This is a genomic window from Nocardia vinacea NBRC 16497, from assembly GCF_000308835.1.
In the GTDB taxonomy this organism is placed as follows: domain Bacteria; phylum Actinomycetota; class Actinomycetes; order Mycobacteriales; family Mycobacteriaceae; genus Nocardia; species Nocardia vinacea.
Genome location: NZ_BAGN01000040.1, coordinates 1 through 44,312 on the forward strand (window position 1 = coordinate 1; position 44,312 = coordinate 44,312).

General features: G+C 65.7%; 43 protein-coding genes. 29 read left to right on the forward strand and 14 right to left on the reverse strand.

Translation table 11 applies throughout. The features are described from left to right. The coding region (locus tag ON44_RS04580) for an enoyl-CoA hydratase-related protein (protein WP_051181518.1) at positions 1-697 on the reverse strand (697 nt) is incomplete at its 3' end. A gap of 166 nt (positions 698-863) precedes the next feature. On the opposite strand from ON44_RS04580, the gene ON44_RS04585 reads away from it, so the two are divergent. Then, positions 864-2,111 (forward strand): TetR/AcrR family transcriptional regulator, encoded by a 1,248-nt coding sequence (locus ON44_RS04585; RefSeq protein WP_040686540.1) that lies wholly within the window; start codon positions 864-866, stop codon positions 2,109-2,111. Between the two features lie 281 nt (positions 2,112-2,392). Here the strand turns inward: ON44_RS04585 and ON44_RS04590 are convergent, their stop codons facing one another. Further along, on the reverse strand, positions 2,393-3,919 hold the full coding sequence (locus tag ON44_RS04590) for an aldehyde dehydrogenase family protein (RefSeq protein WP_083897653.1): 1,527 nt from the start codon (positions 3,917-3,919) through the stop codon (positions 2,393-2,395). A gap of 399 nt (positions 3,920-4,318) precedes the next feature. On the opposite strand from ON44_RS04590, the gene ON44_RS04595 reads away from it, so the two are divergent. Genes ON44_RS04595 through ON44_RS04605 form a run of 3 tightly spaced genes read left to right on the forward strand, consistent with a single transcriptional unit; the run spans position 4,319 to position 6,995 of the window. Continuing rightward, the gene (locus ON44_RS04595) at positions 4,319-5,326 is read left to right on the forward strand and encodes an ATP-binding cassette domain-containing protein (protein WP_169338037.1); all 1,008 of its coding nucleotides are present in this window, start codon (positions 4,319-4,321) and stop codon (positions 5,324-5,326) included. A gap of 35 nt (positions 5,327-5,361) precedes the next feature. Further along, positions 5,362-6,144 carry an ABC transporter permease gene (locus ON44_RS04600; RefSeq protein WP_373283126.1) on the forward strand — a complete coding sequence of 261 codons (783 nt, stop codon included), beginning with the start codon at positions 5,362-5,364 and terminating at the stop codon, positions 6,142-6,144. Next, on the forward strand, positions 6,141-6,995 hold the full coding sequence (locus ON44_RS04605) for an ABC transporter permease (RefSeq protein WP_040686542.1): 855 nt from the start codon (positions 6,141-6,143) through the stop codon (positions 6,993-6,995). Before ON44_RS04600 ends, ON44_RS04605 begins: the two co-directional genes overlap by 4 nt. Before the next feature lie 6 nt (positions 6,996-7,001). Here ON44_RS04605 and ON44_RS04610 read toward each other — a convergent pair whose 3' ends face one another. Together ON44_RS04610 and ON44_RS04615 are read right to left on the reverse strand one after the other, a co-directional pair. Continuing rightward, positions 7,002-8,195, reverse strand: coding sequence for a lycopene cyclase family protein (locus tag ON44_RS04610; protein ID WP_040686543.1), 1,194 nt, complete (start codon positions 8,193-8,195; stop codon positions 7,002-7,004). A 188-nt stretch (positions 8,196-8,383) separates the two neighbouring features. Further along, entirely contained in the window at positions 8,384-8,860 is a 477-nt protein-coding gene (locus ON44_RS04615) for a hotdog fold domain-containing protein (RefSeq protein WP_040686544.1), read from the reverse strand. 685 nt (positions 8,861-9,545) lie between these two features. Here ON44_RS04615 and rpsJ point away from each other — a divergent pair. The 11 genes from rpsJ to rpsQ are packed head-to-tail and all read left to right on the forward strand — an operon-like array spanning position 9,546 to position 14,846. Then, entirely contained in the window at positions 9,546-9,851 is a 306-nt protein-coding gene (gene rpsJ / locus ON44_RS04620) for a 30S ribosomal protein S10 (RefSeq protein ID WP_003938093.1), read from the forward strand. A 14-nt stretch (positions 9,852-9,865) separates the two neighbouring features. Further along, positions 9,866-10,531, forward strand: coding sequence for a 50S ribosomal protein L3 (gene rplC, locus ON44_RS04625; protein ID WP_040686545.1), 666 nt, complete (start codon positions 9,866-9,868; stop codon positions 10,529-10,531). Then, complete coding sequence (rplD, locus tag ON44_RS04630; protein ID WP_040686546.1) at positions 10,528-11,202, forward strand: 50S ribosomal protein L4; 675 nt, start codon at positions 10,528-10,530, stop codon at positions 11,200-11,202. The genes rplC and rplD overlap by 4 nt, the downstream gene beginning before the upstream one ends. Next, positions 11,199-11,504 carry a 50S ribosomal protein L23 gene (gene rplW / locus ON44_RS04635; RefSeq protein ID WP_040686547.1) on the forward strand — a complete coding sequence of 102 codons (306 nt, stop codon included), beginning with the start codon at positions 11,199-11,201 and terminating at the stop codon, positions 11,502-11,504. Before rplD ends, rplW begins: the two co-directional genes overlap by 4 nt. Before the next feature lie 33 nt (positions 11,505-11,537). Next, positions 11,538-12,374 carry a 50S ribosomal protein L2 gene (gene rplB, locus ON44_RS04640; RefSeq protein WP_040686548.1) on the forward strand — a complete coding sequence of 279 codons (837 nt, stop codon included), beginning with the start codon at positions 11,538-11,540 and terminating at the stop codon, positions 12,372-12,374. 15 nt (positions 12,375-12,389) lie between these two features. Beyond that, positions 12,390-12,671: a 30S ribosomal protein S19 gene (gene rpsS, locus ON44_RS04645; protein WP_040686549.1), complete on the forward strand. Its 282-nt coding sequence runs from the start codon at positions 12,390-12,392 to the stop codon at positions 12,669-12,671. Further along, positions 12,668-13,099 (forward strand): 50S ribosomal protein L22, encoded by a 432-nt coding sequence (gene rplV / locus ON44_RS04650; protein WP_040686550.1) that lies wholly within the window; start codon positions 12,668-12,670, stop codon positions 13,097-13,099. The genes rpsS and rplV overlap by 4 nt, the downstream gene beginning before the upstream one ends. Beyond that, the gene (gene rpsC / locus ON44_RS04655; protein ID WP_040686551.1) at positions 13,100-13,909 is read left to right on the forward strand and encodes a 30S ribosomal protein S3; all 810 of its coding nucleotides are present in this window, start codon (positions 13,100-13,102) and stop codon (positions 13,907-13,909) included. Positions 13,910-13,912: 3 nt separating this feature from the next. After that, positions 13,913-14,329, forward strand: coding sequence for a 50S ribosomal protein L16 (rplP, locus tag ON44_RS04660; protein WP_014981662.1), 417 nt, complete (start codon positions 13,913-13,915; stop codon positions 14,327-14,329). Further along, positions 14,329-14,568 carry a 50S ribosomal protein L29 gene (gene rpmC / locus ON44_RS04665; protein ID WP_040686552.1) on the forward strand — a complete coding sequence of 80 codons (240 nt, stop codon included), beginning with the start codon at positions 14,329-14,331 and terminating at the stop codon, positions 14,566-14,568. The genes rplP and rpmC overlap by 1 nt, the downstream gene beginning before the upstream one ends. Next, entirely contained in the window at positions 14,565-14,846 is a 282-nt protein-coding gene (gene rpsQ, locus ON44_RS04670) for a 30S ribosomal protein S17 (RefSeq protein WP_040686553.1), read from the forward strand. The genes rpmC and rpsQ overlap by 4 nt, the downstream gene beginning before the upstream one ends. A gap of 118 nt (positions 14,847-14,964) precedes the next feature. On the opposite strand, the gene ON44_RS04675 is transcribed toward rpsQ, so the two are convergent. Further along, entirely contained in the window at positions 14,965-15,438 is a 474-nt protein-coding gene (locus tag ON44_RS04675; RefSeq protein WP_040686572.1) for a hypothetical protein, read from the reverse strand. A 131-nt stretch (positions 15,439-15,569) separates the two neighbouring features. Between ON44_RS04675 and ON44_RS04680 the strand changes: the two genes are divergently transcribed. From ON44_RS04680 to ON44_RS04700, 5 genes are all read left to right on the forward strand, one after another. Then, on the forward strand, positions 15,570-16,778 hold the full coding sequence (locus ON44_RS04680) for a helix-turn-helix domain-containing protein (protein ID WP_040686554.1): 1,209 nt from the start codon (positions 15,570-15,572) through the stop codon (positions 16,776-16,778). Between the two features lie 4 nt (positions 16,779-16,782). Beyond that, entirely contained in the window at positions 16,783-17,247 is a 465-nt protein-coding gene (locus tag ON44_RS04685) for an NUDIX domain-containing protein (protein WP_040686555.1), read from the forward strand. A 45-nt stretch (positions 17,248-17,292) separates the two neighbouring features. After that, the gene (locus ON44_RS04690) at positions 17,293-18,543 is read left to right on the forward strand and encodes an MFS transporter (RefSeq protein ID WP_051181521.1); all 1,251 of its coding nucleotides are present in this window, start codon (positions 17,293-17,295) and stop codon (positions 18,541-18,543) included. A 183-nt stretch (positions 18,544-18,726) separates the two neighbouring features. Beyond that, positions 18,727-19,173, forward strand: a complete 447-nt coding sequence (locus tag ON44_RS04695; RefSeq protein WP_157187051.1) for an EXLDI protein — start codon at positions 18,727-18,729, stop codon at positions 19,171-19,173. Between the two features lie 41 nt (positions 19,174-19,214). After that, on the forward strand, positions 19,215-21,386 hold the full coding sequence (locus tag ON44_RS04700) for an MMPL family transporter (protein ID WP_083897655.1): 2,172 nt from the start codon (positions 19,215-19,217) through the stop codon (positions 21,384-21,386). A 241-nt stretch (positions 21,387-21,627) separates the two neighbouring features. Here the strand turns inward: ON44_RS04700 and ON44_RS46490 are convergent, their stop codons facing one another. The 6 genes from ON44_RS46490 to ON44_RS04730 form a co-directional block, all read right to left on the reverse strand. Continuing rightward, a complete protein-coding gene (locus ON44_RS46490) occupies positions 21,628-23,865 on the reverse strand; it encodes a hypothetical protein (RefSeq protein WP_051181525.1) in 2,238 nt (745 codons plus the stop codon). Between the two features lie 162 nt (positions 23,866-24,027). Then, on the reverse strand, positions 24,028-24,423 hold the full coding sequence (locus ON44_RS04710; RefSeq protein ID WP_040686556.1) for a VOC family protein: 396 nt from the start codon (positions 24,421-24,423) through the stop codon (positions 24,028-24,030). Positions 24,424-24,449: 26 nt separating this feature from the next. Beyond that, on the reverse strand, positions 24,450-25,256 hold the full coding sequence (locus tag ON44_RS04715) for a CPBP family intramembrane glutamic endopeptidase (RefSeq protein ID WP_083897658.1): 807 nt from the start codon (positions 25,254-25,256) through the stop codon (positions 24,450-24,452). Positions 25,257-25,297: 41 nt separating this feature from the next. Then, positions 25,298-26,233: an RluA family pseudouridine synthase gene (locus ON44_RS04720; protein ID WP_040686557.1), complete on the reverse strand. Its 936-nt coding sequence runs from the start codon at positions 26,231-26,233 to the stop codon at positions 25,298-25,300. A 51-nt stretch (positions 26,234-26,284) separates the two neighbouring features. After that, the gene (locus ON44_RS04725; RefSeq protein ID WP_040686558.1) at positions 26,285-26,728 is read right to left on the reverse strand and encodes a TIGR03667 family PPOX class F420-dependent oxidoreductase; all 444 of its coding nucleotides are present in this window, start codon (positions 26,726-26,728) and stop codon (positions 26,285-26,287) included. 62 nt (positions 26,729-26,790) lie between these two features. Next, on the reverse strand, positions 26,791-26,985 hold the full coding sequence (locus ON44_RS04730) for a hypothetical protein (protein WP_040686559.1): 195 nt from the start codon (positions 26,983-26,985) through the stop codon (positions 26,791-26,793). 618 nt (positions 26,986-27,603) lie between these two features. Here ON44_RS04730 and ON44_RS04735 point away from each other — a divergent pair. From ON44_RS04735 to ON44_RS04745, 3 genes are all read left to right on the forward strand, one after another. Next, positions 27,604-28,590, forward strand: coding sequence for a sulfotransferase domain-containing protein (locus tag ON44_RS04735; protein ID WP_083897656.1), 987 nt, complete (start codon positions 27,604-27,606; stop codon positions 28,588-28,590). Between the two features lie 97 nt (positions 28,591-28,687). Continuing rightward, positions 28,688-30,517, forward strand: a complete 1,830-nt coding sequence (locus ON44_RS04740; protein ID WP_051181526.1) for an ABC transporter ATP-binding protein — start codon at positions 28,688-28,690, stop codon at positions 30,515-30,517. Further along, positions 30,514-32,250, forward strand: coding sequence for an ABC transporter ATP-binding protein (locus tag ON44_RS04745; RefSeq protein WP_040686561.1), 1,737 nt, complete (start codon positions 30,514-30,516; stop codon positions 32,248-32,250). The genes ON44_RS04740 and ON44_RS04745 overlap by 4 nt, the downstream gene beginning before the upstream one ends. On the opposite strand, the gene ON44_RS04750 is transcribed toward ON44_RS04745, so the two are convergent. The 3 genes from ON44_RS04750 to ON44_RS04760 form a co-directional block, all read right to left on the reverse strand. Next, complete coding sequence (locus ON44_RS04750; RefSeq protein ID WP_040686562.1) at positions 32,247-33,629, reverse strand: alpha/beta hydrolase family protein; 1,383 nt, start codon at positions 33,627-33,629, stop codon at positions 32,247-32,249. The two genes, ON44_RS04745 and ON44_RS04750, sit on opposite strands and share 4 nt — an antisense overlap. Positions 33,630-33,845: 216 nt before the next feature. Then, positions 33,846-34,547, reverse strand: coding sequence for a siderophore-interacting protein (locus tag ON44_RS04755; RefSeq protein ID WP_040686563.1), 702 nt, complete (start codon positions 34,545-34,547; stop codon positions 33,846-33,848). Between the two features lie 123 nt (positions 34,548-34,670). Beyond that, the gene (locus ON44_RS04760) at positions 34,671-35,162 is read right to left on the reverse strand and encodes an MTB12 C-terminal domain-containing protein (protein ID WP_040686579.1); all 492 of its coding nucleotides are present in this window, start codon (positions 35,160-35,162) and stop codon (positions 34,671-34,673) included. Positions 35,163-35,304: 142 nt separating this feature from the next. Between ON44_RS04760 and ON44_RS04765 the strand changes: the two genes are divergently transcribed. The 6 genes from ON44_RS04765 to ON44_RS04790 all read left to right on the forward strand — a co-directional run. Then, entirely contained in the window at positions 35,305-36,627 is a 1,323-nt protein-coding gene (locus ON44_RS04765) for a SidA/IucD/PvdA family monooxygenase (RefSeq protein WP_040686564.1), read from the forward strand. 41 nt (positions 36,628-36,668) lie between these two features. Beyond that, a complete protein-coding gene (locus ON44_RS04770) occupies positions 36,669-37,604 on the forward strand; it encodes a methionyl-tRNA formyltransferase (protein ID WP_040686565.1) in 936 nt (311 codons plus the stop codon). A 207-nt stretch (positions 37,605-37,811) separates the two neighbouring features. Then, positions 37,812-38,603, forward strand: coding sequence for a thioesterase II family protein (locus tag ON44_RS04775; RefSeq protein ID WP_040686566.1), 792 nt, complete (start codon positions 37,812-37,814; stop codon positions 38,601-38,603). After that, positions 38,600-39,916 carry a beta-ketoacyl [acyl carrier protein] synthase domain-containing protein gene (locus ON44_RS04780; protein WP_040686567.1) on the forward strand — a complete coding sequence of 439 codons (1,317 nt, stop codon included), beginning with the start codon at positions 38,600-38,602 and terminating at the stop codon, positions 39,914-39,916. The genes ON44_RS04775 and ON44_RS04780 overlap by 4 nt, the downstream gene beginning before the upstream one ends. After that, on the forward strand, positions 39,909-43,004 hold the full coding sequence (nbtC, locus tag ON44_RS04785; protein ID WP_051181528.1) for a nocobactin polyketide synthase NbtC: 3,096 nt from the start codon (positions 39,909-39,911) through the stop codon (positions 43,002-43,004). Before ON44_RS04780 ends, nbtC begins: the two co-directional genes overlap by 8 nt. Positions 43,005-43,017: 13 nt before the next feature. Then, positions 43,018-44,312: condensation domain-containing protein (locus tag ON44_RS04790; protein WP_040686568.1), on the forward strand; the 1,295-nt coding region annotated here is incomplete at its 3' end.

A 44,312-nucleotide genomic window follows, 5' to 3' on the forward strand; every position in this document is an offset into this window, starting at 1 on the left:
CGGTGTCCAGCGCCGAGAGGGTTGCGGCGTTGAGCGCCTTCTTGGTGAGCTCGAGGGCGCGGCGCGGGCCCGCGGCGATCTTGGCTGCGGCAGCCTCGACCTTTGCGTCGAGTTCGTCCTCGGGAACCACGGCGGTGAACAGTCCGGCCGCCTTGGCCGAGGGCGCGGGGAGTCGTTCGCCGAGCAGGGCCATTTCGGCGGCCAGCGGGCGTCCGGCCGCGGCGGCGACCATGGCCGCCGCACCGCCGTCGGGCATCAGACCGATATTGATGAAGGCGAGCAGCAGGTAGGAATCCTCGGCGGCGTAAACCAGATCGGCGGCCAGCGCGATGCCGACGCCGACACCCGCGGCCGCGCCCTTGACTCGGGCGATGACCGGGATCGGTGCGTCCACAATGGCTTTCACGAGCCGGTTGGCCGCATCCATCACCATGTCCGAGGTGATGCCGCGCTGCGCCTCGGCGGCCGATGCGGAAAGATCGGCCCCGGTGCAGAAGTCGCCGCCCTCGCCGGTCAGTACGATCACCCGCACCGAGCGGTTCTCGGCGGCGGCGAGGAAGGTGTCACCGAGGGCGACCATTGTGTCGTAGTCGATGGCGTTCTTGCGCTTGGGCTTGGTGATCGTGACCCGGAGCACCTTGCCGTCGTGGACGGCACTGAAACCCGCGGGCGTGATCGCGGAATCCGGTTGGCTCATTTGGCGCTCCTGGTCTGGAAGTCGGCGGGTCTGGTTCTTTCGAGCGATCTGCAAGCAATCACTAGCGGGAACCATGAATGGTGGTTAACTTTGCGAATTGTGGTTAACTTAGGATGATTTGTCCGGCGCTGTCAACCAGCAGCGCCGTACCGGAACGGAGAGCTACATGGTCGCGGATCGCAGCGAGGTCGGTCTCGCTTCCGCGCGGCCTGACGCGGTTGGGAGCGGGACGGGCGCGGCGCAGGCACAGTCGGTGCGCCGGCGCCCGAAGGATCGCAAGGTCCAGATCATCCGAGCCGCCGCGCGCGCGTTCAGCGAACGCGGGTATTACCCGGTCGGCGTCGACGAGATCGCCGCGGAGGTAGGCATCTCGGGACCCGCGCTGTATCGCCACTTCGCGAACAAGTACGCGCTGCTGGTCGCGGCCGCGGAAGAAGGCGCACTGCACCTGCTGCAGATCGCGCGCGCCGCCGACGACCCGGATCTGGAGCCCGAACCCAGGCTCGACGCCCTGATCAAGGCGATCAGCGAACACACCATCGATATCCGCCGCGAGGCCGGACTGTATCGCTGGGAGCGGCGCTACCTGGAGGCCGAGGACCGCGCCCGGATCAGGAAGGTCTACGACGCGCTCAACTCGACGCTGGCCGAACCGATCGGACAGCTGCGCCCCACCGCACCGCCCGCCGATGTGGCAATGCTCGCCGCCGGGGTGCTCAGCGCCATCGCCAGCATCTCCTCGCATCGCACCACGCTCGCCACCGCCCGGCTGATGCCGCTGCTGCGCGAGATGAGCTGGTCGATCCTGCGCGCCGAACTGCCGCCCGCACCGACCGAGCCCCAGCCCGGACCGGCCACCCGCGGCCTGCCGGTCACCTCGAAACGCGAACAGCTGCTCACCGAGGCGATCCGGATCTTCGGTCGCCAGGGCTATCACGAGGCGAGTATCGAGGAAATCGGCGCGGCCGTCGGTATCAACGCCTCCAGCGTTTACCGGTACTTCACCAGCAAGGCCGACCTGCTCGCCGCCGCCTTCCATCGCACCGGCGACCGGGTGGCCATCGCGATCACCGAGGCGCTCGCCGAGGCCACCAGCCGTCCGGACGCGGTCCGGCGCATCGCCTACCGCCAGGCCCGGCTCACCTTCTCGATGCCGGAGATCATGCCGGTCTACTACGCCGAATTCAGCAATCTGCCGCAGGCCGAACAGCACAAGCTGCGCGCCATCCAGCGCCAGAACGTGCTGGAGTGGGCCAACCTGCTCGACGGCGATCCGGTGGAGGCGCGCTTCCGCGTGCACGCCGCCATCGCTCAGGTGATCGACGTGGGCCGATTGACCAAATTCGATCCCCGGCCCGAACAACTGGCCCGCGTCTGCGCCCTGATGGAGGCCGTACTTTTGGGCTCTGTCTGATTGCAGCGCCTTCGGCGCTGCGTGTTCGCGGCCCCCGGGTGTCTCGCGTCCGAGCCGTCGAGACTCGCGCCTGCGGCGCATGCGCTTCGACGACTCGGACGCGAGACGGGCCGCGAACGGTCGCTCGTAAGACTCGCTCCGTCGGGGTCACCGATAGCGGGGCGTTTGGCACCTGGTGCACGCGTGCTGGATGGTTGAGTCCTGCGACGTCGTCGCATGCGTTTCGACGGCTCGGACTCGCTCTGTCGCGGGTGCGGATTGCGTGATCCGCGCGCTTGGGGTCAGCTCAAGCGACCGTGGCGCAGCCGGAAGATGGCCTTGGCCGTGCGTAGATGCCGTGGGTGCCGGTCGAAGGTGGACAGATTCACCGCCGCCCGATACCGCTTGCGCGCGATCGCCAGCGTCCGGCTGAACTCGCGCAGTCCCTGATCGCCGTGATGGTGTCCCTGCCCGTATTCGCCGACCCCGCCGAACGGCAGGGCCGGAATACCGGCGTAGGTGGTCGAAGAATTGATGGTCACAACGCCGACCCGCAGCTGCTCGGCGAAGGATTCGATGCCGTGCACATCCCGGGTGAACACCGACACCGCGACACCATTGCCGACCGCATTGATCCGCTGCGCCGCCTCGTCCATATTCGCGACCCTGTTGACGATCAGCAGCGGTCCGATGCCCTCGCCGGTGATCGCGACGCTCTCCTCCGGCACTTCGGTCAAGACGATCGGTTCGATATAGGGATCGCGAATCGAATCCAGTCCGCCGACCACCGCGCGCCCGCCCCTGGCCAGTGCGTCGCGCACCTGTTTGCGCACCACGTCGACCTGCGATTCCAGAATCATCGGACCGTAGGACGCGCGCTTGTCCGCGCCGGGCCGCAGCCGCCGCGCCTGCTCGATCACCAGTTCCAGGAACCGGTCGTAGACGGAGTTGGCGACATAGGCCCGCTGGATGCCGGTGGAGTTCTGGCCCGCATTGGCCATCGCGCCGAATACCGCGGCCTCGGCGGCCTCGTCGAGTTTGGCGTCGACGTGAACCACCATGGTGCCCTTGCCGTTCCGCTCGACCACCACCGGCGTCAAGGTCTGCGCGCACAGTGTGATCACTTCGCGTGCGCCGGCATCCGAACCGGCATAGGCGATTTTGTCCACCTTGGCGCGACACAGCGCCGCGGTGGTGGCCTGATCGCCGGTAACGACCTGCAGCACAGGCTGATTCGGCGCGAGCTTGTTCCAGCTGTCGGCCAGCCAGACCCCGACGCCGGTGGTCAGCTCATCGGGTTTGAAAACCACGGCATTACCCGCGGCCATCGCGTAGGCGATCGAGCCCATCGGGGTGAACACCGGGTTGTTCCACGGCCCGAGCACCCCGACCACGCCGAGCGGCAGATAGCCGACCGACGCGTGCTGATTGCGGGTCAGCCAGGTGGAGCCGAGCTTGCGCCGATCCAGCACGCGTGCGGCATTGCGAGCCGCCCAATCCAGATTCTCGACGGCGAGCATCACCTCGATTACCGCGTCCGCCTGCGGTTTTCCGGTTTCCTCGCACAGGATTTCCACCAATTCGCCTGCGCGCCTGGCGATACTGCGTTTCCAGTCCAGTAGCCACCGTTTGCGGGCGTTGAATCCCAGTTCCGCCCACCATTTTTCGGCGGAGCGGGCGGCGCGCACGGTGCGGTTGATTTCGCCCGCGCTCATCACGGCATAGTTGCCGACTATTTCGCCGGTGCGCGGGTCATAGGACGTCAGCACGTTCGGTCGGCCCGATCCTCCCGTATGCGCTGCCAGTCTCGGCTGCGCGGTCTCGGCCATGGTCACCTCTCGCAGGGTCGATCCGCCGCAGGCCGCTGAACGCTTGGCGAATCAGCGCTGCCGCAAACGAGTGAGTGCGTGTTCCCCCGTCTAGCAGACTATGGTCGCCGCGACGGCCGGACAAGGTATCGCTACCGCCCCTACGCTGCCCCTCGAGGGCCGCTACCAGCGATGTTCTCCGGTCAGGTGGATCGGCGGAAAGAAATGTGAGTAAGGACACACTTAGGCTGCAGTCCGCTGGGTATGGCGCGGTCTGCCCTGTGGGGATGCCTCTGCCGGTAACATCACGCTTGGCAGCAGGGATCACCAACCGGGATGTATTCATGCCCACGCTCTTGGCGACCCGCGGTCGCCGCCCCGGGCCCGCGAACACCGCCGATCAGACACAGTGGAGAGTTGATGCCGAGCTTGAACCAAGCGGATTCGCATACCAGCGAGCCACCACCCATCGATGGTGGTGATGAGGTCGCGGTCGCGGTTGCGGATGTCCGGAAGTCATTCGGCGATGTGCACGCGCTGCAGGGCATCAGCTTCACCGCCGCACGGGCGAGCGTGCTCGGCATCCTCGGGCCCAATGGCGCGGGCAAGACCACCATGGTCAAAGTGCTGTCGACCTTGCTGCGCCCGGACTCCGGCACCGCCGTGGTCGCGGGCCACGATGTGCTGAAGGATCCGGCGGGTGTGCGCCGCTCGATCATGATGACCGGCCAGTACGCCGCGCTCGACGAGAACCTCTCCGGCCGGGAGAACCTGGAATTGTTCGGCCGACTGATGGGCCTGGGCAAATCGGCCGCCCGCAAGCGCGCCGACACTCTGCTCGAGGAATTCGACCTCGTGCACGCGGGCCGTCGCGCGGTGCGCCACTATTCCGGCGGTATGCGTCGTCGGGTCGATATCGCCTGTGGACTGGTGGTGCGCCCCGAGGTGGTGTTCCTCGACGAGCCGACCACCGGCCTGGATCCGCGCAGCAGGCAGGGCGTGTGGGATCTGGTGACCGCGCTGAAGAATCAGGGCATCACGGTGCTGCTCACCACGCAGTACCTCGAGGAAGCCGACGTACTCAGCGACAACATCATCGTCATCGATAAAGGCACGGTGATCGCCGAGGGCACCGCCGACGAACTCAAGGAGAAGACCGGCGGCAGCTACTGCGAGGTAGTGCCGCTGGTTCCGGCCCAGCTCGGCAAGGCCGCCACCGCACTCGGTGATCTGGTGCCCGCTGCCGTACTCGCCGACCTCGATGGCGGCGACCGGATCTCGATTCCCGCACCCGACGGCGCGACCACGCTGTCCGAGGCATTGCGCAGGCTCGACGCTGCCGGGATCCAATTGGCCGATATCGCGCTGCGCAGGCCCTCGCTCGACGATGTCTTCCTCTCCATCACCGGCCATTCGGGCGGCCACTAGTGAGTTTCACAACCGTCGAGCGGGCCGATTCGGCGCTGCTCTTCGCCGAGCTGCCCACGGCCAGGCTCTCCTACTTCGCGCAGTGGCGGGCGCTGGCCGGACGCATTGTGCGGACCATGGCCGTCAAGGGCGAACTGATCGTCGCGATGATCACCCCGCTGGTGTTCACGCTCGGCTTCTATCTGCCGCTGCGCTATGTCATGAAGTTCCAGGGCATCGATTACGCCCAGTTCGTCATGCCGATCATCGTGCTGCAGACCATGGCGTTCACGATGATGTCGAATGCGCAGCTGTCCGCATACGAGGCGCTGACCGGTCTGAGCACGCGACTACAGACGATGCCGATCGGCATGCTGGTGCCGTTGAGCGCGCGCATCGGTGCGGGCCTGGTTCGTTCGCTGACCGCGCTGACCGCGGCGATCATCTTCGGCTACATGATCGGCTTCCGGTTCGTCGCCGGACTCGGTCAGGCAGTGCTGTTCTGTGTGTTCTCGATCGCGGTCGGCACCGTGCTCGCACTCGGCGCGGACGCGCTCGGCAGCCTGACCAAGAGTCCGGAATCGCTGAGTCAGGCATTGACTCTGCCCACCTTGATCTTCGGCATGCTGTCCTGCGGATTCGTCCCGGAACGCAGTTTTCCGATGTGGATTCGGCCGTTCGTGCGCAATCAGCCGATCTCCCAGTTCTCCTTCGCGCTGCGCGATATGGCCCAAAACGGGGTGGCCTGGGACGTGCTGTGGGTGCCGCTGACCTGGCTCGGCGGTATGGCGATCGTCTTCATCCCGTTGGCGATCTGGGCGAGTGTGAGGCGGTCATGAGTTCTGTCGAGACCTTGGAGCGCACCGAGGTGGACGTATTCGACCCGCTACCGCGGGTGGCCACGCCATCCGAACGCGCGCTGTCGACCTGGCTCACGCACAGCCTGATCCAGTGCAAGCGGCTGCTGCTGGTGTGGGCGCGCGATCCCGCGACCACGATCCAGACGCTGATCTATCCGGCACTGACGCTTTTCATGTTCCGCGTCGTACTCGGCAATTCGATCACCGCGGCCACCGGTAAACCGAGCATCTACGGACAGGTCGCGTTGATCACCTTGGTCGCGGCGATGTCCGGTGCGGTGGTCAGCGCGCTCGGCTTCAAGGGTGAGAAGTTCACCGGACTGCTCGGTCGGTTCTGGACCATGCCGGTGCATCGGGCGGCCGGACTGACCGGCAGGCTGTTCGCCGAGGCGGTCCGCGTGCTGGTCACCACGCTGTTCGTGATCGCGGTCGGCTTCACCCTCGGCTTCCGCTTCGGGCAGGGGCCGCTGGCGGCCATCGCGTTGATCGGCATTCCGGTGCTGTTCGGTGTCGGCTTCGCGGTGCTGGTCACGGCGCTGGCGACCATTACCGAGGGCGTCATGCTGGTGAGCATTATCGGCATCGTCAACACCCTGCTGATGTTCTTCAATTCCGGGTTCGTGCCGGTGATCGCCTATCCGGTCTGGTTGCAGGACGTGGTCGCGAATCAGCCGATGAGCTGCGCCATCGATGCGATGAAGGGACTGTCCTACGGCGGTGCCGTCGCCGAACCCCTGTTGAAAACCGTCGCCTGGGTTCTCGGGCTCATCGTTCTGTTCGCGTATCCGGCGATCCGCGGCTACCAGCGCGCCGCCGAAACCGGCGCCTGACCTTCGTCAGCCGATCCGTCCCTCTTCGCGTTCGACTGCGGCGAAATCGAAACCGACCCAGCGGTTTCGATTCGTCCAGCCGACCAGGTCGTAGCGCCAGCGGAACGGCCAGGTGCGGGCGACGGTGTTGAAGAGGACGGCGCCGAGGACCGTGTAGTCGTCGTGGGCGGAGAGTAGGGCGCGCTGGCCGCGGGGCGAGGCGTTGAAGAACGTGTCGAACATGGAAATGGACTGTTCGGTGGTCAGGCGGCCCAGGCCCCAGAGGCCGCGCATGCGCATCCAATAGACCAGGCGGGCCTGCCACGGCCAGAGTTCGGCAATTGGGTCGCTGCCTTGTCGGAGCGCTGCGACGGCGGTGTCGACCAGGGCCAGCGAATCGGCCACGCTGTAGCCGGTGCAGGGATGCATCATGCCGCCGCGAGAGCCGAACGGAATCGCTTGGGCGGTGCCCTTTTTCGGCGGTGGCTGATCCAGTGGGTAGTGCGCGGCCTCGGTCGGCTCGGCGCCGGTGAGTCGAATGCCGTGTGCGGCAAGGCGGTTCAGCGTGCGCCTGCGCAACTCGTGCTGCGGCATGCCGCCGCGCAGGCCGAGGCTGGTCTCCTCGAAGATCACCGTGCCGTCACCGAGCGGGACGGCATAGAGGAACGACGGCGGCTCATCCGGTCCAGCGCCGTTCTCCGGACGCCAATCGAGCAGCAGACCCTCGCCCTCGGTCACCATGGGCGCGGCGGTTTCGGCGTCGACGAAGATGCCGTGTGCGCTGGCCGCGCGGCGCTGTCCGAGCGTCGGCAGCCCGCGGGTATCGAAAACCGTTGCGGCCCTGAGGGGCGTGCCGTCCGCGAGGTCCACCTCATGGGCCTCGACACGAGTTGCCCGCCCGGCGACAACGGTGGCGTCGTCGAGCGGCAGTGCATCGCGCAGTCCGATCTTCGACAGCACGCAGTAGGGGCGGTCGATTCGATGCTCGGCCTTCGTCCAGACCGTCGGCTTCGGAATGCGCACGGCAATGGCGCTCGACGGCAACCACTCCGGCAGCTCATCGATCCAGCAGGAGAACGTGGGCGGCCAGGGCCGCTCCGGCCGAGGATCGACGGCGGCGACGCGGAACCCGGCTCGCATCGCCCGATGCGCCAGCGCTCGGCCGGTCGGCCCGAGCCCGACCACGCAGAGGTCGAATTCCCGGACCGCCCTGTCACTCATATTCGGCATTCAATCCGCTCCCCCCGTGCGCCCGCAACAGTGTTCCCCGCCGGTGCGGCCAACCGCACACCTCTCATGTGACCTGCACACCCGCGACGGTGTGCAGGTCGCGCAGTGGGTATGTACGTCGCTGCGCGCAGGACACCGCCTGCCTCGGCGTTGGGACTTTGCCGCGCTCACGGTGTTGCCTACTTGGGGGTGATCCAGGTGGTGATGTCGGCGTGCACGACCTCGAGGCCGTGCTTGTCGTAGATGGCGACCGGGACGACGAGCTCTTGGCCCTCGGTGATCCGGGTGAAGTCGGGCACCTCGGCCAGCTTCGCCACTGCGCGCAGACCGGTCTCGGCCTTGGCCAGGTACTGCACATTCATGGCCTTGGGAATCCAGCGGTGCGTGTCGGGCACCGTGGCCTCGCTCAGCATGCCCATGGCCACCTCGGCCAGGTTGCAGGCCGCGATCGCGTGGAAAGTGCCCAGGTGGTTGTGGATACCGAACCACTTCGGCGAGGTCACCTCGCACAGGCCGGGCTCCAGCCGTACGACGCTCGGCAGCACCGTCCCGAAGTAGGGCACCCGGGCGACCATGCCGAGCGAGAACAGGGTGTGTCCCAGCCGGTTGTCCGGCAGCTTGTTCCAGATGCGATTGGTTGCGGTCGGTTTCGTCATGGTCCTATCTTACTCAGAAGTAAGTTTCCCAGTGGTGGGGGCGTGGCGGCGAGAAGGTCACGGCGCACGTCGATAGCTGCGGTTCCGGCAGTCGTATCTGCCCGGACGTTCTCGCGCCCCCCGTACCGCCCGTGATCGTCCGCGTCGCGGAAGTATGGGCGCGCCCGGGATTCACGCCCTGACCTGCTGGCGAAGTGTTGGTAGGGGGCGGATTTGAAGTCGCCAACGCGGTCGGGCATACTGTTCGGGTTGCCTTGCACCGGGTCATGCCGTTCGGCGGTTGTGGCGGGTGGCGAGGCGAGCAACACCCAATCGTGTACCTCGCTGGATATCCAGCGTGGGTGCGTCCGGGACAAACGTTCCAGGCCAGGTGAAGTTTCGAACCGGGGCCGAGGAATGAGCGGCTGCGTTGAATTCCGATCAAAGATCGGCGCGACACGCCCGACCGCGTGGACCGGAGAACCATGACAGATGAACAGCGGCGAGGATCGGGCACGTCCCGGTCGCGGTCTCACTGTGTTGGATTTTGCCCGAGCGGGGGCCCTGCGTAGTTACGCAGGCTGCCTCCTCCGGGCCTGATCCACTCGGGCTGGGACGTCTTCGTGTGTTCGGGCTGTGCAATTGAAGGTGGTACGGAAGCCGGCTTCCGGATCACGAACGATAAGCGGAGAAAAGGACACTTAGCGTGGCGGGACAGAAGATCCGCATCAGGCTCAAGGCCTATGACCATGAAGCGATCGACGCGTCCGCGCGCAAGATCGTGGAGACGGTGACCCGCACCGGGGCCCGTGTGGTCGGGCCGGTGCCGTTGCCGACCGAAAAGAACGTGTACTGCGTCATCCGTTCGCCGCACAAGTACAAGGACTCGCGCGAGCACTTCGAGATGCGGACGCACAAGCGGCTGATCGACATCCTCGACCCGACGCCGAAGACGGTTGATGCCCTCATGCGCATCGACCTGCCGGCCAGCGTCGACGTCAACATTCAGTGACGGGGACTCGAGATATGACTGACAACAAGAACAGGCCGGCGGCCGGCATCCTGGGCACCAAGCTCGGCATGACCCAGGTGTTCGACGACAAGAACCGCGTCGTCCCCGTGACCGTCATCAAGGCCGGACCGAACGTCGTTACCCAGATCCGCACCGTGGAGCGCGACGGCTACAGCGCCGTCCAGGTCGCTTTCGGCGCCATCGACCCGCGCAAGGTGAACAAGCCGGTTTCCGGCCAGTTCGCCAAGGCCGGTGTCACCCCGCGCCGCCACGTCGCCGAGATCCGTGTCGCGGACGCCTCCACCTTCGAGGTCGGCCAGGAGATCAACGCCGATGTCTTCGAAGAGGGCGCCTACGTCGACGTCACCGGTACCAGCAAGGGCAAGGGCTTCGCAGGCACCATGAAGCGCCACGGCTTCCGTGGTCAGGGCGCTTCGCACGGTGCACAGGCGGTGCACCGTCGCCCGGGTTCCATCGGTGGTTGCGCCACCCCCGGCCGCGTGTTCAAGGGCATGCGCATGTCGGGCCGCATGGGTAACGACCGCGTCACCACGCAGAACCTGTCGGTGCACAAGGTCGACGCCGAGAACGGCCTGCTGCTGATCAAGGGCGCGATCCCGGGTCGCAAGGGCAGCGTCGTGACCGTCAAGAGCGCAGTGAAGGGTGGTGCGCACGCATGACCAGCGTCGAGAAGAAGACCAACCTGACCCTCCCGGTCAAGGAACTCGGCGGCAAGACCAACGGCACCGTCGAGCTCCCCGCGGAGATCTTCGATGCCACCGCGAACATCTCGTTGATGCACCAGGTCGTCGTCGCGCAGCTCGCTGCCGCACGTCAGGGCACGCACGCGACGAAGACGCGCGGCGAGGTCTCCGGTGGTGGCAAGAAGCCGTACCGCCAGAAGGGCACCGGTCGCGCTCGTCAGGGTTCGACCCGCGCGCCGCAGTTCACCGGTGGTGGCACCGTGCACGGTCCGCAGCCGCGTGACTACAGCCAGCGCACCCCCAAGAAGATGATCCGCGCCGCGCTGCGTGGCGCCCTCTCGGATCGTGCGCGCAACGAGCGTATCCACGTGATCACCGAACTGGTCTCGGGTCAGACCCCGTCGACCAAGACCGCGAAGTCGTTCCTGTCCGAGCTGTCGGACCGGAAGAAGTTCCTGCTCGTCCTCGGACGTGAGGACATCGCGGGCTGGAAGAGCGTGCAGAACCTGGAGTTCGTGCACCCGATCGCGCCGGATCAGCTCAACACCTACGACGTGCTGGAAAGCGACGAAGTGGTGTTCAGCGTCGAGGCCTTGAACGCCTTCGTGCACGGCCCCGCCGAATCCGCACAGGAGGAGAGCAAGTGACCACGATCGCCGACCCCCGCGACATTCTGCTGGCGCCGGTCATCTCGGAGAAGTCCTACGGACTGATCGAGGAAGGTACCTACACCTTCATCGTGCACCCGGATTCCAACAAGACGCAGATCAAGATCGCCGTCGAGAAGGTCTTCGGTGTGAAGGTGACCAGCGTCAACACCGCCAACCGTCAGGGCAAGCGCAAGCGGACCCGCTTCGGTTACGGCAAGCGCAAGGACACCAAGCGCGCGCTCGTGACCATCTCGGCCGACAGCAAGCCCATCGAGATCTTCGGAGGCCCGGTCGCGTAAGCGCCTGGGAATCCAGAAAGCAGAGAAGAACTCATGGCAATCCGTAAGTACAAGCCGACTACGCCGGGCCGTCGTGGCTCCAGCGTCTCGGACTTCGCTGAGATCACTCGGTCGACCCCCGAGAAGTCGCTGATCCGCCCGCTGCACAGCAAGGGTGGCCGCAACGCCCACGGTCGCATCACCACCCGTCACCGCGGTGGCGGCCACAAGCGTGCCTACCGTCTGATCGACTTCCGTCGCCTGGACAAGGACGGCATCCCGGCCAAGGTCGCGCACATCGAGTACGACCCGAACCGCACCGCCAACATCGCGCTGCTGCACTACGTGGACGGCGAGAAGCGCTACATCATCGCCCCCAAGGGCGTGGTGCAGGGCACCCCGATCGAGTCCGGCCCGACCGCCGACATCAAGCCGGGTAACAACCTGCCGCTGCGCAATATCCCGACCGGTACCACGGTCCACAATGTGGAGCTCCGTCCGGGCGGTGGCGCCAAGCTGGCCCGTGCCGCGGGCATGAGCGTCCAGCTGCTCGGTAAGGAAGGCCCCTACGCCACGCTGCGTATGCCCTCCGGTGAGATCCGTCGCGTCGACGTGCGCTGCCGCGCCACCGTCGGCGAGGTCGGCAACGCCGAACAGTCGAACATCAACTGGGGTAAGGCCGGCCGTATGCGCTGGAAGGGTCGCCGCCCCACGGTCCGTGGTGTCGTCATGAACCCGGTCGACCACCCGCATGGTGGTGGTGAAGGCAAGACCTCCGGTGGTCGCCACCCGGTCTCGCCGTGGGGTCAGCCGGAAGGCCGCACCCGCAAGCCCAACCGTCCGAGCGACAAGCTCATCGTCCGCCGTCGCAAGACCGGCAAGAAGCGCTGAAGGAGGAGGTAAGAAATGCCACGTAGCCTCAAGAAGGGCCCGTTCGTCGACGACCACCTCCTCGCGAAGGTGGACGTTCAGAACGAAAAGGGCAGCAAGCAGGTCATCAAGACCTGGTCCCGTCGTTCGACCATCATCCCCGATTTCATCGGTCACACCTTCGCCGTCCATGACGGCCGCAAGCATGTGCCGGTGTTCGTCTCGGAGTCCATGGTCGGCCACAAGCTGGGCGAGTTCGCGCCCACCAGGACGTTCAAGAGCCACGTCAAGGAAGACCGGAAGAGCAAGCGGCGATGAGCGAAGCGAAGAGCAAATCAGCGCAGGGCAGCACTGAGACTCAGAACCCGACTGCCCACGCGACGGCGAAGCACGTTCGCGTCACCCCGATGAAGGCTCGCCGTGTCGTGGACCTGGTCCGCGGCAAGCGGGTCGAGGACGCCCTCGCGATCCTGAAGTTCGCGCCGCAGGCCGCGAGCGAGCCGGTCGCCAAGGTCGTGGCCAGCGCTGCGGCGAACGCCGAGAACAACCTCGGCCTGAACCCGTCGACCCTGGTGATCTCGACTGCCTACGTCGACGAGGGCGCGACCATGAAGCGTTTCCAGCCGCGGGCCCAGGGCCGCGCGTTCCGGATCCGCAAGCGCACCAGCCACATCACCATCGAGGTCGAGAGCGTGCCCACCGCCGGTGGATCCACTCGTAACCGCCGGAAGGGAGGGGCAAAGTAAATGGGACAGAAAATCAATCCCCATGGCTTCCGCCTCGGTATCACCACCGACTGGAAGTCGCGTTGGTACGCGGACAAGCAGTACGCGGACTACGTGAAGGAAGACGTCGCCATCCGCAAGCTCCTCGCCACCGGCATGGAGCGGGCCGGCATCTCCAAGGTGGAGATCGAGCGCACCCGTGACCGGGTTCGCGTCGACATCCACACCGCGCGTCCCGGCATCGTCATCGGTCGCCGCGGCGCCGAGGCCGATCGCATTCGCGCCGAACTGGAGAAGCTCACCAAGAAGCAGGTGCAGCTGAACATCCTCGAGGTCAAGAACCCCGAGTCGGATGCGCAGCTCGTTGCCCAGGGTGTCGCCGAGCAGCTGTCCAACCGTGTGGCGTTCCGTCGCGCGATGCGCAAGGCCATCCAGTCGGCCATGCGTTCGCCGAACGTCAAGGGCATCCGGGTGCAGTGCTCGGGCCGCCTCGGTGGCGCCGAAATGTCGCGCTCGGAGTTCTACCGCGAGGGTCGCGTCCCGCTGCACACGCTGCGCGCGGACATCGACTACGGCCTCTACGAGGCCAAGACCACCTTCGGTCGCATCGGCGTGAAGGTCTGGATCTACAAGGGCGACATCGTCGGTGGCAAGCGTGAGGTCACGGCCGCGGCCGCGCCCGCCGCTGGTGACCGCCGCGAGCGTCGGGAGCGGCCGAGCCGCCCGCGTCGGTCCGGTTCCGCAGGCACCACCGCGACCAGCACCGAGGCCGGGCGTGCAGGCGCTGCTACCGCGGTTGCCGACGCCCCGGCAGAAACACAGGAGGGCTGACGCATGTTGATGCCACGGAAGGTCAAGCACCGGAAGCAGCATCACCCGAGCCGCAGCGGCATGGCCAAGGGCGGCACTTCGGTCGCGTTCGGTGAATTCGGCATCCAGGCTCTCGAGCCCGCCTACGTCACCAACCGGCAGATCGAGTCCGCGCGTATCGCGATGACCCGCCACATCAAGCGTGGCGGCAAGATCTGGATCAACATCTACCCGGATCGCCCGCTCACCAAGAAGCCGGCCGAAACCCGCATGGGTTCCGGTAAGGGCTCGCCGGAGTGGTGGATCGCGAACGTCAAGCCCGGACGCGTGATGTTCGAAATGAGTTACCCCAATGAGGAGATCGCTCGTGAGGCCCTGCGCCGCGCGATGCACAAGCTCCCCATGAAGTGCAGGATCGTGACCAGGGAGGAGCAGTTCTGATGGCTACCGGTACACCGGCCGCAGAGCTCCGCGAGCTCAACGAAGAGGAGCTCGTCGCCCGCCTGCGCGAGTCGAAGGAAGAGCTGTTCAATCTGCGCTTCCAGATGGCGACGGGTCAGTTGGACAACAACCGTCGCCTGCGCGTCGTGCGTCACGAGATCGCGCGCATCTACACGGTCATGCGTGAGCGCGAGCTCGGCCTGGCCTCGGCACCCGCTGGCAAGGGAGATGCGGCATGAGTGAAGAGAAAGTGACCCCCGAGGTCAAGCGCGGCACCCGCAAGGTCCGCATCGGTTACGTGGTCTCGGACAAGATGAACAAGACCATCGTCGTCGAGCTGGAAGACCGTACGCGGCACAAGCTCTACGGCAAGATCATTCGCTCCACCACCAAGGTGAAGGCGCATGACGAGAACGAGATCGCCGGTGTCGGCGACCGCGTCCAGCTGATGGAGACCCGCCCGCTGTCCGCCACCAAGCACTGGCGGTTGGTCGAGGTCCTGGAGAAGGCCAAGTAGCCGTAGCGACTGCTTGCAGGTCGCTCGAAGCGGTCAGCCTTTTCCGGCGGTAAAGCAAAGGCCCGCTTCCCATTTGGGAAGCGGGCCTTTTTCATATTTGCTCAGCGGTTCGGATTATTCACCCGGTCCGCTGTGGAACCGGTCGATCGCTTCGATCGAATATCGCCGCCAGCGTGGTGCTGATGACGTTCGACAGTATTGGCAGCAATTGATCGCGGCTCGGTGGATTGATCCAGTGCGCCCCTTCGCGGGTCCAGCGCCCGAGGCTTGTCGGTATCATCAGCGCGCTGCCGACGGCCGGCACACAAATGTTTTTGCGTGCCAGCAGTTCCAGGACTTGATTACCCGGGGAGTAGTCCACGGCCGCGACGAAGGTCCAGCGGATCTGCCGCGCCAGCACTGGGCCGGGAGTTCCCTGCTGTACCAAGGAATTTCGGACTTTTTCGGCCAATAGCTTGGGCATGTGGACGATGCCCAGATGGTTCGTCACCGGCAGCATGACGTAACCGCCGCGTTCCTCCGCGGGGAGATGAAACTGTTGGCGGTAGTAGTCCGCCCAATCGACGACGCTCTCGAGTTCCTCGGTGTCCACGGTGGCCTTTGTCCCGTTCAGCACTGATGTCGTTTGGTTTGCAAGTAGCCTGAGGCCGGATCAGATGTATGCCCGGAATATCTTTCCGGGATTGTTGCCCAGCCGAGTCGGAAGATTGTGTTGTGCGCGGAATGACCCAGAACCTCACCATCGGTGAGCGGGTGTCTTGGTACCGGCGGCGTCGCGGTATGTCCCAAGACGTGCTAGCCGGTCTTGTCGGGCGGACAGACGATTGGATGAGCAAGGTCGAGAACAATCGGATTCCGCTGGACCGCTTGTCGGTGATCCGCCTGCTCGCAGACGCACTGGATGTTTCGCTGGGAGATCTGATCGGTGATCCGAGTCTGTTGGATTGGACCACCGACAGCGGGAGTTCGACCATCCCCGCACTCCGGGCCGCGTTGATGGACTACAGCCATTTGATGCCTGCGCCGGTGCCCGCTCGTGATCCGGACTCGTTTCAACTCCCCGCACTCGAACGGGAGCTGAGTGGTGTTTTCGATGCCTATCAGGGGGCCAGGTTCGGATTTGTGGCGGGTCGATTGCCCGGCCTGTTGTCGGCCGCGCTGGCGGTCGCTCAGCGAGCGGGGGACGAATCCGGCTACCGGCTGTTGGCGCTGTGCTATCAGGTGGCGGCCTCGGTGTTGACCAAGCTCGGCGAAACCGATTTGGCTTGGAACGCCGCGGAACGCGGTCTCGCGGCGGCTCAGCGAACCGATGATCTCGCGATTGTCGGTTCCCTGATGCGATCTGTCGCTTTCACGGTGATGTCTACGGGCCGTGTGCAACCCGCTGTCGATCTGGTCGAAGCCGGGGCTGCCTACTTGCAGCCGTACCTGCATGAGGGTCGCGACGACATGTTGTCGGTGTATGGAACGCTGCTGCTCGTCGGCTCGATGGCAGCCGCGCGGAGCAATCGTCGCGACACCGTGCAGGAGTTTCTGGCCGAGGCCGATGTGGCCGCGCGGAAGCTGGGTGGTGATCGGAACTGCCTGTGGACAGCGTTCGGACCCACCAATGTCGCGATCCATCGAGTCAACACGGCGATGGAACTCGGCGATGTGCAGATCGCGCTTCGGTTGGGTCCCGGGCTGGATACCTCCGCCCTCCCGGTGGAGCGCCGGATTCGGCACCAACTCGAGCTCGCTCGCGCGTTCAATCTGGCCGGCCGCCAGCAGGATTCGGTGTCGGCTCTGCTCGACGCCGAGCAGGCGGCCCCCGAACAGGTTCGCCATCATTACCTCAGCCGACAACTCGTACTCACCTGGATGCGCAACGCGCACGGCAGTCCTTCGTTCGTCTTGCAAGCCTTGGCCCAACGAATGCACGTCGTGAGGTGAACCAATGACCAATGCGGACAATCGGTTTGCGTGCGCACGCCTGGCGGCGGGAGCGCTCTTCGTGCGCGGCGATGAGGTGCTGTTGGTGCACAAGACGTACGGCAGCGGTTGGGATATTCCGGGCGGGTATGTCGAGCCCGGGGAGTCGCCAGCTGCGGCCTGCCGTCGCGAGATTCGCGAAGAGCTCGGAATCGACCGTGCGCCAAGGTATTTGCTGGTTCACGATTGGGCACCGAGCGAGGGTGAAGGCGACAAGGTTCTCTATGTTTTCGATTGTGGCGATATCGGATCCGATGAGCGAGCCATCAGCCTCCAGGAGACCGAACTCGACCGCTGGGCGTGGGTCGCGTTGTCGAAGCTCGATGACTACCTGATCCCGCGGCTCGCCCGCCGACTGCGGCAAGCCCATATCGCGCGTTCCATGAGCCGTACCGTCTACCTCGAACACGGTGAGCCTGCGCCGAACTGATCCGGCCTCGACCAGGTGCTTGGTTGCACGCCGTCGGATCGAATCATGGGATTAATCGGTGGCGTGCGGGTGGGCGGGCATGGGACGCTCGGTCGAGTGCGGTCCTATCGGGAGGTATTGGCCAACTCGGCGGTGCGCAATGTGCTGCTGCTGGGTGTGATGGTTCGCATTCCGTTCTTCGCCGGGTCGGTATTGCTCGCATTGCATGTGGTGCAGACGTTGCACGGGTCGTATGGGCAGGCCGGGGCGCTGAGCTCGGTTGTCACGCTCTGTGTTGCGGCGAGTGGGCCGTGGCGTGGGCGGATGCTCGATCGGTTCGGGCTGCGACGGACGATTCTGCCGTCGATCGTGGTCGGGGCGGTGTGCTGGTCGATCGCGCCGTTCGTCGGGTATGGGGCGCTGTTGGTGCTGGCGGCGGTCGCCGGGCTTTTCGATATTCCGATTTTCACGGTGGTTCGGCAGGCCGTGATCGCGACGACCACCGAGCAGAGCCGACAACCGGCGCTGGCACTGGAATCGGTGTCGGTGGAGATGGCGTTCATGGTCGGGCCGGTGCTCGGTGTCGCCGCCGCGACAGCTTGGTCGACGACGCTCACCCTGTTCGGGATGCAGATGGCGCTGGTGTTGGCGGGAGTCTTTGTGTGGGTCCGCAATCCGCCGCTGCGCTGCGATGACAAGGGCGGGGATGGTAAGGCAGAGGACGCGACGGTGCCGCGGCGCGAATGGTTCCGGGTCGAGTTCGTCGCGCTGTGCATGGGCGCGTGTGTGGCGATCGCGGTGCTCGCGGGTTCGGAATTGACATTCGTATCCGCGATTCGCGAGTTCGACGCACAGCGGTGGCTCGGCGTCGTCATGGCGGTCTGGGGTTTCGGTTCGCTGGTCGGTGGGCTCGTCTACGGCGCGTTGCACCGACCCATTTCGACGTACGTGCTGCTCGCTGGGCTCGGCGCCGTCACCATTCCGATGTGCTTCGCCGTCGGTCCGCTATCGCTGGCCGTGACCGGGCTCATCGCCGGAGCGCTTTGTGCGCCGACACTTGTCGCATCCGTCGACCAGTTGAGTCGAATTGTTCCGGAGGGCGGGCGCGGCGAGGCGATCGGCTGGCACGGCGCCGCGATGACGCTCGGCAACGGCATCGGCAGTTCCCTCTGCGGCGTCGCGATCGACGCGGGCGGATTCCCGGCGGGTTTCGCGGCGGCCGCATTGCTCGGGCTCGGGCTCGGAATCGGGCTGTCGCTGCTGGTCAAGGTGGTGCGTCGGGTCGACCGGGAGGGGCAGCCTGCCAGGGCGCTCTGAAGTCGCTCGACACAGGTCTTGCGTTATACGTATACATCTACTTATAGTGATTCCCGACGGGTGCCGATGAGCAGGCTCGAGGCGACCGGAAAACGGCAGATCAACTCACCGCAGCGGACCGAATCGGGTCCGCTGGCGTCGAACCCATGCTTTTTTGCATATCTATTTATGAGACGGGGAATCATGACAGCGGATTCGAACGCACCGACCGACACTGCTTCGGACGTGGCCACGATCAATATCGACAAGAACGCCTCGGATATGCGAGATGTGCTGCTCGAGGTCGGTCCCGGCGGTCTGCGCAGGCAGCGCTTCGTCGGGCGAAAGCTCAGTGAGACAAGGGAATTCACTAAATCTGGAATCGAAGTGATCCGGGTCTACCTGAGTCGCAAGGGCAAATACGTAGTGCATCGGCAGCGGGCCGACTGGATGGACTTCGCACTGACGAACTGGACCAAGGATCTGAAGAACTGGCGCGAGATCTTCGACGTCGCCGACCAGACCTGGGGTGACTACACGGTGGACATCGTCGACTCGGTCGAGGAACTCGCCGGGCAGATTCCGGCACGCATCTACCGCGAACTCGTCGGCACCGCGACGAGTCCGAAGATCGACGAACTCGACATCTGAGACCGGTCCGCTCGTTCGGACCTCGAAAGGACTTCTCCCACATGTTCGCTCGACTGGGCGCGATCGTTGTGCACAACCCGTGGAAGGTGATCGGTCTCTGGCTGTTCATCGTGATCGCGGTGGTGGCCTCGGCGCCGCAACTGAAATCGACCACCGATCAATCCGAATTCCTGCCATCGCATTACGAGTCGATTCAGGCAATGCAATTGCAGCAGAAGGCATTTCCACAACAGCAGGCGCCCGCGGCGCTGCTCGTCTTCGTCCGCGCGGACGGCGCACCGCTGTCCGAGGCCGATTCGGCGAGCGTGACGGCGATCGCGTCGAAGCTCGACGACCAGAGAATCAAGGACGTCATCGGTATACAGGCCGTTCCTGCCTCGGAGAACCGGTTGGTGCAGATCGCCGCCGTGCAGATGACGAAGGTGACCAATGCGGGCGATACGACGCAGAGCGATGCGGTCGAGAAACTGCGGGACGCATTGCGTGATCAGGTGCAGGGTTCGGATCTGAAGGCGGGCGTCACCGGGCAGGCGGCGCAGATGCTGGACCAGACCGAGTCCGGTGAAAAGGGTATGGCCATTATCGGTATCGCGACAGTGGTGCTGATTCTGGTGCTGCTGCTGATCATCTTCCGCAGTCCGGTGATCGCGCTGCTGCCGATCGTCGTGATCGGCGCGATTTCCAGCACTGTCGGCGGCCTGATCGCGATGGTCAGCAAGGCCTTCGATCTGAAGGTCGACAGTTCGGTGAATTCCATTCTGCTGGTGGTACTTTTCGGTGTCGGCACCGACTACATCCTGTTCCTGATGTTCCGGTACCGGGAGCGACTGCGCGCGGGCGAGGATCCGAAGACCGCGATGGTCAGTGCGGTCACCAAGGTCGGCGAGGCGATCACCTCGGCGGCGGGTGCGGTGATCATCGCATTCATGGCGCTGACCCTGTCCACGCTGGGCATGTTCCGTGCGCTCGGTCCCGCGCTGGCGATCGCCGTGGCGGTGGCGCTGCTGGCTGGACTCACGCTGGTGCCCGCCGTGGTTTCACTGTTGGGCACCAAGGTGTTCTGGCCGTCCAAGGCGTGGCAGCAGGAGCCGAAGGGTGCGCGCTTCGGTGCGATCGGCGCGGCGATGGGGCGGCGCTCCGGTGTGTTCGCGGCGGTGTCCGGTGGGCTGCTGGTGGCCCTGGGCGTGTTGGCGTTCGGCTTCCATCCCACATTCGATCTGAGCTCGGGCTCGACTTCGGATTCCTCCGAATCGACGGTCTACAACAAGGAATTGCTCAAGGGGATGCCCGCCGGGTCGACCCAGCCGTCCGAGGTGCTGTTGCATTCGGACACCGGGGCACCGCTCGACAATGACCAGCTCACCGCTTACCGAGCTGTACTCGCCGCGGTGCCGGGTGTGAGTCAGGTTGGGGCGCCGACGGTATCGAGTGACCGACTGGCCGCCGACTTCCAGGTGACCCTCAATGGTGCGCCCGAATCGGATGCCGCGCTCGATACGGTGCGTGACCCGCTGCGGGACGCCGCGCATTCGGCGGCACCCGCGGGCACTACCGCAGTGGTGGGTGGCATCTCGTCGGTGTATGTGGACTTCCAGGACGCGATGGTCCACGACTACAAGATCGTGTTCCCGGTGGCGGCGATTCTGATCATGATCGTGCTCGCACTGCTGCTGCGCAGTCTGGTGGCGCCGTGGTACCTGATGGCCTCGGTCTTCCTCGGCTTCGCCGCGACGCTCGGTGCCGCGGTACTGGTTTTCCAACACTTCCAGGGCAATTCCGGACTGATCTTCACCCTGCCGGTGATCATGTACCTGTTCGTGGTGGCACTCGGCACCGACTACAACATTCTGATGGTCGCTCGCTTGCGTGAGGAGGCGCGGGCCGGAAACGAGCCGAAACAGGCTGCGGCCCTTGCGGTTCGGCACACCGGTCCGACCGTCGCCGCCGCCGGTGTGATCCTGGCGGGCACCTTCGCCTCGATGATGTTGGCGGGCAACAATGTGCTGTCGCAGATGGGCTTTGCGATCTCGGTGGGCATCGCGATCGCCGCATTCGTCATGGCGATGTTCTTCACCCCGGCGGTGACCGCGCTGATCGGGCACCGGGCCTGGTGGCCGGGGCACGGGGATCGGGATTCGAAGGGTGAATCCGAGGGGAAGTTGCAGGAAGCGCGCTCGGATCAGTACGTGTACTCAAATACGTACAACAACTAGGGATACGAGCAGGCGGCGGCAATAGGCCTGGGAACACAATCAGTCCAGCCGCTGAGTGAACAGGGCCGTCCGACTCGGGATATCCAAGTCGGACGGCCTTTCTCGTCGTCCTCAATGCTCGTTGCCGCATACCCAGTGACTACCTCGCATACGGTGCAAGCTTTGTGAGGTAGTCACTGAGTATGCGTGAGCAGGGATCACCGAACGCCGCGCTGCTGACGGCTGCGGCGGCGAGGTCTAGTTAGCTGCTGATCGCGTAGGGGCGGCGGACTCGTCGGGCGAATTCCAGGACTTGGGCGATGGCGGTGCGGGAGAGGCCGACTTCTGCGCCGATGCTGGTTGGGGTCCAGGATTGGTCGGCGAGCATGAGGATTTCGGCGAGTTGTTCCACCGGGATGACCGAGAGGCCGCGGCCCGCGATTGCACGGGCGACCGACCACACCTCGACATCATCGCTCTCGGAGCCGAGATTCTCGGTCAGCAGGTCCTCGGCCGAAAGTGATTGCACGACTTCGCTGATCACCTCACTGGTGGTGCGGCGAGCTGCGTCATCCGGAACGAGTTGCTCGACCTCGTCCTCGGACGCTGCGGTCTGGGCCTCATGATCTGTTGCGTTGTTGTCCGCGCTCGAAGGGAGGTGAACCTCCATCGCTCGCGTGATTCGTTCGGCCGGGGTGGGAGTCGAGGAACCGTGAGTAGCGCTCTCGGGTTCGGCGGATGCGCTTGTGCGCGTGGAGGTTTCGGTGTGAACGCTGGACTTCGCGGGGCGGGGAGCGTCAACTACCGTGCCCGCGGTGCGAGAAACCGTGGCGCGACCAGTGTCGGCCTCTGCGCGGCCCTGTGGTGTGTGGGCGGTGTCGTCACTGGATTGTCGTGCCGGCTCGACAGTCGCCGTATCGAAGATGCTCAGCTGCGACTGCGCAGGGCGTGCTGCGGCCTTCTGTGATTCGACCTCTCCGCCAATAGAAGTCGTGCTCGCGTCGCTAGTCGGCGCGGCCGCAGGTGCCGTCCGGGCATCGCCGATTTTCTCGGAGGCCATGGCCTCGTCGCCAGCGGAAGCAGTAGTCGCGGACGTGGTACCGATGTTTGCGGCCGCGCGCTCATCAGTGGCAGTCACCACAGTCTGGGAATCGAATCCGGTCGGCGCAACAGTCGTGTGCGCGTCGCGAGTGTTCACCGGTGCCGTCGTTGACTCGACACGCACGGTGGCATGAGGCGCGCGCTGACTGGCGCTCGCGGCGGCACCGGGTGCGATGCGCTGATCGACGTCGGCGGCGTGCGATGCGTTTTCGCCGAAGGCGTTCGCGGCGGTGGCCGATGCTTGCGCAGGCCGTGTGCCGTTGGCGTCGGTAAAGGTTCGCGCGGTGTCAGGGATCGAATCCGACCCATGCGCCGAGTGCCCGGACCGGTAGTCCTCGCTCGGGATCTGTTGGGTGAGACGGCCGTTCGTCGAGCGAGTGCTCTGCGCGTGGTACACGAGGGTTTCCGTGCAATCGAGGCGCGAGACGGGAACCGCCTCGGGTTGCGCGGCGCGCATCGCGGCCTCGGTGAGGTGGGGATCCATATCGACCGGGAATCGGACTCCGGCTTGGTCGAGCAGGGGATCGAAACCCTTGGCGGCGAGCAGTTCTCGACGGTCGGTGGGTTCGTCGCGGAACGTGTCGATGGGTGCGCCGCGTTCGGTGGTGACTCGGTGCCGGGGCGGCAGGTCGGGTTCGTCCTCGACCATCGGGACACTGTCGATGAGCAGGGCGTATCGCGCGGAAACCCAGGCGTGCAACCAGATCACGACGCCGACCATGACCGGGGCGATCGCGTATTCGGCGGCCTGGCCGAAGGATCCGGCGGCCAGGTGCGGGCCCGCGTTGAGTGCGACGGTCGTGCCGAGTAGCGCGGTTTCGAAGAAGACGACCTTGCCGCGGTCGAGTTCGCGGCCCCAGCGGGCGGCCGTCGTCGCGGCCACCATGATGGTGATGATCGGGATCGAGATCATCGCCTCGATTCCATAGCTCAACCAGTACAGGGGATCTGCCATATTCCCGCTGGGTACCAGGTTGTGCTGCACATTCACCCCGGCCCACACCATGCCGAGCACCACGACTGCGATCAATGCACGCGAGGACCATTCGGCGCGCCGGTACAACTGGGCAAGGCGCGCATCCTGATTCGAGACTCGCCGCCGCGCCGCCAGTGCGCGCCGATGCCAGCGCGCATCCGCGTCGTCGGCGCGCTGGATGGCGGATACGGTCCGCCGGTTGCGCTTCTCCGCAGCGAGTTCGTCCTGGACGGCCCGTTTCCGCTGTCCCCGTCGCTGCGCCCGAACCCATTGCGCGAGTTCGCGTTCCGCATCGATCTCGGCATCCGACAGCGCCTGAACCAGCGCCGCGTCGTCCTGTAGCGGCAACCGCCCCCGCGCGTTCGCGACCCGCTCGGCCAATGCGGCGATCTCGGACCTACCGGTCGACTGTTTGTCGCGCATCGCGAGCCTTCCCAGGAGCAGGTGTCATACCGACGCAGACCTACATGCTCGAACATATGTGTGATCGCACCGAGATTAAACCGCTACCCGCCCGAGGTCAATGCTGGGCACCCCGAAAACTCGAACAAATGCGCGAATCGGACGCCCGGTAGTGCTGTGGCGTCAGGCGTTCTTGTGGCAGACCGCCTCGAGCATGATGCCGTCGTGGCCGGTCCAGAAGGTGGCGTAGTACGGTGGCGGGTACTGGGGGAATTCTTGTGGGGCGTGGATGATTTCGTCGCCTCGGGTGGTGGCCCACGCGTGTACGCGGTCGACAGCAGCGCGGGTGCGGACCATGAAGGCGAGGTGTTGCAGGCCGGGAGCGGTGCGCACGTAGCCGGGGACGTCGGCGGGGTAGAAGAAGATATACCTGCCTGGCTTGTTGTCGGCGGGCAAGTAGGCGAATTGGTCGGCCGCACTGAGCAGCGGCGCGTAGTCGAGCAGCGGCATCAGCTCGTCGTAGTAGGACTGGGCCGCGGTGAGATCGGTGACGTTGATGCCGAGGTGTCCGAGGGGCATGCTCGGAATTTACGCTCGATCCGGGTTCAGGTGACGGTGGTGTGCCAAACGATGGCGGCGGCCAACGCGCCCGCGCCGTTGACCGACCAGTGCAGGGCGATGGGGGCCAGGAGGCTGCCGCTGCGGCGGCGCAGCCAGGTGAAGACGACGCCCGCGGCGGCGGTGGCGAAAACGGCGAGCAGGATGCCGATGATCTGACCGGCCGCGCCGCCGCCGATGAAGCCTGTCAGGCCGCGGTTGCTGGTGGTCAGGCCGAGGGAAGAGGCGATATGCCAGAGGCCGAACAGCAGCGAGCCCGCCGCGAAGACGCCGCGGACGCCGTAGACCCGGTCGAGCGTGCCGTGCAGGACGCCGCGGAAGGCCAGCTCCTCCGGAATCGCGGTCTGCAGCGGGATGACGATCATCGATGCGATGAGTGCGCCGGAGATGGTGGCATAACGGTCGGCGAGGAAGAACGGCCGCGTGATCGGCAGCAGCGCCCCGATCGCGACCACCGCGAGCACCAAGCCGACCGCACCGAGCGCCCAGAGCGTGCTGCGTCGCCAGTGTCGCGGCGCGAGTCCGAGTTCGGACCAGCCGAGTCCGCGTCGGCGCATGAGCGCGAGCAGCACCACGGCGGCGATCGGAACGGTGAGGACGCTCGCCCACGCGGTGGTGAAGTGGGCGATCAGATTCGTGCCGGCCAGGACGATCACCACAACGGCCACGTCGAGATAGGCGTGCAGTTTGTGGCGGGGCGGTGCCGCTTCGTCGAGGTCCTGGTGAAGCACCCGGCCCAGTGTACGGATGCCCGCAACTGGCGCGACGGGTTCGGCTTCGGGGGTTTGCGTCATCAACATGGTCGTACCCTGTTTCGCGCTACGCACCGTCGGCGTTAATGCCGGCCCCGCCACCCGTGCGGATCCGCCCACGCCTGCAGCGTCCGCGCACTGTCGAACCGGCGCGGCGCGCCACTGACCGGGTCGGTGAATTCGAGTGATGTGGCCAGCAGTTGCAGGGGCCGAGTGAAGTCGTGCACAGATTTGTCGGTGAGCACCGGATAGAAGTCGTCGCCGAGGATCGGAATGCCGAGTCCGTTCATATGTAACCGCAGCTGATGGGTGCGCCCGGTCAGCGGCCGCAGCCGATAGCGGCCGAGTCCGTCGCGCTGCTCGAGCAATTCGATCCAGGTCTCCGCATTGGGCTCACCCGCCACCTCCTGCGCGGCGAGCACCTGCTTCTCCTTGATGATCCGGCTGCGTACCGTGCGCGGCAGCGTCAGCTCCGGATCGAAGGGGGCGATGGCCTCGTACTCCTTGCGCACCGTGCGTTTGTGGAACATCGTCTGGTAGGCCCCGCGTCGGGCCGGGTTGATCACGAAGAGCACCAGCCCCGCCGTGACGCGATCGAGCCGGTGCGCCGGAATTAGGTCGGGTAGGTCTAGTTCGCGACGTAGCCGTACCAACGCCGTCTGCAGGATGTGCTGGCCGCGCGGAATCGTCGCAAGGAAATGTGGCTTGTCCACGACGAGCAGATCATCGTCGCGGTAGACGATCGGGATATCGAACGGAACTTCGGTCTCATCGGGTAGGTCGCGATGGAACCAGACCGCGCCGCCCGGCGCATACGGGGCGTCCGGCGCGATCGGACCGGATAGATCAACGATCCCGCCCGCGTCCAGCAGTTCATCGATGCGCGCGGCGGGGACCCGAGGCAGCCGATCCACCAGATGGTCGCGAATGGTCGCCCAATCGCCCTGCTCCGGTAGGCGGAGCCGGGCCGGATCCAGGCCGTGCCGCTTGGGCAACGGCGGCTGCTGCCTCCTTCTCATTACCGATGACCTTAGTCGGCGACGAATCCCCAGCTCACGGCCGGGTCGGGCTCAGAATCCGCGCAGCCGGTCCGGGGTGATGCGCACCGTGACCGAGTAGTCGGCGTGGAACTGTTCCTCGGTCATCGAAAGCGAGGCGAGTCCGTCGGTGTATTTCTCGGTGAACGCCGCGACTTCCGCCGGTGTCGGCCCGGCTTCGTCGATTCGCGCGGTGCCGGTGAGAATCACCACGTCGCCGCCGGTCGCGGTGCTGTTGAGATGTAGCGACACCCGAGAATTGCCGGCGATATTGCGCAACTTCGGCTTATCGGCCTGGCTGAAGATCAGGAATTCACCGTCGCGCCAGTGGAACCACACCGGATTCGGCTGTGGTGTTCCGCTGCGGCCGACGGTGGTCAGCCAGATGACATTCTCGCGTTCCAGGCGGGCGGCGACCTTGGCACCGAATGCGGTGGCGGTATCGACGACGGGCGTGGCGGAGCGATCGGAACTCATGGTTGTGCCAACGCCGACAGTGCGCAGTCGATTCCGGGGCGGCGCAGTTGCGCCATGGACGACTACGGCTCGGCGCGTTCGTCCAGCACCATTCGCCGGGACTCGACCAGTGTCTGCCGAGCGCGGCGGCGGACCTTGCAGCTATCGACACTGCAATTCAGGTGCACCTGCATCGCCCGGTGCGCCTGCTGCTCGGTCAAGGTGCCGGGATCGCGGCGGCAATCGCCGATATTCGAAATAATTGTCGTGACAAACATTTCCACAACTCCAATCGCAGTCGCAATCTGTGTAGCTGGATAAGCTAGTAATGCTCGTGCGCGAAAGTTGCTGGGATGGTACGCCGTTCATGCAAGTTTCCCCGGCACGTCGAAGATGTGTTGCCGAGTGCGGTAAGAGAACCGGCCATTCGGTATTGAGCAGGGGTGGTTTCCCGCAGCGCCCGATCGGCCGCTGCGGAACGTGCGTCGCGCCACGGCTCGTGCCTCGGCGTGGAAATCGGTGCCGGAGGCGAGATCCCACTGTGCGAGCTGCATATCGAGCACCTCGGCAAGTGTCCTACCCTGTGCGGGATTTCGGCCGCTGAGCGGCGTGCGGCGGCGCCTCCCGTGTTGGCGGGTCTTGTGAAGTTGCCCAGACGGGATGCATCGTCGTCTGTGTATCGGCAGCCGGGATTTCGGTAACACCGGGATGAACTCGGCGCTAACGTGATCCGCGAATCGAATCCCGGCGGGCAGCGGGATCGATGGCAGGAGGTAACAACGTGTGTTTCCTCGAATTGCGTGTCAGTGGCCGGGCGAACCATTCCTAGCGGTTGGTTCGGAAAGTAGATCGCCGCGCGCTCTGCGGCGAAGATCATTGTGCGAGGGGATGTTCCAATGCCAACAGGGGTGGCGCCGTCGAGCGCACAAGAGTATGCCTCCGATAGATACACGAAAGGGCTCGCGGTATTCGAAGAATGGCAACTGCGCCGCTACAACCGGGAGAACTATCTCGGGCATCCGTTGCGCACTGCACGGCTGGGAATTCGCTATCTGACGCTGCCGCATTATTTCGGCAGAGTGCCACCGATCCGGCTGTGGTTGCGGCGTTTCGGTGGGCCGCGCGTTCTGCCGGATTTCGCCTGCGTCGGCGCGCTGAAGTGCGGCACCACCGACCTGGCCAGCTACCTCATGCAGCATCCGAGCATTCTGGCGCCGCTCACCAAGGAGATCGGGCACGGCTGCCCGCACATGTGGGGTCCGTTCTTCCCGACGGAGCGGCAGAAGGCCGAGGTGATTCGATGTACCGGCCAGGCGCTCGCGGGCCATTTCGACCCACTGCTGCACGATCTTCCGTTGATCGACAACTACAGTGCGGCCCGACCCGACGCCAAGATCGTGATGATGTTGCGCGATCCGGTGGATCGCGCCTACTCGCATTACAAATGGGATCTGTTCCTCAGTAACAAGGACGGCCTGCGCGCCGTGCCGTACGGCCGGACCTTTGCCGACTATGTCGGGTACGCGCTGGAGATGTTCCCCGCGCCGCCGCCACCGACCGCACTGCCGTCCATGCCGGTGCTCAGCACCGGTGTCTACGTCAATGCGGTGGCCCGCTGGCTCAAAGCGTTCGACAAGGACAACGTCTACATCGTCACCGCCGAGGACTTCTTCGCCGATATCTCGAAGACGGTGTGCGGCATCCACGAATTCCTCGGACTGCCCGCCGTCGAGCCGGTCCGTCATCACGTCTTGAACCGCAATCCGCTCGAATTCCCGGAGCCCGACGAGGATTCGGTGGCCCGGCTGCGCGAGTTCTATCGCCCGTGGAACGAGAAGCTGTTCGACGTGATCGGGCGCGACCTCGGATGGAACGACCACTAGATAACTTAGCCTAACCTACCCTCGCGGCCGATCTTGTGTGAAGATGGGTGCCGATTCCGGCGAGAGGCTCCACGAAGGGGCGAGAGGGGCGAGGCAGATGACGGTGGAGGAGACCGGAAACCGGCCGCCGAAGACGGTGCTGAAGGCGCGAAAGCAGCAGGAAGCCGCGGCGCGCAAGGAAATCCTTGCGCCCGTGCGCCGCACGCTGACGCTCGCGAGCATCATCGTGGCCATTGCCTCGGTCGGCACCGTCGTACCGTTCGTGCTGATCGTCGCGGCCTGCCGGGAACTGCTCGCCGACCAGGTGGATACCGATCGGGTGTGGCGACTGCTGCTGATCGCGGTGGTGGTGCTCGTCGCGCGCGGCCTGCTGCAGGCGGCGGCGCTGACCTGGTCGCATCTGGTCGATGCCGGATACCAGTTGACGTTGCGTCGGTTGTTGGCGGCCAAGCTGACCAGGGTGCCGCTCGGCTGGTTCGGTGAACGCTCCTCCGGCGAGGTGAAGAAGTATCTGCAGGACGATGTCGAGGCGCTGCATTATCTGGTCGCGCATGCGCGACTGGAGTTCGTCGGCGCGCTCACCGTGCCGCTGGTCACCCTCGGCTACCTCGTCAGCGTCGACTGGCAACTGACACTGGCACTGCTGATTCCGCTGATCGCCTACATGGTGCTGTTCAGCCGGATGATGGATCAGGACGGCCGCGATCGGATGGCAGTCTATACCCGCTGGGAGCGCCGCACCCAGGACGCCACCATCGAATTCGTCGACGGCATCCAGGTGGTGCGCGCGTTCGGTCAAGCGGGTAAGGCGCACACCGTGTTTCAGGAGGCGGTGGACGGACAGGCGGACAGCCTGAATCGGTTGAAGATGCCGATCATTCGCATCCAGTCGGCCTCCGACATCGTGGTCACGCCGGTCTTCGTAATGCTGGTCGTCGTAATCGCCGGGCTCGCCGCGGTGGGACTGGATCGGGTCGCGCCGCTGGATGTATTGCCGTTCTTGCTCGTCGGCCTCGGGCTCGGCAGTGCGCTGCTCGGTCTCGGATACGGAACACAGGCGCTGCGGGCCGCCGGTACGGCCGCGCTGCGCCTGTACGAACTGCAGCAGACGCCCGAATTGACTGTGCCCGAGGCGACATCGGCTCCCGATCCGGCGGCCGCGGGAGTGGTGCGGTTGGAGGGCGTGAGTTTCGGATATCGCTCGGATCACCAAGTGCTGCGCGAGATCGACCTCGAGCTGCGGCCGGGCACCATTACCGCGCTGGTCGGGCCGAGCGGGTCGGGTAAGTCGACGCTCGCGAAGCTCCTGCCGCGCTTCTACGACGTCGGGGCCGGGCGGATCACCATCGCGGGCCGCGATATTCGCGACTTCTCGACCGAGGAGCTCTATCGCACCGTCGGATTCGTCTTCCAAGATGTGCGCTTGATCCGCGGCACCATTCGCGAGAATCTTCGGCTGGCCCGAGCCGACGCCGATGATGCCGCGCTGGAACAGGCGGCACGGGCGGCCCAGATCCACGACCGCATCTTGGCGCTGCCGCGCGGCTACGACTCCGAGATCGGCGTCGATGCGACGCTGTCGGGTGGTGAGGCGCAACGACTTTCGATTGCCCGCGCGCTGCTCGCCGATACTCCGGTGCTGGTCCTGGACGAGGCGACCGCCTTCGCCGATCCGGAGTCCGAGGCCGCGGTGCAGGATGCGCTCGCGGTACTGGTCGCGGGTCGGACCGTGCTCGTGATCGCGCACCGGCTGCACACCATCACCGGAGTCGATCGGATTCTGGTGCTGGAGAACGGATCCCTGGTCGAGCAGGGTGATCACGCCGGTCTGCGCGAGGCGGGCGGTACCTATCAGCGGCTCTGGGAAATCAACGAGGCGGCGCTCGGCGCGCTCGCACTGGTCGAAAATGTCGAGGTGACACGATGATTCGCAAGGTGCTCGGGCTGATTCCGGCAGAGTTCGCCCACCTGACGCCGAAACTGTTGGCGGCCATGATCGCTCAGGCGCTGAGCCAGGCGGCGGCGTATCTGCTGTTGGTGCCGGTGCTGGAGGCGCTGTTCGACAATGAGCTCGGTCGCGCCTGGTTCTGGGCGCTGTGGATGCTGGTCGCGGTCGCCGGGGTCGTCGTGTTCGGATATCTGCAGGCCGTACTCGGTCTGCGTATCGGCATCGGCATGCAGCGCGGGCTACAGACCAGGCTCGGCGATCATCTGAACGCCCTGCCGCTCGGCTGGTTCGAGACGCACAGTGCCGGTCCGCTGTCGCGGATCGTGGTCGAGAATGTGCGTGAGATCCAGGGCCTGATCGCGTATCTGCTGACCAAGGTGCTCACCAGCATTGTGGTTCCGCTCGGTGTCGCGGTCGGCATGCTGTTCATCGATTGGCGGATCTCGCTCGCCATGCTGCTCGCCGCGCCGGTGCTGTTCGTGGTCAACGGTCTGGCCAATCGCGCGTACACCCGCTCCGACGCGCGGATGCACGAGACGGCGGCCGAAGCCGATTCGCGGGTGGTCGAATTCGCGCAGGCGCAGCCGGTGCTGCGCGCCTTCGGCGCGGTGGGACCGGGCAACCGGGCGCTCGACACCGCCCTGGCGCGGCAGCGCTCGGCGATCACCCGGTTGATGTTCGCTTCCGTGCCCGGTCTGATCGTATTCGCGCTGTTCGTGCAGGCCGTGTTCCTGGTGCTGGTTTACATTGCGGTGGGCCGGGTTACCGACGGCGCCGTTTCGGCGGCGGCCGCGATCGCGCTCATCGCGGTGAGCTCCCGGTTCATCGAACCGCTGAATCAGGCCGCGCAGCTGGGCAACGCGCTGCGGTCGGCCGCGTCGGCCGCGGACCGGGTCACCGGATTGCTCGCCGAACCCATACTGCCGGAGGCGAAGTCGTCGGTGACACCGGGTGCGCCGTCCGTCGTCTTCGACAATGTCTCCTTCGGCTACCGGCCGAATGAGCCGGTGCTGTCGGAGCTGAGTTTCGAGGTGCCCGCCGGGACCACCACCGCGATCGTCGGGCCGAGCGGCGCGGGCAAGACGACATTGCTGCGGCTCGCGGCGCGTTTCTACGATGTCGAGGCGGGCCGGGTCGTGGTCGGCGAGCACGATGTGCGCGAGCAGTCGTCGGAGACGCTGCTGAACCAGCTCTCGCTCGTCTTCCAGAACGTGTACTTGTTCAATCAATCGGTGGCGGACAACATTCGGATCGGCCGCCCCGATGCCACCGACGCCGAACTGCAGCGCGCGGCCGAGGCGGCCAGAGTGGACGAAATCGTCGAACGGCTGCCCGACGGCTATGACACGGCGGTCGGCGAGGGCGGTGCGACGCTGTCCGGTGGTGAGCGGCAACGGGTTTCGATCGCCCGCGCGCTCCTCAAGGATGCGCCGATCGTGCTACTCGACGAGGCGACCAGTGCGCTGGATCCACATAGCGAGGCCGTTGTGGTGCGCGGGATGCACGAACTCACCAGGGATAAAACGGTAATCGTCGTCGCGCATCGGCTGGCCACCATCGCACATGCCGATCAGATCCTGTTCCTCGATGGTGGTCGGATCGTCGAACGTGGTACGCACGCCGAACTCTTGGCGCTCGACGGCCGGTATGCCGACTTCTGGAACGAGCGGTCGCGGGCCACCGGCTGGCGTTTGGAGCCCGCACCGGCCTAAGGGACGGGCCCGCCGTGGATATTCGGGTGACCGGCCGCCGCTTCCCGGATGTCCCCACCCTGCAGGAATGCGACCAAAATATCGTTGGCCGCACGCTGCGTATCGACGGGTCCGCGCTCACCGCCGATGAATTGGGCGACGACGAATCGCGCAGGCGCGGCGAGAAATAGTGGGACATCGGTGAAGCCGAAGTGGTTGGCCTCGGCGATTTCGTAGCGGAATCCGGTCGCTTGGAGTTGCTGGATGAGGTCGCGGTTGCGGTCCAGGTACTGCGCGGAATGACCGGTCTCCGAGTGATCGCTCTCCATCAACAGGAACGGCTGTTTCAGGGTGGGCAGATCTCCGTACAGGGTGCCGTCGATATTCGCCACCGCCTTGATCCGGGGCTCGTCGGCCGCGGCGGCGACCGCACTCGCGCCGCCGAACGAATGTCCGATCGCCGCGATGTGATCGGTATCGAGGCGACCCGAGAGTGCGCCGACAGCGCCGGGCCGGTCCAGTTGATCGAGCACGAAACGCAGGTCGCCCCTGCGGACTCGGAGGTGTTCGGTCATATACCGCTCGCCGTCCGCGTCGTTCTCGGGAAAGTCATCGGTCGCCGTCGCGACGCTGTCGTCCGCGAGTTCGGTGACCGCCACCTCGTACGGATGGTCGATGGCGAGTACAACGAAGCCACGGCTGGCGAGATCGGATACGAGTCCGGTGTAGAACGCGCGGGGCGCGCCGTATCCCGGTGAGAACAGCACCACCGGCCAGCGCGCGCGTTCCGCGCTGATCGGCACGTCGGCGTCGGCGTGGGTATCGATGCGTCCGTAGTTGTGCATGATGAAGCCGGGAATCTGCGTCACCCGGCTCGGCAGCCGGTCCTGCCCGTCGATATAGACCCACTGCCGTCCCGAGGTGGCGTCCGTCGGATACCACGCCTGCACAATGACATTGCGCCGATCGGAAGCGGAATCGGTGGCCGTCTCCAGTCGCTGCTCATCGATCCAGCGAAAGATCTCCGAGCCGATGCGATATCGGCCGGTCGGCTCGGGCAGGGTCGGGACCGGCGGAATACTCCACGGCAGAATCGCAAGTACGGCGAGCAGGCCGACGGCCACGGGTGCGAGGACGGTGAGAACTCGACGCTTACGCGTCGGCTCGGTGGCCTGCGTCCGGCGCAATCGGCTGGCGACGAGCACTGTCGCGGCCACGATCGCCAGGTAGCACGGCACCATCTGCCAGCAGAAATCTTCCAGCACGAACTGGATCAGGCAGCCGAATACCAACAGCGGCAGCACAACCGGCAGCGCATAGGCGACCCGCCTGGGAAATACCGCCGCGGCCATCGCGAAAAGGATGGCGGCGGCGGATACAACTGCGTCGATGACCGACATTGCCCGCTCGCTTCCGTGCCACCGACATCCGGAGGCAATTCGAGCATCAGCATCGCGTATCGGGCGGCCGCGATGCGTCGACACAAAGTCGCGATCAGATCATCCCGGAGGATGATTGGCGCTGCTGAGGGGAGTCAAAGGGTGGCTGGCGCGGAGATCAGGAGCGACCATTCGACTCCCTCGGCGAATCCGCGCGCACGGTGCGGGCCGGGGATGTTATTTCCAGTAGGCGCGGTATTTGATGGCGGTTTTCGGCAGCTGGTGGGTGGTCTTGAGCGCCTTGACGATCGACCGCGTGGTGTGGCCGTCGCACGCGACCCAGGCGAAAGCGTCCTTGGGGCATTCCATTTCGTTGGCCTGCTCGCGCAGCAGCCGACCGTTATCGATCCGCTGCACCCATTTCACCTGGTGGTGCGGCTTATTGCGGACCGGGAGCCCGGTGTCGGATTCGTATTGCCATTCCAGCCAGACCCGGGCGGGCACATCGCCGATCGCGTCGAGCAGGGAATTTATGGCGGGCAGCGACGCGGTATCCCCGAAGATGACGAACTCGCTCGGGAGTGGGTCGGGCAGTTGGAAATCCGAGCCGAGCACCGAGACATCGATCTGGTCCCCGACGGCCGCCTTCTGCGCCCACATCGAGGCGGGCCCGTGGTGCACCGCGAATTCGATCGAGAATTTGTTCCCGTCCGGATCGGGATCGACCAGCGTGTAGCCCCGCTGATGCTCGCGCTCACCATTCGGAATCCACAGCCGCACCCATTGCGTCGGATGCACCGGATGATCGGTGAGCAGTCCACCCGCGTCGAATCCGAGCCGCATGTATTTGTCGCTGATGTACTCGGTCGAGGTCACCGTGAGCCGGTAATCCTCGGCGCGCCACGCCTTCAGCATCAACCCTTCGAAACCTCTGCCCATGCAGATAAGGTTAGCCTAAACACACTCTGATGTCGTGGGGTGTCCGGTGAAACTACTCCGAATGGCCGTGTGGCCCCGAGGCGGTGATCTGCCTCGGGGCCAACTCGCGTGTGTCGCAGGCGATTACAGGTTGCAGGGCAGCATCGCGACGCTCGCGATGGTGCATTCGGCCTCGCGGGTCAGCTTCCAGGTGCCGTCGATCTGCTTCCAGGACAGGTCGAAGTACCAGGGGTCCCAGCCGTCGATGGCGGTGGTCAGCTGGGCGGTGAGCAGTTCGCCGGAGACATTGACCGGGCCGATGACGTTCCAGCGGAAGCTCGGCGGGGCCGAGGCCATGACGCTGCCGACCTGGTCGACCAGGCTCAGGCCGGCCTCGCCCGCCTCCAGTTCGGCCGCGCGGGCGGAGCGCGAAGCGCCGGTGTTCAGCACCAGTTGCAGCTTTGCCTTCAACTCGCCGAGGCCGGGAGCGGCGGTCCGCATCGGCGCGCCGATGGGCGCGGCGGTGGCCGGTGCCACGGTGGCGACGGTGCCGAATGCGCCGATAACGGCGGCCGCGGTGAGCGAGAACGCCGCGGTGGCAAGGCGTGCCACCGGCCTATTTCTGGTGCTGAGCATCGGATCATCCAATCGTTCGTTTGCCGGGAGATGCCGGTCCGGGGACTGGCACTACAGTGCAATATAAGGTAAGCCTATGCAAAGCTAAAAGTCGGAAGTTAGGTGACCCTGGCTGCCGCCCCAGACCGAACGCAGGAGAACCGTGGACACACTATTGGTGGTCGGCGCCGGGCCGAAAGCCCTTGCGGTGGCGGCAAAAGCGCACGTCCTGCGGAAGTTGGGGCTCGCGGCCCCGCGCGTGATCGTCGTCGAGGCGCATGCCGTCGGGGGCAACTGGCTGCCGAGCGGCGGTTGGACCGACGGGCAGCACCGGCTCGGTACCAGCCCGGAGAAGGACATCGGGTTCCCGTACCACTCGACCTGGGCGCGCGGGCACAACCGGGCCATCGACGAGGCGATGATGGCCTACAGCTGGACCTCGTTCCTGGTCGAGCACGGCACCTACGCCGAATGGATCGACCGCGGCCGCCCGAGCCCGCACCACCACGTCTGGGCCAAATATCTGCAGTGGGTCGCCCGCGCGATCGATCTCGAATTGGTCCTCGGGACAGTGGATTCGGTCGCCGCGGCGGCCGACGGCTGGCTGGTTTCGGTGACCGACGCCGCCGCTAGCGACTGCTTGCAGGTCGCTCGAAACAACACTGCTGTGATCAGCCAGATCGACACGGACGCATTGATGATCACCGGTCCGGGCCGCAGCGGTCGGGCCCTGGCCGAACACCCCCGCGTGCTCAGCATCGCCGAATTCTGGGATCTGGCGGGCAAACGCGCGCTGCCGGTCTCCTCGCGCGTCGCGGTGATCGGCGGCGGCGAAACCGCTGGTTCGGCGCTGGACGAGTTGGTCCGCCACGACATGCTGACCATCTCGGTGATCACGCCCAAGGCCACCATCTACACCCGCGGCGAAAGCTATTTCGAAAACGCGCTTTTCAGCGATCCGACCAAGTGGAACGCGCTGAGCATGGACGAGCGCCGCGATGTCATCCGGCGCACCGACCGCGGCGTCTTCTCGGTTCGCGTGCAGGAGAGCGTCATCGGCGACAACCGCGTGCACCATCTGCAGGGGCGGGTCGTGCGGGTCGCCGACCAGGGCGACGGCGTGGCGGTGACGCTGCGTAACGACCGTCGCCCGGATCTGGTGCAGAACTTCGACCTGGTGGTCGACGCGACCGGCGGGCAGCCGCTGTGGTTCCTGGAGCTGCTCGATTCCGATGCCGCCGACCTGCTGGAACTCGCCGTCGGCGGTCCGCTGACCCAGGCCAGGCTGGAGGCCTCGATCGGCTACGACCTGGCGGTCTCCGGACTGGACGCGAAGCTCTATCTGCCGAATATGGCCGCCATCGCACAGGGGCCCGGATTCCCGAATCTCAGCTGCCTCGGCGAACTTTCGGATCGGGTATTGCGGACCGCCCCGGCGCGTCAGGTCGTCGGTGCGCGGCGGGATGCGGCCGCCCGACTGGGCTGATTCGGCCCGGATATCCCCAAATACATCTACGTGAGGTTTTCATGCGCATCGTTTCGTTCGGCTTCCAGACCTGGGGCCGCAAAACGCTACAGGCACTGATCGATTCGGAGCACGAGGTCGTGCTCGCGGTCACCCATCCGGCCAGTGCGGACTCCTACAAGGGGATCTGGTCGGATTCGGTCGAGGACCTCGCCCGTGAGCACGCCATCCCGGTGCATCTGACCGAACGGGCCGATGCCGAAACCATCGACCTGGTGAAGCGGGCCGAGCCGGATGTCATCGTGGTGAACAGTTGGTACACCTGGATGCCCGCCGAGCTCTACAACCTGCCCGCGCACGGCACCTTGAACCTGCACGATTCGCTGCTGCCCAAGTTCACCGGCTTCTCGCCGGTACTGTGGGCGCTGATCAGCGGCGAGTCCGAGACGGGCCTGACCGTGCATCGGATGGACGAGGGCTTGGACACCGGTGACATCCTGGTGCAGCGCTCATTGCCCATCGGACCCACCGATACCGGCACCGAATTGGTATTGCGCGGTATGGAACTCATCCCCGGCGCGCTGGAGGAAGCGCTGCATGCCCTGGAATCCGGTACCGCGCAATGGAAGCCGCAGCGCATATCCGAGCGGACATACTTCCACAAGCGTTCCGAACGGGACAGCCGCATCGACTGGACCTGGTCCGCCGTCGATCTGGAGCGTTTCGTGCGTGCGCTGTCCGAGCCGTATCCGCGTGCGTTCACCTACTACCGCGGTGAGCGGATCGAGGTGCTCGAGGCGGCGGTCTCGGAGGCGCGCTACGGCGGCACGCCCGGTCGGGTGATTGTGCAGGAGGGCGGCGGCGCGGTGGTGTGTGGTCCGGAGGCGCATCGCGGGCGCAACCGTGGCTTGGTGCTCACCCGGATTCGCACCGCGGACGGTACCGAACATTCGGCCGCGGAATTCTTCACGCGCGGTGGTTATCTCACCGATCAATGAGGCGGCGTCACGGGGGAGTCGGCCCGGACCGGTGGACTTGTTAGGGTAGGCTACGCTAATATCGGGCGACCGTTCAGAAGACACGACCGTTCAGAAGTAACCAGATCAGTGCAGCTAGCCGGGGGTTGTTGTACGCCGCCGATTGAATGACGCTGCCTGGCGCGACCGTTGCGCCGGGACGTCCGGCGGAAGCGCAGGAGTCAAGAAATGCCAGCAAATCTCGGATGGATCCGGCAATTCCATAAGCCCCGCTCCGCCGCTAGCGACTGCTCGCAGGTCGCTCGAAACGGCACAGCACGCCCGCCATTGTTGATCTGCCCGCACGCGGGCAGTGGTGCGTCCACCTATCGCGCGTTCTCGAAGGTGCTCAGCGAACACTTCGATGTGCTGATCTTCCAGTACCCGGGTCGCCAGGACCGGGCCCGCGAGGCGGCACTCGCCACGCTGCCCGAACTCGCCGCCGGTGCGTTCGCGGAATTCCGTACCTCCGAACACAATCGCGGCCTGCCGCTGACGGTCTTCGGCCACAGCATGGGCGCGATGGTGGCCTTCGAACTGGTGCGCAATGCCGAAGCGGCCGGACTAGAGGTGCGACTGCTCGCGCCGTCCGCCGCGGTCTCACCTGGCCGGGCGGTCGACCTGCCGCCGCATCCGACCGAGGACGAGCAGATCCTCGACCACCTCGGCGCGCTGGAGGGCACCGGTGCCGATGTACTCGGCAGCCGCGAGCTCATGCGGATGGCGCTGCCGGTGGTGAAGGCCGACTACCGGGCCTTCGATTCCTATACCTGCCCGGTGGATGTCCAGGTGCAGGCCAAGATTCACGTGCTCGGCGGTGCCGAGGACACCTTCATCACGCCGCGTGAGCTGTACGGCTGGTCCAATCACAGCGCACAGGAAATCGACGTCACCATCTTCGACGGCGGGCACTTCTATCTGAACGACAATGCCGCCGGTATCGCGGAACTGCTCGCACCCGAACTGGATCGCGTCGGATGAGTACCGAAATGGATCCGATCGTCATCTCCGGTATGGCCGTCGAGGCACCGGGCGGTATCGAGACGCTGCCCGACTTCTGGTCGGCGCTGGCCGAAGCGCGCGAACTCATCGGACCGTTCCCGCGCAATCGGGAGTGGCCGATCGAGGAGTTGCTTGCGCTGCACCGCACCGAAGGCTGGAGCCGGGTCGCCGATGCCGGTGGGTTTCTGTCGGGGGCAACCGAATTCGATCCGATGTTCTTCGGTATCACCCCGCGTGAGGCCATTTCGATGGATCCGCAGCAGCGGGTCGCGCTGCGGGTGGCCTGGCGGGCGTTGGAGAATGCGGGCATCAATCCGGGCGCGCTGGACGGCGCCGAGGTCGGCTGCTTCATGGGTGCGTCCATCAATGAATACGGCCCGCAGTCCGGTGTGGTCACCGAGTACTCCGGATACCGGGCCACCGGGACCGCTCTCGGCGCGGTGGCAGGTCGGATTTCGCACAGTCTCGGACTGATCGGGCCGTCGCTGACCACCGATACCGCGTGCGCATCGTCGCTGACCGCGTTGCACCTGGCTGCCAACGCCGTGCGTGCCGGTGAATGCGATTGGGCGCTGGCCGGTGGGGTCTGTGTCATGGGCTCGCCCGCGGCGTTTTTCGAGTTCTCCAAGAACAACGCACTCGCCGTCGACGGACACTGTCGCTCCTATGCCGCCGACGCGACCGGCACGCTGTGGGGTGAGGGCGCCGGTGTGGTCGTCGTCGAACACGAATCGCGCGCACGCGAACTCGGCCATCGGATCTACGCCCGCGTGCTCGCCACCCGGGTCAATCACAACGGCAAGGGCGCACCGCTCGCGGTACCCAGCGCAACGGCACAGCGGCGACTGATCGAGAAGACCTTGGCGGCGGCTGGAATTCGACCCGACGACATCGGCCTGATCGAGGGACACGGCACCGGAACACCGGTCGGCGATCCACTCGAGCTCACCGCCCTCGCGCAGTCCTATGGCGGCGTCGACCGTGGCACCGACGGTCCGCGACTCGGCTCGGTGAAGTCGAATATGGGCCACGCGCAGGCCGCCTCGGGGGCGCTCGGCCTGATCAAGGTGCTGCTGAGCGGCGCGAACGGCCAGATCGCGCCGAGCCTCTACGCGGACAACCCGACCACCGAGGTGGATTGGGATGCCACCAGCCTGCGGCTGGCCACGAAACTCGAACCCTGGGACCCGATCGACGGCGTCCGCTACGGCGCCGTCTCCTCGTTCGGCGTCGCCGGCACCAATGCGCACGCGATCTTGGCCATGCCCGTGCTGGAGGATATCGATGCCTGATTACCGACTACCGGACGGCACCATCCCGGTACTGCTGTCCTCCGATACGGCCGACGGGCTGCGCGGCGAGGCGGCCGCCATCCTGGGCTATCTGGAGCGGCATCCCGGCGTAACCCCGGATCGCGTGGCGGACATGCTGTTCCGCACCCGGATGGCGCGTCGCCGTCGGGCACTGGCGATGGTCGACAACCACGACGGCTTGCTCGATGCGTTACGAGCGATCGTCGCGGGTGCCGAGCATCCCGCGGTCGTGGTGACGAATGGCGTCGCCACCGCACGCGGTATCGGATTCGTCTTCCCCGGACAGGGCAGTCAGCGGCCGGGCATGGGCAGACTCTTCTACGAGATCTCCCCGACCTTCCGTCGCGCGGTCGATGACTGCACTGCGATCTTCGAGGAGCGCTTCGGCCACCGCGAGCCGCTGCACTATCTGCTCGGCAACGAGGGACAGTTCGAGGACCACGTGCGGGTGCTCCAACCTGCGTTGATGTTCCAGATGTACGCCTTCGCCGCCATGTGGCGCGCGGCCGGTGTCGAGCCCGCCGCGACCATCGGGCACAGTCAGGGCGAGCTGGCCGCAGGTGCGGTCTCGGGAGTAATGACGCTGCGGGATTCGGTTCTCGCGGTAACGCATCGGGCGCTGGCCGTTGATCAGCTTTCACCGCGCGGCTATTCGATGGCGGTACTCGGCATGGACCGCGACCAGTGTGAGGCGCTGCTGGCCAGGCACTCCGGCTGGGCCGAGCTCTCGGTGGTCAATTCGGCGCATATCCTGGCCATTTCCGGTGACCGCGAGACCATCGTCGATATGGTGGCGACCGCGACCGCGCGTGGTCAGTTCGCCAGGGAGATCCGCGTCGCGTATCCGGCGCACACCTCCGTGGTCAGCGAGTACCGGGAGGGGCTGGAAGCGGCGCTCGGCGACGAAATGAGCGGGCCGAACTTCATCGCGACCGAAATCCCTTGCTATGGAGCGACACTCGGCACCACAATCACGCCCGACCTGCGGCACGATCAGTACTGGTATTGGAATCTGCGCAACCGGGTCCGGTTCGATCGGGCGATCACGGCTGCCACCGCCGACGTCGACACCTTCGTCGAGATGTCGGAACATCCCATGCTGCAGTTGGCCATTCAGGAGAACCTGAGCACGGTGCGTCCGGACCCGGCCCGGCCGCAGCGGGAATTCCGGGTGATCGGCACCTCGCTGCGCACTGCGGCGGGACTCGGCGAGTTCACCCGCAATCTGGCGACCGTCGCGGTGCACGATCTCAATTATCGATGGGATGCGCTGCGGGCCGAATCCGATTCGGACACAGTGCGTTTCCCGCTGCCCGACTTCCCCAACACCGTGTTGAATCCGCAGCGACTGTGGGCTTCCTACCGGACCGAAACCTCCGCGCCGGTGGCCCCCGAGCACACCGCGACCCGGCTGGCGGAACGCTGGGTGCGGCTCGAGCGTCGCTCGCTGGTTGCTCCGCGCACAATGCTCGTCGTCGACCACACCGGACAGTGCGCCGAACTCGCGGCGGCGCTGTGCACCGCGGCCCACAATCACGGTGGTGGCGCGACCGTTTACGATCCCGACCAGCCCGCCGATACCGCTGACTACGACTCGATCGTCGTGCTGCTGCCGCAGTTGCCGGAGCTGGACGGACCCGCCGCGGTCGCGGAACTGGCACGGTTCTATGACGCGCGCTGGCTGCCCGCGCTCGACGCCACGGTCGCCGACTGCTGGCTGGTGACCGTCGGCGGTGAAGCCGCGGTCGCCGACGATCCGGCACCACATCTGTTCCACGGCGCGGTCTCCGCCGGATTCCGCTGCATCGGCCTGGAAAATATCGGCACCGCCTTCCGGCACCTCGACCTCGACGCCGCCGATGCGGCGCAGGCCGCCAAGATCGTGCGCGCACTGCATGCCAAGGACGAACCGCAGCTGGCGCTGCGCGTGAGTGGGCTTTATGCCAAGCGGCTCGAGGTAGAACTCGAACCGGCTGCCGGAGCCTCGGATGATGCGGAGCTCGAGCACGTCGTCATCGTCGGCGGGACCGGCACACTCGGGCTGAAGTTCGCCGAGTACTTCGCCGGTCGTGGTGCGCGGCGGATCACGCTGCTCAGCCGATCCGGCGAAACCGATTCCGTCGCGGGCCGTTTGCGGGTCGTCCGACAGATCGGCGCCGCAGAGGTCGCGGTTGTCGCGTGCGATGTCAGCGACGAACCCAGTGTGCGTGAGCTCGCCACCGAACTGGCCGGCACACCGGCGACCATGCTGGTGCACGCCGCGGTGAACTATGTGCGCGCCGAGCTGGCCGATGTGACCGCCGAGAAGCTGTTCGAGATGGCGGCATCGAAGATCATCGGTACCGACCATCTGCTGCGGCTGCTGCCACTGGCCGCGGGAGCGCGGATCGTCATCTGCTCGTCCGCGGCGGCAACCTTCGGCGGTCGCGGGCAGATCCTCTACGCCACCGTCAACCGCATGCTCGATGTGTTGGCCATGCGCCTGCGTGCGGCGGGCACGAATGCCGTTGCGATGCAATGGGGTATCTGGGATCTCGAAGGGCCACTGCACGCGGTCGGCGTGGATCGGATCGCGGCCGCGGGCGGCCAGTCCATGGACCCGCTCGACGCACTCGCCGTCGGCTTCACCGAGCACGCCGAAATCGGACGGCCCGGCAATCGCATTGTGATGGCCGGCGATTGGTCCCAGTTGAACGACATCATCTCGGCGGTCGGCTGGGGTCCGCTGCTCGCCGATGTGCTCGCGCGAGTGGAACCGGCCCCGCCGCAGGTCGAGCCCACCGTTGTCGCTCCCGCCGTCGTGGTCGTGCCGGAGGCGGTCGTGCCGACCGCCGGCTCACTGTCCGACCAGGTGCGCATCGAACTGGGCAAGGTGATGGGCGCCGACGGGCTCGACGTCATCGACAGCTCGGTGCCGCTGGTCGCACTCGGTCTGGATTCGCTGCAGGCGTTGGACTTCCGCAAGCGGGTGCAGGCCGAACTGAACCGCGATCTTCCGGTGGCGGCCATTCTGGGCGGCGCGTCGTTGGACGACGTCGTGCGCCTGATGGCCGACAGCAACGTCTAGGCGAGGGATTCTGATGTCGAACAACGAGCTGGCCAGCGTGCTGGACCGCCGGAAGGCGCTGCTGCGCCAGCGTTTGGCCGAAAGTGGTCTGACCGCACCGGCTTCCGAGAATGCACCGATTCGAAGATCGAAACCCGGTGAGCGTCATCCGCTTTCGGCCGGACAGCGGCGCATGTGGTTTCTGCAGACCCGCGATCCGGAGGACACCACCCTCAACATCTGTGTGGCCTATCGGCTGACGGGTGCGCTCGACGAGGTGCGGCTGCGCGATGCGATCGCGGCCGTCGTGAACGGCCACGACATTCTGCGCACCACCTACGGGCTCGACGAGAACGGCGAGCCGTACCAGATCGTCCGTACCGACCTCGAACTGTCCTGGCAGGCACACGATCTGACCGACCTGCCTGAGTCCGGCCGGTCGCGCAGGCTGGAGGTGCTGGCGCGCAGGGAATTCGGGCGACCGTTCGATCTCGCGACCGAGTCGCCGTTGCGCGTCCGCCTGGTTCGTACCGATGCCGATGAATTCGCCCTGCTGTTGGTCGCACATCACATCAGCTGGGATGACGACTCGTGGGCCGTCTTCTTCACCGAGCTCAATGCCGCCTACCGCGCCGAGTCCGTCCAGACCGATCGTGCGCAGTTCGTCGACGTCGCGGTATTCGGCGATATCACCGCCGACGATGACAGCGCCGATATCGACTACTGGCGCGCAACCCTGCGCCCGCTGCCGGAGTCCCTGGAACTGCCCGGTCCGGCCACGGTCGCCACGGTCGCGGCCAAGCAGTCCGATCGGTGCACCTTGCCGGTGCCCGCGGAGCTCGTCGGTCGGGTGGAGACCTTCGCGCGTGCGCACGGCGCCACGCCGTTCATGGTGTGGCTGGCCGCCTATGACGCGGTGATCCATCGCTACACCGCGGCGTCGGATTTCCTGGTATCGGTCCCGGTGACCGTGCGCCGCGATGCCGCCGCCGAATCGTTGATCGGCTATTTCGGCAATACGCTGCTGCTGCGCGCCACCATCGGCGTCGAGGACACCTTCGCTCGCTTCACCGAAACCATTCGCGACACCTGTGTCGGTGCTTTCGCGCATCAGGATGTCGGGATCGATCGCGTTGTGCGCGAGGCGAATCCGGATCGGGTCGGCGGCCGGGACGGGTTGGAGCAGCTGGTCCGACTCGGCTTCGGGGTGCGCAGGAGCGCGCAGGGCTTCGATCTCGCGGGTGTCGAGGCGACGCTGTTGGATCTCGGTAGCGCTGTGGCGCAGGTTCCGCTGGGGCTGACCGTTGTCACAGAAGCCGATGGCGCCTA

Coding starts and splice junctions, on each gene's coding strand:
- ON44_RS04585 (WP_040686540.1), top strand. CDS start 864: ATGGTCGCGGATCGCAGCGAGGTCGGTCTCGCTTCCGCGCGGCCTGAC.
- ON44_RS04590 (WP_083897653.1), bottom strand. CDS start 3,919: ATGGCCGAGACCGCGCAGCCGAGACTGGCAGCGCATACGGGAGGATCG.
- ON44_RS04595 (WP_169338037.1), top strand. CDS start 4,319: ATGCCGAGCTTGAACCAAGCGGATTCGCATACCAGCGAGCCACCACCC.
- ON44_RS04605 (WP_040686542.1), top strand. CDS start 6,141: ATGAGTTCTGTCGAGACCTTGGAGCGCACCGAGGTGGACGTATTCGAC.
- ON44_RS04610 (WP_040686543.1), bottom strand. CDS start 8,195: ATGAGTGACAGGGCGGTCCGGGAATTCGACCTCTGCGTGGTCGGGCTC.
- ON44_RS04615 (WP_040686544.1), bottom strand. CDS start 8,860: ATGACGAAACCGACCGCAACCAATCGCATCTGGAACAAGCTGCCGGAC.
- rplC (WP_040686545.1), top strand. CDS start 9,866: ATGACTGACAACAAGAACAGGCCGGCGGCCGGCATCCTGGGCACCAAG.
- rplD (WP_040686546.1), top strand. CDS start 10,528: ATGACCAGCGTCGAGAAGAAGACCAACCTGACCCTCCCGGTCAAGGAA.
- rplB (WP_040686548.1), top strand. CDS start 11,538: ATGGCAATCCGTAAGTACAAGCCGACTACGCCGGGCCGTCGTGGCTCC.
- rpsS (WP_040686549.1), top strand. CDS start 12,390: ATGCCACGTAGCCTCAAGAAGGGCCCGTTCGTCGACGACCACCTCCTC.
- rplV (WP_040686550.1), top strand. CDS start 12,668: ATGAGCGAAGCGAAGAGCAAATCAGCGCAGGGCAGCACTGAGACTCAG.
- rpsC (WP_040686551.1), top strand. CDS start 13,100: ATGGGACAGAAAATCAATCCCCATGGCTTCCGCCTCGGTATCACCACC.
- rplP (WP_014981662.1), top strand. CDS start 13,913: ATGTTGATGCCACGGAAGGTCAAGCACCGGAAGCAGCATCACCCGAGC.
- rpmC (WP_040686552.1), top strand. CDS start 14,329: ATGGCTACCGGTACACCGGCCGCAGAGCTCCGCGAGCTCAACGAAGAG.
- rpsQ (WP_040686553.1), top strand. CDS start 14,565: ATGAGTGAAGAGAAAGTGACCCCCGAGGTCAAGCGCGGCACCCGCAAG.
- ON44_RS04680 (WP_040686554.1), top strand. CDS start 15,570: ATGACCCAGAACCTCACCATCGGTGAGCGGGTGTCTTGGTACCGGCGG.
- ON44_RS04685 (WP_040686555.1), top strand. CDS start 16,783: ATGACCAATGCGGACAATCGGTTTGCGTGCGCACGCCTGGCGGCGGGA.
- ON44_RS04690 (WP_051181521.1), top strand. CDS start 17,293: ATGGGATTAATCGGTGGCGTGCGGGTGGGCGGGCATGGGACGCTCGGT.
- ON44_RS04695 (WP_157187051.1), top strand. CDS start 18,727: ATGACAGCGGATTCGAACGCACCGACCGACACTGCTTCGGACGTGGCC.
- ON44_RS04700 (WP_083897655.1), top strand. CDS start 19,215: ATGTTCGCTCGACTGGGCGCGATCGTTGTGCACAACCCGTGGAAGGTG.
- ON44_RS46490 (WP_051181525.1), bottom strand. CDS start 23,865: ATGCGCGACAAACAGTCGACCGGTAGGTCCGAGATCGCCGCATTGGCC.
- ON44_RS04710 (WP_040686556.1), bottom strand. CDS start 24,423: ATGCCCCTCGGACACCTCGGCATCAACGTCACCGATCTCACCGCGGCC.
- ON44_RS04715 (WP_083897658.1), bottom strand. CDS start 25,256: ATGACGCAAACCCCCGAAGCCGAACCCGTCGCGCCAGTTGCGGGCATC.
- ON44_RS04720 (WP_040686557.1), bottom strand. CDS start 26,233: ATGAGAAGGAGGCAGCAGCCGCCGTTGCCCAAGCGGCACGGCCTGGAT.
- ON44_RS04725 (WP_040686558.1), bottom strand. CDS start 26,728: ATGAGTTCCGATCGCTCCGCCACGCCCGTCGTCGATACCGCCACCGCA.
- ON44_RS04730 (WP_040686559.1), bottom strand. CDS start 26,985: ATGTTTGTCACGACAATTATTTCGAATATCGGCGATTGCCGCCGCGAT.
- ON44_RS04735 (WP_083897656.1), top strand. CDS start 27,604: ATGCCAACAGGGGTGGCGCCGTCGAGCGCACAAGAGTATGCCTCCGAT.
- ON44_RS04740 (WP_051181526.1), top strand. CDS start 28,688: ATGACGGTGGAGGAGACCGGAAACCGGCCGCCGAAGACGGTGCTGAAG.
- ON44_RS04745 (WP_040686561.1), top strand. CDS start 30,514: ATGATTCGCAAGGTGCTCGGGCTGATTCCGGCAGAGTTCGCCCACCTG.
- ON44_RS04750 (WP_040686562.1), bottom strand. CDS start 33,629: ATGTCGGTCATCGACGCAGTTGTATCCGCCGCCGCCATCCTTTTCGCG.
- ON44_RS04755 (WP_040686563.1), bottom strand. CDS start 34,547: ATGGGCAGAGGTTTCGAAGGGTTGATGCTGAAGGCGTGGCGCGCCGAG.
- ON44_RS04760 (WP_040686579.1), bottom strand. CDS start 35,162: ATGCTCAGCACCAGAAATAGGCCGGTGGCACGCCTTGCCACCGCGGCG.
- ON44_RS04770 (WP_040686565.1), top strand. CDS start 36,669: ATGCGCATCGTTTCGTTCGGCTTCCAGACCTGGGGCCGCAAAACGCTA.
- ON44_RS04775 (WP_040686566.1), top strand. CDS start 37,812: ATGCCAGCAAATCTCGGATGGATCCGGCAATTCCATAAGCCCCGCTCC.
- ON44_RS04780 (WP_040686567.1), top strand. CDS start 38,600: ATGAGTACCGAAATGGATCCGATCGTCATCTCCGGTATGGCCGTCGAG.
- nbtC (WP_051181528.1), top strand. CDS start 39,909: ATGCCTGATTACCGACTACCGGACGGCACCATCCCGGTACTGCTGTCC.